Source organism: Parasphingopyxis sp., assembly GCF_052168295.1.
In the GTDB taxonomy this organism is placed as follows: domain Bacteria; phylum Pseudomonadota; class Alphaproteobacteria; order Sphingomonadales; family Sphingomonadaceae; genus Parasphingopyxis.
This window is the reverse complement of the sequence record NZ_JBQLZN010000018.1, coordinates 1-40,453: the sequence shown is the minus strand read 5'-3', so window position 1 is coordinate 40,453 and position 40,453 is coordinate 1. Positions and strand designations below refer to the sequence as shown.

Here is a 40,453-nt window from a genome sequence, read left to right as displayed (position 1 = left end):
TGCGCGGCACGATGAAGGCCGCCGGGTTCCTGACCCGCGACAGCCGCGTCGTCGAGCGCAAGAAGTACGGCCGGGCCAAGGCGCGCAAGAGCTTCCAGTTCTCGAAGCGCTAGGGCGTCCGATCAATTCGACACTTTGGAAAGGCGGTCTTCGGGCCGCCTTTTCTTTTGGGCCACGCCGCGTAGAACTGCGGCATGCTCTATTCCGATCTTGCCGGGCGCTGGGCGCTCGTGACCGGCGCGGCCGATGGTATTGGCTTCGCCCTGGCCCGCTCCTTCGCCGAAGCGGAAGCCAACATCGTTTTGCTGGATATCCGCGAGGATGCGCTCGCCGAAGCGGCCGCCAAACTGGCCGATACCGGCGTGACCGTCCGCACGGAAACCGCCGATGTCAGCGATCGCGATGCAATGGTCGCGCTGGCGGATCGGCTGGCGGCGGACGGTGTCGTGCCGGCGATGCTCTGGATCAATGCCGGGGTCGGCGCGGCGGCGAAGCTGTCAGACGGCAAGGAAAAGGCGATACGCTGGGTCTATGACGTCAACCTGCTCGGTACGATCTGGACGGCCCAGGCCTTCGCGCCGAAGATGATCGCGCTAGACGGCCCCGCACATATCGGCGTGACAGCATCGAGCGCGACATTGGTCCCGATCGATGGCCCCTTCCCGCTCTACGCGGCCTCCAAATATGCGACCGCGGCGGTCGGCGAAGCACTGCTCAACGAGATGCGTGAGCATGATATCGGCGTGACGATCCTGTGCCCCGGCCTGCTCAACACCGGCATCTGGAACAGCGGCCGGGCGCGGCCCGAACGCTATGGCGGCGAGCGGCAGCTCGACGACAGCGTCGGAGAATATTGGCGCAAGGCGATGGCCCCGGACGTGCTCGCCCATCCCGTGCGCCAAACGGTCGAGGCGGGCGGCGGCTGGTGCGTCGTGCAGACCGAAGGCGATACCCGCGACAAATTCGAAGCGCGCCACGCAGCGCGCGCGGCCCAATGGACGGACCTCTCCCATGATTGACGGCGCGACCGCGGACCTGCCCAATTTCGTCACGCATCTCGAATGCTCGAAGACCGGCGAGCGCATCGAAGCGCGCACGCTGCAGAATCTCTCGCCGGCCGGCGCGCCGATCCTCGTGCGCTACGATCTCGATGGCGTGCGCGCGGCCCTGACCAAGGAAGCGCTCGCCGAACGCGCGCCCAATTTCTGGCGGTATCGCGAACTGGCGCCGATCCGCGACGCCGCGAACATCGCGTCGCTCGGCGAGGAGATGACGCCGCTTATCCGGCTGAACCGCAGTACGGAAGGCCATGCGCTGGTGAAGGATGAGGGCCGCCTACCGACCGGTTCGTTCAAGGCGCGCGGGCTCGCCATGGCGATCGCGATGGCAAAAGAGCTTGGCGTCACGAAGGTCGCCATCCCCACAAACGGCAATGCGGGCGCGGCGACAGCCGCCTATGCGAGCCGCGTCGGCATCGAAAGCTACGTTTTCTGCCCATCGGACACGCCGCCGATCAACATGCAGGAAACCGCGCTGCAGGGCGCGCGCGTCTGGAAGGTCGACGGGCTGATCAACGATTGCGGCAAGATCGTCGCCGATGGCGAGGCGGAAATGGGCTGGTTCAACCTGTCGACGCTCAAGGAACCCTATCGGATCGAGGGCAAGAAAACGATGGGCCTCGAACTGGCCGAACAGCTGGGCTGGGAGATGCCCGACATCATCTTTTATCCCACCGGCGGCGGCACGGGGCTGATCGGTATGTGGAAGGCGTTCGAAGAACTCGAAGCGCTCGGCTTTATCGGCGCGAAACGCCCGCGCATGGTAGCCGTGCAAGCGACCGGCTGCGCGCCGATCGTCAAAGCTTATGAGGCGGGCGAGGAGCATGCCGAACTCTGGCAGGACGCGCATACCGTGGCCGCGGGCATCCGCGTACCCGTCGCGATCGGCGATTTCCTGATCCTGCGCGCGGTCCGCGAGTCCGGCGGATATGCCGTGGCGGTCGACGACGAGGCGATCCTCGACGCGCGCGCCCGCATTGGCCGCGAAGACGGGCTGCTTATCTGCCCCGAAGGCGCGGCGACCGCGGCCGCCTATTTCCAGGCGCTGGAAGACGGCACGGTCGGCAAGGACGAACGCGCCATCCTGTTCAACTGCGGCAACGGGCTGAAATATCCGATGCCCGATGCGGGAGAACCGCTGGATATCGCGCAGCCCATCGACTGGAGCGCTTTGGGCTGAACATGCTTGGTTAACGGCTTTTTTACCCGCGGCACGCTAATTTTCGCGCACTCATCAGACGGGGCAGGTCATTGGCCGACGAAAACGCCATTTCGACGCGAAAATACTGGTCGGGCAACCCGCGCTTCCTGATACGCGAACTCTTTCGGCTGAGCGCGACCGAAGGCTCGCTTCGCCACCGCGCTTTCCAGAACCAGATCCGCTCCGCTTCGCGCTCCTATTACGCGCTGCTGCCCGCCGCCCTGCTGTTCGCACCGTTGCTCGCCTTTCTCTATGCCGATGCGCCGGGCATCAATCTCCTCGTGCTCGGCGCGGCGCTCGTCGCCGGCAGCTCGATATTCGGACTGATGAGCTTTCCGCGCGCGCGGGTCGAAGCGGCGATCGACCGGCCGAAAAGGCTCGCCATGTTCATCTGTGGCAATGCTTTCGTGGCCGCTATCGGCTGGAGCATCATGCTGAGCGCGCTCCATGCGGGCAGCACCGAGGAAACGCGGCTGCTCATACTCGGCCTGCAGGTCGGGCTGATCTGCACCGGCGCGTTGATGTTCATCACGCTGCCATCCGCATTCGCCAGCTTCTCGTTTCCGGTAGCGCTCGATCTCATCCTCAACATCTTTCTGCGCGACGCGATCGGCCATTGGGTGATGTTGCCGCTGCTCGTCATCCTGCTGGTGATGCTGGCGCGCACCGTGGTCGATCAGTCCAGCCAGCTCGTCGCCAACCAGATGGCGTTGGAGAAACTCAGCGATTCCGAAAATGAACGCCGCGCGCTGATCGAGGCGGAAAGCCGGCGCATCGAAGCCGAGCGCAAGCGCGATGTCGCCAATGCGCAATCGCTGCTCGAAGAGCGCGAGCGGATGGCGAAGGAAAAACACGAGGAATTGCTGGCGCTTGGCGAACGGTTCAAACAATCGGTCGTCAAAGTGGCGAGTGGCCTCGGCGAAGCGATCGCCATGCTCGATCTGTCATCCTCCGATCTCGCGCGCCTGTCTGGCGAAACGAGTGCGGATGCGACGAAAGTGTCCGAGCGCGCGTCGGGCGCCAATAACGCGGTGCAACTCGTCGCCAGCGCGGTCCAGCAACTCGATTCCTCGGTCAGCGAGATTTCCGAGCAGATCGGCAACGGACTCTCGCTAAACACGATGGTCGCCGAAGCGGCGCGTGAGAGCGATACAGCGATGCAGGTATTGCTCGAGCGCACCCAGGGCATCGGCAAGATAGTCGCTACGATCTCCGAAATCGCCGGTCAGACCAACCTGCTCGCGCTGAACGCCACAATCGAAGCGGCCCGCGCCGGTGAAGCGGGACGCGGGTTCAGCGTGGTGGCGCAGGAGGTGAAATCTCTCGCCCAGCAGACCACCGACGCGACCGACAATGTCGACCGCCAGCTTCGCGAGATCGATGAAGCGGTGCAGAGAGCCGCCGACGCCATGACCAAGGCGACGCGCGAGATCGGCGGGATCACCGACATCTCGAACTCGATCGCCTCGGCGGTGATGCAACAGCGCGAGGCGACGCGGAATATCGGCGACAACAGTATCCAGGCCGCTCATGACACGGACGATGTCCAGCAGAGCATCCAGCGGGTCGCCGATGCTGCCCGCAACAGCGGCACGTTGAGCGCCGATGTCAGCAAGACCGCGGAGAGCCTGGCCGAACAGGCCGACGCGTTGCGCGACGCGACGACCGCCTTTCTCGACGAACTGCGCGCGGCCTGACGCCGCGCAAGCCTATCCCGCGGTCGCTGCCTGAAGGTCCGCGAGAAACGCGCGTATGCGCTCGGCGTTCACGCCGAGATCGCTGACCCCGACCCGGCTGACCGAACGCATATGGACGATGCTGCCCTCGCCATTCGGATTGGGCGTGATCCGCAGGACGACATCGTCCTTGAAACGATAGATCGAAACCGTGTCGGTCGCCTCGAGACGACCGGTGGCCGGATCCGCCGCCGCCAGTTCCCAGCCGCGTTCCTCGACCAGCTGTTCGGCGGCTGCGATCGCGTCTGGCACGGACACTGGCACCACGATCGGCTGAATGTCCGCATAGGCTTCCTCGTGCCACTCACGCCAGCGCGCGGCATTGTCGAGCGCGGCCAGATCCGCCCGGCCGCCATCCGGCACGACTTCCCGATTGTCCGCGCGCAGCGTCAGCGTTTCGAACGCGGGCGGGTTGGAAAGGTCGGTCGTGATATCGTGGATCGGCGGAACGGTGGCCGCCTTGCCGAAACTGTAGGAGGCGTAGCCGACGAAACCGCCGGCCAGCAGGACGGCGAGCGCCGGCCATAGCATCCGCCGGAAATGTTTGCCGAAAAGCAGCGCGACGATGCCGATCAGCGAGAGCGCGCCACCGGCCATAGCAGCATAGGTGAGCGTCCGGAGCGAACCGAGACTGGTCTGCCAGGCGAGCATGCCAGCCCCCGTCGCGAGCGCCATGGCCACGGCGACGACGGGCGCGCCGATGCCGAGAATAACGCCGAGGCGCACGATCCAGCTGACAATCGGGTGGGGCGCACGTGCGGTGGCTTCGGTCATCTCGTCTTCTCCTGTTGCGCGGCTATCTAGCAGCGCAAGCCGGACAGGCAAAGCGGCGACGAGAAGCATGGACAAGCCCTGCCGCTTTTGCGAAAGAGCCGCTCCGGCGCGCGGGTGTAGCTCAATGGTAGAGCAGCAGCTTCCCAAGCTGACGACGAGGGTTCGATTCCCTTCACCCGCTCCAGCGGATATCGGTCGTCGAACCCTTGCCTATCAGGTCAGGCAGCCACCGCTGCGACGGAGCCGAAAGCGAACAGTATCGCCGCTCCGGCGCAGATCAGACCGGTAAGCGCAACCGGCGCTTCCCGACGATCGGAGGCGGAACGAGCCGCACTGCCATCTTCGTCGGGACGAGATACGTCCCGGAACAGCAGCATGTCCCGGATCCGCATCGATGCGCCGTCATAAAAGCCGGCCTCTCCATTCCACTCCCGTGGATTTTCGTACGTCCCGAAAAGCCGGTCCCAGATCACGAACTCCGCATAGTTGTTCGCGTGGCGGCCGCGCTCGTGATGGCGGCCATGGCCTTCGGGGCGCTGCATGATCCAGCCGATCCATTGCGGCGTCCGGATATTCGCATGGGTGAAGAATACCGCGATCATCCCGAATACGCCGATCACGGCGGCGGCCAGTGGTGAGATACCGACGATCATCGTCAGCGCGAAACTGCCAACGAACGTGAATCCGACCACATCGAGCGGGGAGTGATACAGCGCGCCCCAGCCGTCCATCCGCTCCACGCTGTGATGCATCTGGTGAAACATGCGCCACAATGTGTCGGACCCGTGCATCGCCCGGTGCCACCAATAGGTGACGAACTGGATTGCCGCGAAACCGAGCACGCACTGCATGGCGAAGTGCAGCCCGGTCGCGTCGAACAGCAGCGGCCCGTTCAGCCAGTCCGCCCAGAGAAACGGCGCATAGCTGGCGATTGCGATATATAGGATCGCGGAGATCACCCCCCGCGTCTTCCACCAGCGAATTTGCGGGAAGCGCCGCGCGGGCGCCAACGCGGCAAAGGCGATGAAAGCCAGGAACGCTCCGGCTATGATATAGTTGATGATATTGAACATTGTTTACTCCCAACGTTAAGCGGAGCGCGGGCGCTGCGAAGACGCCGCACGCTCCGGAATTTCGATGGCGGGTAAATGGCAAATCGGCGTTGGGACGAGCGTTTGAACGACCGTTGGAATCGGCCATAATCTGGCCAATGCTCGTATCGGGCGGTCGCTTCGTCGCGCCGATGCGGCTCAAGAGGGATCGATGGCCACACTCGATGTGAGATTGCTGGGAGACTTCGGGGTCAGCCGGAATGGCGAACCGGTTGCGCTGCCCTCATCGCGCAAGACGCGCGCGCTACTGGCGTATCTGATCGTGACGGGCCGGCCGCAGCGGCGCGAGAGACTGTGCGAGCTTTTCTGGGAGCTGCCCGACGATCCACGCGCCTCGCTGCGCTGGTCCCTGAGCAAGTTGCGACCCGTCGTAAACGAGCCGGAAGCGGAACGCCTCGTGGCTGATCGCGAGCGCGTCGGCTTCGAAAATATCAATGTCCGCACGGACGTGGACAAGATCCAGGCGATATTCAGCGATCCTGAAGCCTCGAGCGATCAGCTCGCCCGATGCACGCAAATGCTCGGTGACGAGCTGCTCGGCGGCGTCGACCTGCCCGACCAATCGGCCTTTTCGATCTGGCTGCATGGCGAGCGCGACCGTATGCAGCGCCTGCGCGCCGGCGCTGTCGCGCGCCTGATCGACCATCCCGATACGCTGCCGAACCTGGCGCTCGACTATGCGGAGCGCTGGCTCAGCGTCAGCCCCTACAGCAAGAATGCGGCCGATGCGCTCATCCACGCGCATCGCAAACTCGGCCATGACCGGGAAGCGTCACACCTGATCCGCGAACTGGGCGCCAAATTTGCAGAAGCGGGTATGGAGTGGGAGCCGGCCGGTAGCGACGCTTTGAAAGCGGAAGCGCCGACAAGTACGGATCGTGCTCTTCTCGACCGCCAGACGATCCATTTCTGCAAATCGCCGGACGACGTATCGATCGCCTATGGATGCGTCGGCGACGGGCCGCCGCTGGTCAAGGCCGCCAATTGGCTCACCCATCTGGAACTGGACTGGGACGCGCCGATCTGGAGCCCGCTGTTCCGCGAACTGGCGCGCGATCATCAGTTCGTGCGCTATGACGAGCGCGGCAATGGCCTGTCCGACTGGGACGTGCCCGAAATCTCCTTCGATACGTTCGTGACCGATCTCGAAACGGTCGTCGACACGATCGGCCTCGAACGCTTTCCCCTTCTCGGCATTTCGCAAGGCGCCGCCGTCTCCATCGAATATGCGGTCCGCCATCCGGAGCGGGTATCGAAACTGATCCTGTTCGGCGGTTATCCAGCCGGATGGCGGATCGACGCGAGCGAAGAAGAACTGGCCGAGCGGGAAGCGGTTATGACGCTGACGCGAACCGGCTGGGGCCAGGACAATCCGGCCTATCGGCACATCTTCTCGGCGACCTTCCTGCCCGGCGCTACGCCCGAGCAGCTCGAATGGTTCGACGAATTCCAGCGCCAGACGACATGCGCGGAAAACGCCGTGCGTTTCCTTTCGGCCTTCGGCGATATCGATGTGCGGGACAGGCTGGCCCAGGTTTCGGCTGAAACCCTCGTACTGCATTCGCGCGGCGATCACCGCATTCCGTGGGAAACAGGCCGAGATCTTGCGGCGGCGATACCGAACAGCACGCTCGTAACCCTGGAGAGCGACAATCACCTTCTGCTCGAAGGCGAGCCGGCCGCCCAGAATTTCGTCGACGCGATCCGCGCGTTTCTGGACGAAGAATAGCCCGGCGCGGCACGGGAATTTTCCGAGACTCTTCGAATGGCGCTCTCTAAGGCGTTTTGATGGACGATCGCCAAGCGAAAGCCGCAACCCGCTTCGTGCTGGCCACGATCTTCGTCTATGCGATCGGGTTCGGCATTATCATGCCGGTGCTTCCGCAACTTGTCGTAACGCTGGGCGAGACGACACTGTCCGAAGCGGCGCGGATCGGCGGGTGGCTGATCCTCGTCTATGCGGCCTTCCAGTTCCTGTTCGGCCCATTGATCGGCAATCTGAGCGACCGATTCGGGCGGCGGCCGGTGCTGCTGCTCTCGATGGCGGGCTTCGGGATCGACTACGCCGTCATGGGCTTCGCGCCGACGCTGGCATGGCTGTTTGCCGGCCGGATGATCGCGGGCATGTTCGGTGCCGCCTTCGCAACCGGCTATGCGACACTGTCGGATATTCATGGCGAAGACGATCGCGCGCGCGTCTTCGGCCTGATCGGCGCCGCCTTCGGCATCGGCTTCATCGTCGGGCCCGCGATCGGCGGCATGGTCGGCGAGTTCGGAACCCGCCTGCCCTTCTTCATCGCCTCGGGCCTCGCCTTCGCAACGCTGATCTACGGTTTCTTCGCGTTTCCCGAAACGCACGCGCCGGAGAATCGCCGGCCGTTCAGGCTCGCCCGCGCCAATCCGCTCGGCGCGCTGCTGAAACTGCGCACCGTGCGCGGCATATTGCCGATCGCCGCGATCTTCTTGCTCTGGACGACGGCGATGAACATCTATCCCTCGATCTGGGCCTATTTCACGCAGCTGCGCTTCGACTGGTCGGAGGGGCTGGTCGGCCTGTCGCTAGCCTGGGTCGGCATGCTTATGGCGCTGGTTCAGGCGCTGGCGATCGGTCCGCTGGTCAAGCGGTTCGGCGAACGCCGCGCGGCGATGATCGGAATCGTCAGCGGTACGACCGGATTCCTGCTGATCGCGCTCGTCTCCATCGGCTGGGTCACCTATGCGATCATGGCCGCAACCGCTTTGCACGCGCTTGCGGGCCCATCGCTGATCGCCCTTATGAGCCGCCGCGTCCCGGCCGACATGCAAGGCGAGCTGCAGGGCTTCAACAGCAGCCTGACCGCCCTGGCCGCCATCGCGGCACCGCTGATCTTCAATCCGTCGCTTGCTTATTTCACGGGTTCGGACGCACCGGTGCGATTCGCCGGCGCGCCGTTCCTGATCTCGACGGCCATAGGCGCGTTCGCCCTGCTGTTGCTCATAGCCACGCGACGCGCCCCGGCCGCGACAGACTAGATCCCGAGACTAGATTCCGCCGGGCGTCACCTCTTGCCCATTCTCCGTGAGCGCTTCGCTCAGTGCAGCGACGCAGAGAGCCAGCTTGTCGGCATCGGTCGCGCGCACGACGAAATTTGCGCCCACCCGGCCCTCGCGGAAAAACGGATAGCTGCCGATCTGAGCGTCGGGGTGCGCCTGTTCGACCGCGCTCAGCACATCGGCCACTTCGCTTTCCGCCGTCCAGCAGCCGACCGTTTCGGATATCAGCGGCTCGCCGCCTTCGAGTTGGCCCGTGAGCGCGTCCATCATCTGCTCGGCGATATGCGGTATGCCGGCCATGATGAAGACGTTGCCGTGGCGGATACCCGGAGCGCCCGACATGCGGTTCTCGATCAACTCGCCGCCATCGGGCACGCGCGCCATGCGGAGCCGCGCTTCGGTCAGGCCGCCCTTGTCCGCATAATAGCCTTCGAGCATCGCCCGGGCACGCGGATGGATGATGACGTCCACGCCAAGCGCCGCGGCCACCGCGTCGACGGTGATATCGTCATGGGTGGGGCCGATGCCGCCAGTGGTAAAAAGATAGTCGGTGGTCGCCCGCACGGCGTTCACCGCCTCGACGATCCGCTCGAGAATATCGGGCACGATTCGCACTTCGGAAAGGCGGATTCCCTGCACGTTCAACCATTTCGCAAGTGCAGCAACATTCTTGTCCTGAGTCCGCCCCGATAGGATTTCGTCGCCGATTACGATAAGCCCGGCCCGCCAGATTTTCGTTTGTGTCATGTCCAGCGCCTTAGCCCGTCGAATGGTTTTGCGCAAAACCGCACCGCACTTGCCACAAGTGTCGCAAGAATCACACAGCCAAGATAAACTTGTCGGAGCGCCGCCTGAAGGGCGCTTAAAAGCTACATTCTGTAACAATAGTGACATGCCCGGTGGTTAGAGGGCGGGTCGAGGGGCCGGCGACCAAATAGGGATGGTTTCCGGTAACAGTCCACTTAATTCCATCGGGGATAATCATGCGCTTCTTTAAAGCTTTTCTGGCCGCGAGCGCGGCCTCAGTGTCGGTCGCAGGCGTCATCGCCACGCCTGCTGCGGCGCAGCAAATTACGTCCGGCGTACAGGGTCGAGTCGTCGACGATGCCGGCAACGCCATTCCGAACGCATCGGTCGCGGTCACGGACACGCGGACCGGATCGACCCGCCAGCTCGTGACCGGTTCGGACGGCGGGTTCCGCGCCGGCAACCTCGTCACCGGCGGCCCGTACACGATCACCGCGACCGCGCCGGGCTTCGAAGGCCAGACGGTCGAGAACGTCCGGATCAACCTGTCGGGCGACACCTCGCTCGCATTCTCGCTGAACCGAAGCGCGCAGGAGGCGACCATCGTCGTGACCGCGGCCCGCGCCAACGTCACGCAGCTCGCGCTCGGCCCGAGCAGCTCGTTCAACGAGGAAGTGCTTGAGAGCTTCCCGTCCATCACCCGCGACGTTCGAGACCTCATCCGTATCGACCCGCGCGTCAGCCTCGACCGCAACAACGAAGTCGACCGCATTTCGTGTCTTGGCGGTAACGACCGGTCGAACACCTTCACGGTCGACGGCATCGTCCAGGCCGACGTGTTCGGCCTCAACGGCACGCCGTTCGCCGCGCGCAACGCGCTGCCGCTGCCGTTCGACGCCATCCGCGAAACCTCGATCGAGTTCGCACCGTTCGACGTCGAATATTCGGGCTTCACGGGTTGCGCGGTCAACGTTGTTACCCAGTCGGGTACGAACCGCTTTTCGGGCTCGGCCTTCTTCACTTTCCGTAACGAAGATCTGCGCGGCGACACGGTCGACGGTCAGGACTTCACGCCGGCCGCGTTCGAAGAGAAACGCTGGGGCGTTACGCTCGGTGGTCCGATCATTCCCGACCGCCTCTTCTTCTTCGGCGCCTATGAAGAAACCGATCTGGGCGATGCGAACGATTTCGGTCCCGACGGCGCGGGCTTCCCGAACGAGGCGAACTTCGTCACTCAGGCGGATTTCGACGAGTTCTCGCAGATTGCCCAGAATGTCTATGGTATCGATGTCGGCGGTTATCCGCGCGCGCTGCCCGAATCGAGCGTCCGCTATTTCGGCCGTCTCGACTGGTATGTGAATGACGATCACCGCGTCGAAGCGACGTATCAGCGGCTCGAGGAGACCAATGTCGAATCCGACACGGGCGACCAGGAACTGACCGGCCTCAACAGCTTCGAGGATGAAGGCACGGTGTCCGACTATTATTCGGTACGCGTCTATTCCGACTGGGCCGACAACTTCTCGACCGAGCTGCGGCTTTCGCGTTCGGACGTCACGGACGTCCAGGGACCGGTCGGCGGCGGCGAAGCACAGGACGCCAATCCGATTCCGCGTTTATCGGTTGGTGTGGTCGGCCCGACCCAGAACGGCGTGTTGAGCACCGGCCCGGGGATCTTCCGTTCGGCCAACGCACTTGAGACGCGTACCGATCTCGCGCGCCTGACGGCGAATCTCCAGCTCGGCGATCACGACATCAAGTTCGGTGCCGAGATCAACGATCTCGAAGTATTCAACCTCTTCGCGATCAACGCCACCGGCACTATCTTCTTCCGCAATCTCGACGATTTCCGGAACGGCATCGTCGCCAGCGGCGGTTTCTCAAGCGTGTTCGGCGATGTCGCGGACAATCTTGCCGGCGGCGGACTTGGCGGCGCAACGATCCGGGCGACCCCGACCGGCGACATCAACGAAGCTGCTGCGGAGTTCAACCGGCAAATCTACTCGGTCTTCGTGCAGGACGACTGGCAGGTCACCGATCAGCTCAGCATCCTCGCGGGCCTGCGGCTCGAATGGTATGATGGCAGCGCGCCGCGGATCAATCCGAATTTCAACGAGCGCTATGGCTTCGGCAACGATTTCGGCTTCAGCCAGCTCGATCCGGTGCTTCTGCCGCGCATCGCCTTCACCTATGATTTCGACAATTTCGAAGGCTTTATCCGCAACAGTCAGCTGACGGGCGGCATCGGTATCTTCTCCGGCGGCGATCCAATCGTCTATTTCTCGAACGCCTTCTCCAACAACGGTTTCTCGACCGGCGAAGGCGATACGTTTGATGACGAATGCGCCGGCTTCACCAATCCTGACGGTAGCTTCAGCGTACTGGACGGGAACGGCAACTTCACCGGTATTCCGGCGTGCGCAGTTCAGGCAGCCTCGAATCAGGCTGCGGCCGGTTTGGCTGACACCCAGTCGACCGACCCCAACTTCGAAGTCCCGACGGTGATTCGCGCCAACATAGGCTTCGGCACGGAAATCGGCTTCGGTCAGGGTTTCTTCGACAACTGGCAGCTGCAGCTCGATTATATCTACAGCAACTTCCAAGACCCGCTGAACTTCGTTGATCTGTCGCAGGTTATCGACCCAAGCCGCGGCCTTAACGGCTTTACGGTTGACGGGCGCCCGATCTACCGGCCAATTGATCCGACGCAGGCTGGCTGTACGGCAGTTCTGCAGGGTACGGGCGGCACTCCGCCGACCTATACCAATGTCAACGCGGCCTGCTTCGGCACTCGTCGGGACGACGAGATCCAGCTGACGAACGGTCGCTCCTATGACAGCCATGTTTTCTCGGTCAGCATGTCGAAAATGTTCGACCGTGGCGTGTTCACCGAGAATGGCAGCGTGTTCGTCAATTTCGGCTATGCGTTCACCGACTCCGACAACTTCCGCAACAACAACAGCTCGACGGCAACGTCCAGCTACGATGAATCGGCTGCGTTCGATCGGCAAAACCCGGCGAATTCGACTTCGAATTATGAAACGCGCCACGCGTTCACCTTCGCGGTCAACTTCACCGAAGAATTCATCGACGGCTATGATACGCAGCTCGGAATGTTCTTCAGCGCTCGGTCCGGTCGCCCGTTCAGCCTGACCTTCGATGGCGGCGGTGTGTTTAACGACAGCTCGTCGGGCAACGACAACGCGCTGTTATACATTCCGACGGACGTCAACGACCCGAATATCGCGCCGCAGATCAACAACCCCGTGACGGGCGTTTACGAGGGCGGATCGCTGACTAGCGAGGTGCAGGAGCTCATCAACTATGCGCAGCGCTGGGATTGCTCGCGCGATGCGATCGGTACGACGATCCGCCGCAATACCTGCCGCGAAGACTGGACCTATGACATGGATATTCGGATCAGTCAGGAACTTCCCGGTCCGGGCAGCTGGTTCGGTATCACTCAGGACCGGATCGAATTCTTCGCAGATATCGATAACTTCCTGAACCTGCTGGACAGCAGCTGGAATACGTTCAAGACGCGGGGCCAGTTCGGCGACGGTCAGGTTGTCGATATCGTCGATCTCGGCAATCGGATTCCCGATCCCAACAACCCCGGCGAGTTCATCGACATACCGGGGATTGACGATCAGGGCCGCTACGTCATCACGGGCTTCAACCCGGATGACGAGCAGCAGATCTCGACCTCGGCGTCGGTCTGGCGCATCCAGCTCGGCGTTCGGTACGAGTTCTAGGATGACGGCAGATAGCTGCTGAATTGAAGGGGCCGGTGGCGATTGCGCTGCCGGCCCTTTTTGTCGGAAGAAACGGGAAACGGGCAATGATGTCTCGAAATGCGATTGCTATGGTGGCGAGCTTGGGCGCACTGGCGCTTAACGGATGTACGGTGCCGCCGAGCCAGTCGGCGCCGCAAAGCGCAGCCGAAGCTCTGCGCCCCTATTATGCGACGCTGCCCGGCGACTTGCCGCAGGCCAATGCAGGGGCAACGCTCGACGTCAGCCAGCCGATCCAGCGCATCGCATTCGGCAGCTGCAATCATCAGCACCGGCATCAGACGATCTGGCCCGTCATCGCCGGGCATGACCCTGACCTGTTCCTGATGATCGGCAACAATGTCTATGGCGATTACGGCTATCGCGGCGATGCCGATCTGGAGACCTTCGCCGACGCCTATCGCCTGCAAGCCTCGCACCCCGAATTCATCGCGTTTCGCGCGCAGGTGCCCATGCTGGCGAGCTGGGACGACCATGATTTCGGGCCCAACGATTCCGGTGGCAGTTTCGCCTTTCGCGAACGCTCCGAACAGCTGTTCGAGAGTTTCTGGCGATCGAGCGAGACGGTCCGCGCGCGGCCCGGCATTTATGAGAGCGTCACCACCGGCCCCGAAGGCCAACGCCTGCAGATCATCATGCTGGACACGCGTTTTTTCCGCGATCCGCTGGAGACGCAGCCGTACAGCTATGAATGGCCGGCGCTCGGCAGCTACGCGATTACCGACGATCCGGACGCGACGATGCTCGGCGCCGCGCAATGGGCATGGCTGGCGGAGGAGCTCGCCGAACCCGCCGAACTGCGGCTGATCGTGTCGTCGATCCAGATCCTCACCGATGCGCACAACTGGGAAAAATGGGGTAACATGCCCCGCGAGCGCGAGCGGCTGTACGAAGCGCTTGCGGCGCGCAATGGCGGCGGCCTCGTCTTCCTTTCGGGCGACCGGCACAGCGGCGCGATCTATTATGGCGAGCCCGAAGCGCTGGGCGAAGGCGTGTGGGAGCTGACATCCTCGTCGCTCAATTATTCCTTCCGTTCGGGCGACAATAGGGATCGCGAACCGGATCCGTTGCGGCGGTCGGGTTTCATGTCCGACGAGAATTTCGGGTTGGTGGAAATCGACTGGGCGAATGGGCGTGTCACGCTCGACCTGAAAGCCGCGGACGGCAGCTCGATGCACGCCGAACAGCTGCGCTTCCGATAAGCTCGCGCCGGCGATGTAGCGAAAAGCGGCAAGAGCCGCTATATCGCAGACCATGAACCAGTATCAGACGATAACATCCGCTGATTCCGTGACGCGGGACGGCACGATCAAACTGCACGACGAGAGCGGCTTCGAAGGCATGCGCGCCGCGGGACGGCTCGCTGCCGAAATCCTCGATGCCCTCGGCCCCCTCGTACAGCCGGGTGTAACGACCGAAGAACTGGACGATTTCGTCTTCGAGCGGATGAAAGCGGGCGGCGGAATCCCGGCGACGCTCGGCTATCGCGGCTACACAAAGAGCTCCTGCACGTCGATCAATCATGTCGTCTGCCATGGCATTCCGGGCCCCAAGGCGCTCAAGAAAGGCGACATCGTCAATATCGACGTGACGCCGATCCTCGACGGGTGGCACGGCGATACGAGCCGGATGTTCACGGTCGGCCAGGTGCCGATCAAGGCGCAGCGGCTGATCGACGTGACCTATGAATCGATGATGCTGGGTATTGCCGAGGTGAAGCCCGGCGCGCGACTCGGCGACATTTCTCACGCGATCCAGAGCTATGCCGAATCGCATCGTTATGGCGTCGTCCGCGATTTTTGCGGCCATGGCCTGGGCCGGCTGTTCCACGACGCGCCGGAAGTCATCCATGCCGGCCGGCCGGGTACGGGTCCCGAGCTTCGGCCCGGCATGTTCTTCACGATCGAACCGATGATCAATATCGGCAAGCCTAGCGTGAAAGTGCTCGAAGACGGTTGGACGGCGGTAACCCGCGATCGCAAGCTTTCTGCGCAGTTCGAGCATTCGGTCGGCGTGACCGAGGACGGCGTGGAGATTTTCACCAAGAGCCCGGCGGGTCTCGACAAACCGCCCTACGATTGAGGGCGCAGCCCCGCACGGCGACAATACGGACATTTGCAACCCGCCCGATGCTGCGCCAATAAGAAAGCGCGTATCGGAGGGAGTGCATTATGCGTAAGTGGATCGCGCTGGCTATGGCGCTGGGTCTGGCCGCCTGTTCGACGGGCGACCGCGAAGACGGCGGCACCGCCGATACCGCGCAAGGCGCGGCCAAGATCGACGGCGAGTTTCTGACGACCGGCGGCGATGGCAGCGACTGGGCGGCGGCGAGCTACAGCTATGCCGAACAACGCTTCAGTCCGCTCGACCAGATCAACGCAGAAAACGTATCCAATCTCGGCATAGCCTGGACGGCGGAACTTCCCGATGCTCGCGCACAGGAAGCGACCCCGCTCGTCGTCGATGGCGTCATGTATGTGACCGGCCCCTGGTCCAAGGTCTTCGCGTTCGATGCGCGGAACGGCGAGCCGCTCTGGACCTTCGATCCCGAAGTGCCGCGCTCCGTCCTGCAGAATACGTGCTGCGACGCGGTCAATCGCGGCGTCGCCATATGGCGCGGGAAACTCTATCTCGGCACGCTCGACGGCCGGCTGATCGCGCTCGACGCCATCACGGGCGCGCAGCTCTGGTCCGAGCAGACGACGGACCGCGACCGCCCCTACACGATCACCGGCGTGCCGCGCGTCGTGAACAATCGCGTGATCATCGGCAATGGCGGCGCGGAGTTCGGCGTGCGCGGATACGTGTCGGCCTATGACGCGAACACGGGCGCGCTCGAATGGCGCTTCTACACGGTGCCCAATCCCGACGGCGAACCCGATAACGCGGCATCGGACGAAGTGCTGCAGACCGCCGCGCGCACCTGGTCGGAAGAAGGCCAATGGCGCGAAACGGGCGGCGGCGGGACGGTCTGGGACTCGATCGTCTACGACCATGAGCTTAACCAGCTTTACATCGGCGTCGGCAATGGCAGCCCCTGGAACCACGGGACGCGCTCGAACGGCCAGGGCGACAATCTCTTCCTCTCCTCCATCGTCGCGCTCAATCCCGATACCGGCGAATATCTCTGGCACTATCAGGAGACGCCCGGCGAAACCTGGGACTATACGGCCACCCAGTCGATCATCCTCGCCGATCTCGAGCTCGACGGCGAAAGCCGCCCGGTCATCCTGCACGCGCCGAAAAACGGCTTCTTCTTCGTCATCGACCGCGAGACCGGGTCGCTGCTGTCCGCCGAACCCTTTGTCGAGGGCGTCAATTGGGCGACCGGGTACGATCTGGCGACCGGGCGACCGATCGAAAATCCGGAAGCGCGCTTCTATCGCACTGGCGAGATGTTCATCGCCAACCCCGGCCCGATCGGCGCGCACAACTGGCAGCCCATGGCGTTCAGCCCGATGACCGGCCTCGCCTATATCCCGGCCAATATCGTGCCCTCGGTCTTCCTCCCGCCGACGACCGACGATCATTCGGCGCTGAGCCCGATTGGCTTCAACACCGGCACCAATATCGAAGACACGGCCCTACCCCGCGACGAAGCGGCGCGTCGCGCGATGGTTTCCGCGGTCCGAGGGCAGCTGGTCGCCTGGGACCCGGTCGCGCAGGAAGCGCGCTGGACTGTCGATTACGACACACCCTGGAACGGCGGCATCCTGACGACAGCGGGCAATCTCGTTTTCCAGGGCACGGCGACCGGCCAGTTCAAGGCCTATGCCGCCGATACCGGCGAAGAGCTATGGTCGATGGAAGTCCAGTCGGGCGTGCTCGCGGGCGCCTCCACCTTCCTGATCGACGGCGTCCAGCATATCGCCTTCACGACCGGGCGCGGCGGCGCCTTCCAGATCACGGCGGGCGCGGCGGATATCACGGCAGGCCAGATCCCCAACGTGCCGCGCCTCATCGTGCTCCGGCTGGACGGCACCGGCGTGTTGCCCGCTGCACCGGACATGGAAATGGAGCTGCTCGATCCGCCGGAATCGACGGGCACGCCCGAGCAGATCGCACGCGGCGAGCAGCTCTATTTGCGCTACTGCATGGTCTGCCACGGCGAAGGCGCGGTCGGCGGCGGCATCAATCCCGATATGCGCTTCTCCGGCTATCTGACCAGCGCAAGCACCTGGCAGGATGTCGTGCGCGAGGGCTCGCTCGCCGAAAGCGGCATGCCGGGCTTCGGCCATGTAATCACCGCCGATCTCGCCGAAACGATCCGCCTCTACGTGATCGACAAGGCGAACGAGGATATCGCCCGGCTGCGCGCGCGGCGTGAAGATAGTGGCGAGGAGAATGATTCCTCCTGAGCCGATCGCGGGCGAGCCGTTCGCGACGCGCAACCGGGTTAGCCATCGGGCGCGGCCGGGTCCTCCGGTTCGGTTTCGTCGGTCTCGGCCGGCGGCGCGTCCATATCGTCGGCCATGTCCGGCTCCTCGGTCATCGCGGGATCGCCGGACATCGCCGCATCCGGATCGCCGTCCATCATGTCGGGCGGCGGCGCCATCCCGGGATCGTCCATAGGATCGTCGATAACCGGATCGACAAGTTCGGGCTGCGCATCGAGGGCGCCCTCGTCCGCCGGGTCGGCGGTCTCCTGAGCGGAGCCGCATGCAGCCAGTAGGAGGCCGGCGCTCGCCGGCCAGATCAGATATCGCATGGTATATATCCTTGAAAATGCGCCGCCGGGAGATGGAGCCCGGCGGCGCGAGGGACCGCTATTCCTGCGGATCGTCAGGCTGGCCATCGCCATCCTGATCGAAAACGTCCGGCCGGCCATCGCCGTCCATGTCCCAGCTATCCGCCCGGCCATCGCCGCGCTGATCCCAGGCATCGGGCGTGCCATCGCCATCGGTGTCGATGGTCGGCTCCGGAATCGCCTGTTCTTCGGGCGGCGGTGCCTCGCCTTCCGACTGTGCGACCGCCGGGGTGGAGAGAATGGCACCGGCGAAAAGCGCGGCGCCCAACATATTGAATATACGCATGTTCAGGTCCTTACTCTGTGTCCCCGCGCCCTTAAGCATCGTGGCTTTTCCGCTACGGCATAGGGACTTGGAGACGGACGGACCGGAAAACAGGACGGGCGCGATATCGCCACCGGCCGGTCCCGCTGGCGGGTCGATCCGTCGCCGGCAGCGCTTCGCCATCACTCCGGCGATCGGCGAGATCGAAGCGGCCATGGCGATGATCCCGCTTGCGAGTCGCCCCCCTGCCCGCTTATGTCTGTGTGACCGATCACGGATCGCAGCCTGGGGACTAAGCGCGCATGAAGAAGATCGAAGCGATCATCAAACCGTTCAAGCTCGACGAGGTGAAGGAGGCGCTGCACGATGTCGGCGTGACCGGTATGACTGTGACCGAGGCAAAAGGCTTCGGCCGGCAGAAGGGCCATACCGAACTCTATCGCGGCGCCGAATATATCGTCGACTTCCTGCCCAAGGTGAAGCTTGAGGCGGTAGTCGATGACGGACTTGCCGATCGCGTCGTCGAGGCGATCCAGAATGCGGCGCAGACCGGCCGGATCGGCGACGGCAAGATTTTCGTCTCGACCATCGACCGCGCGATCCGCATCCGCACGGGCGAACAGGATTCCGACGCTGTCTAGCCGCTAGCCGGAGAACAGACCGTCAGCGCGGGTCGTAAAAGATTTCGACGCGGCGGTTCTGCGATTCGCGAACGCCATCTTCGGTGGGGACGCGCAATTGCTCTTCTCCATATGCGGAATCCGAAATCATGTCTGCCGGTATGCCATTGGTTTCGAGATAGGACCGCACCGATCCAGTCATCCGGTCGGACAGCCTTTGATTATAGTCGGCTGCCCCCGCACGATCAGTATGACCTTCCAGCCGGATGCGCGACGAGCAAAAGGAGGAAGTGTAATGCCGGACCACTTCGTCCAGCGTGGCGGCCGCATCGCTGGTAATCTCCGCACTGTCCCACTCGAAATAGACGATAACCGGCCCCGTCGGGCAGGCTGGCACGCACGCGCGCACATTTTCTGCGGTCGGCTGTCGCGCGAGCGCCGGCGCGGCGAATACCAAGGCGATGGCCGAAACAAGCGCGGACGTCCGGTAGCGAAACATATTCGGATCGGTTTTTGCAATCATCAATTGCCCCCTGTTCATGACGAAACGACAGGAGCGCGCCGTCCAAAGCGCAGACCCCCGGATCCTTAGTTACCAACATCCGTTTAGCCTTCAAGACAATAGCCAAGGCCGGCGTACCATGCGCCAGAGTATCTCCAGCATAACCACAGGTTTATGCTGCAGCGCAAAAAAGAAATTGTGCGACTGCGATTTTTGCGCAATAAAAGAAATGGGTGATTCCTAAGAGAGGAAGGCAAAATTTCATGACGACGACCGCCAAAGATATTATCAAACGCATCAAGGAAGACGAGATCGAGTGGGTCGATCTGCGCTTCACCGATCCCAAGGGCAAATGGCAGCATCTGCAGATGTGCTCGGGCGTCATGGACGAAGACGCGCTCGAGGACGGGCTGATGTTCGACGGTTCGTCGATCGCCGGCTGGAAAGCCATCAACGAGTCCGACATGATCCTGCGGCCCGATCTCGATGCCGTGTACGAGGATCCCTTTTCCGCCACACCGATGCTCGCGGTATTCTGCGACATCGTCGAGCCGGGCACGGGCGAACTTTACGGCCGCGATCCGCGTTCGACCGCGAAGCGCGCCGAAGCGTTCGTGAAGGCGTCTGGCGTCGGCGATACCGTCTATGTCGGGCCGGAAGCCGAGTTCTTCATGTTCGACGATGTCCGCTTCGAGGATGGCTACAACACCAGCTATTTCCGGATCGACGATATCGAGCTGCCGACCAATACGGGCCGCGAATATGAGATGGGCAACATGGCCCATCGCCCGCGCGCCAAGGGCGGCTATTTCCCCGTGCCGCCGGTCGACAGCGCGATGGACATCCGCGGCGAGATGGTATCGACGATGATGGAAATGGGCCTGCCGATGGACAAGCATCATCACGAAGTCGGCGCGGCGCAGCATGAGCTGGGCCTCACCTTCGGCACGCTCGTCCAGACCGCGGACCGGATGCAGGTCTATAAATATGTCGTGCAGATGGTCGCCCAGGCCTATGGCAAGACCGCGACCTTCATGCCCAAGCCGATCAAGGAAGATAACGGTTCGGGCATGCACACGCACATGTCGATCTGGGAAGGCGACAAACCGCTCTTCGCGGGCGACGGCTATGCGGGCCTATCCGACACCTGCCTCTATTACATCGGCGGCGTGATCAAACATGCGCGCGCGCTGAACGCCTTCACCAACCCGACGACGAACAGCTACAAGCGGCTCGTCCCGGGGTACGAAGCGCCGGTGCTGCTCGCCTATTCGAGCCGCAACCGTTCGGCCTCGTGCCGTATTCCCTATGGCACGGGCGACAAGGCGAAGCGCGTCGAGTTCCGTTTCCCCGATGCGACAGCGAACCCCTATCTGTGCTATTCCGCGCTGCTGATGGCCGGTCTCGACGGGATCGAGAACCGCATCCATCCGGGCGATGCGATGGACAAGAACCTCTACGACCTGCCGCCGGCCGAACTCGAAGGTGTGCCCACGGTCTGCGGCTCGCTGCGCGAAGCGCTCGAAGCGCTCGAAGAGGATCACGAGTTCCTGACAAAGGGCGACGTGTTCTCCGTCGACCAGATCGAGGGATATACCGAGCTCAAATGGGAAGAGAATGACCGCTGGGAAACGACCCCCAGCCCGGTCGAGTTCGACATGTACTATTCGGCCTGATCGCCGAAGCGATATGCGAAAAGGGCCCGGTGGCGATGCCGGGCCCTTTTTGTTTACGGCACCGTGGACGAGGCCGAGCCGGGCGACGGATCGCCGGCCGCCTGCGGCGCGCCCGCGCCGGGCACGGTCACGTTGCGCAGCAATGTCGAGGCAGTGAGATCGCCGGCGACGTTGACCGTCGTCCGGCTCATGTCGAGCAACCGGTCCACGCCCATGACGATCACCATGCCGTCGGCCGGGATGCCGAAACCGGCCGCGACACTGACGAGGATCGCGATGCTCACGCCGGGCGTACCCGGTGCGCCGATCGACGAGACGACCAGGGTGAGCGTCATCAGCACGATCTGACCGGTGTTGAGTTCGATGCCGGACATCTGCGCCAGGAAAAGGATCGCGACACTCTGATAGAGCGCGGTTCCCGCCATGTTCATTGTCGCGCCGAGCGGGGCGACGAGATTCGCGACCTCCCTGGGTACGCCGAGCTTCTTGGCCGACTGTACCGTACTGGGCATTACCGCGGTCGAACTCGAGGTCGAGAAGGCGAGCAAAAGCGTCTCCCCCGCCTGCGCGAAAAAGGCCCTGGGACCGACCCGGGCGAACAGGGCGAGCACGAACAGATAGAGCCCGAAAAGCACCAGCAGGCCGAGCAGCACGGTCCCGACATAGGCGGAGACACCGATCAGCGTGTCCAGGCCGATCCGCATCACGAGCTGCGCCATCATGCCGAACACGGCAAGCGGCGCGAGAAACATCGCCCATTTGACGATCGTCATGCAAATCGAGAGAAGCGCGTCGAGCACCGAGAGAAACGGGTCTATCCGCTCCCGCGATACCTGGGTGGCGGCGACGCCGACCAGCAACGCGAAGACGACGATCGCCATGAGGTCGCCCTGCACGACCGAAGCGGTCGGATTGTCCGGCAGGATGCCCGAGATCATTTCGGGCGCGCGGCTGAGATCGAACCCGGCCGCCTCGCCTTCGGGGACGGCAGTGGCAGCTCCGACCATACCCGCAAGACCCGACCCGGGCCGCAGCATCGTGGCCAGCGCTATGCCGATGGCGGCGGCGGCGAACGTCGTGATGATCACGAACAGGCCGAAGCGCAGCCCGATACGTTTCAAGGCCTCGCCGGAACCGCTGCCCGTCAGTCCGCCGATAATCGAAGCGAAGACCAGCGGCATCAGGACCATCGCGATCAGGCCGAGGAACAATTGGCCAGGGAGCGCGAGCCAGGCGCCGAGCCAGCGCGCGGTATCGGCGGAGACGAGCCCCGTCTCGGGGCCGAAAACGAGGCCGGTCGCGATACCGAGAATCAACGCGACGATCACCTGGGCCCATAAGCGGGTCCGTATCCAGCTGCTCATCTTGGCCGATTGCTGACCAAGTCTGATCGTCGGGAATTCCGGTAGGCTCTTGATCGGCATGGCTTTCTGTTCCTGGTTTGGCGCGGCGTCGTCCCGCCTATGCGCGCGATGTTAAACGCGCAAGACATGCGGTACGGCGATCGCGGACGATGTGCCACGACCGGGATTCGGCGCGCTTTCCGTTGAACCGCTGCGCGGCTTCCCCTATCTTCGTTGCAAAGACGAACCCAAAATCATCGAATCACAGGAGCGGACTGCCATGCACAGCTATCTCAAGCATTATATCAACGGCGAATGGGTCGAGAGCGATGGCGGGACGCGCCATGAAGTGATCAACCCGGCAACCGAAGAGCCCTGCACCGAGATCATGCTCGGCAGCGAGGCCGACACCGACAAGGCCGTCGCCGCCGCGAAGGAAGCCTTCAAGACCTTCTCGCAGACGAGCGTCGAAGAGCGAATCGCGCTGCTCGAGCGGATCGCCGAGGAATATAAGAAGCGCATCCCCGATATCGCTAACATCATGGCCGACGAGATGGGCTGCCCGATCGCTATCGGCAATGCGGCACAGGGCCCGGCAGGGCTCGGCCATATCACCAAGGCGGCCGAGGTGCTGAAGGAGTTCGAGTGGGAAGAGCAATTGGGCCCGGCGCGCGTCATCCATGAGCCGATCGGCGTCGTCGCGATGATCACGCCGTGGAACTGGCCGCTCAACCAGATCACCGCCAAGGTCGCCCCGGCGCTCGCCGCGGGCAATACGATGGTGCTGAAGCCGTCCGAGGAAACGCCGGGTTCGGCCGCGATCTTCGCCGAGATCATGGACGCCGCCGGCGTGCCCGCGGGCGTGTTCAACCTCGTCCAGGGCGACGGCCCGGGCGTCGGCACGATGCTCTCCAAGCATGAGGATGTCGACATGGTGAGCTTCACCGGCTCGACGCGCGCCGGCATCATGGTCGCCAAGAACGCGGCCGATACCGTGAAGCGCGTGCACCAGGAACTGGGCGGCAAGACGCCGAACATCGTGCTCGAAGGCGCGGACCTTTCAGAAGCCGTGCCGAACGGCCTGCAGGGCGTCATAATCAATTCGGGGCAGAGCTGCATCGCGCCCACGCGGATGCTCGTTCATGAATCGCAATATGACGAGGCCGTGCAGATCGCCAAGGGCGTGATGGAAAGCGTGCCGGTCGGCGATCCCAAGGAGATGGGCGGCCATATCGGCCCGGTCGTCAACGCTGCGCAATATGAGAAGATCCAGGGCCTCATCCAGAAAGGCATCGACGAAGGCGGCAAAGTCGAAACCGGCGGCACGGGCCGTCCGGACGGCGTCAACCAGGGCTTCTATGTGAAGCCGACAGTCTTCTCGAACGTGACGAGCGACATGACGATCGCGCGCGAGGAGATCTTCGGGCCGGTCGTGACGCTCATCAAGTACGAGAATGACGACGAGGCGGTCGAGATCGCCAACGACACCGATTACGGCCTCTCCGCCTGCGTCTACGGCCCTGCCGAGGAAGCGAAGAAATTCACCGGCAAGCTCCGCGCCGGGCTTGTCGGCGTCAACAATTGGGGGCCGATCCCCGATGCACCGTTCGGCGGCTACAAACAGTCGGGCAATGGCCGCGAGATGGGCAAATACGGCCTGCGCGAATTCATGGAAGTGAAGACGATCATCGGCGAACCGGCCTGACCGGACGCATTCGAGGCAATTGCTGGAAGGGCGGCGGGAGCGTTCTTGCCGCCCTTTTTCTTTCGTCATCCCAGCGAAAGCTGAGATCTCAGGCGGATAGGCACGGCGTTTACGGCCGGAGATTCCAGCATTCGCTGGAATGACGGTGCGCGACTAGTCGGTCGCTTCGCGTTCCTTCAGGCGCGCCGCCGCTTTCTCGGCAACCTCCCACCGCGCCTCGGCGATCGATTCCATACGGGCTGTCAGCATCGCGACGATCTCCTCGGACTCGCGGCGCGGATGGCCGCCGTCGAAGGGTGGATCGGGATCATATTCGATGCCGAGCTGGATCAGCCGCGCGAGCGGTTCGCCATAAAGTTCGGCGACCAGCGAAAGCGCCATGTCGATGCCGGCCGACACCCCGGCCCCGGTGATCCGGTTGCGATCGATCACCACCCGCTCGCTGACGGGTTCCGCGCCGAACAGCTTGAGTTGCTCGATCCAGTGCCAGTGGCTGGTCGCGCGATAGCCGTCGAGCAGCCCGGCCGCCGCCAGGACCAGCGATCCCGTGCACACCGACGTGATATATTTCGCGCCCTCCGCCTGCGCCCGCAGCCAGTCCAGCACTTCGTCGTCCTCCATCAGCGCCGCCTGACCGAAGCCGCCGGGCACGAACAGCAGATCGGCCTGCGGCGCATCGGCAAGGCTCGCGCTCGGCACGATCGTCAGACCGTTCACGTCGCGCACCGGATCGGTGGTTTTCCAGACGAGATCGATCTTGGCGTCGGGCAGCGCCGCGAACACTTCGAACGGCGCGGTGAAATCGAGCTGCGTCATGTTTGGGTAGAGAAGAATAACGATCTGCATGGAGTGTCTCCCAGCTTCGAGGAACGCCCAGGCGATCGGCCATCTTGATCCGCACTTCCCGATGGTGGCCCATCTCGAATCGCCAGTCATGCGGACGATTCGTCTATAGCATGTGCACGGCGACTAGCCCGTTCAGATATGTATCCGCAAATCCCTTCTCGTCATTCCAGCGAAAGCTGGAATCTCCGGCCGCGAACGCCCTGCCTATCCGCCTGAGATCCCAGCCTTCGCTGGAATGACGGGTATCTCCTGTTTGAACGGGATAGGCCTCGTGTTCACCTTCAATAATCCCGGCTGATCTGGATATTGCCACCCACGCGGCCGATCGTGCTGATGCTCGAGAGCAGCGACAGCCAGCGCGTGATCCGGAATTCGGTTTCGGTCGCCGAATAGCCTTGTCCGTCGCTGATCACTTCGACGAAGAAGCGCCGCGTGACGTAGAAGCCGGCAGCGACCGCCGTGCCCCGGTCCTCGGCCGGATCGGCGGGCAGGATGCGCAGGCGATCGAGGCCGATGGCGTCGCGCACCGCGTTGATCGGGTTGAGGCCGTTGCCCCCGCTCTGCAGCGATGCGACCGCGGCGCCGAGCTGGATCGCCTCGGGCGCGGAAAGATTGGTGATCGACGTGCCGAACAGCAAGCGGCTGAGCAATTCGCTTTCGGGCAGCGCCGGCGTGCTCGTGAAACTGATCTCGGGACTGTTGCCCGTGCCCGCGATATTGATCGTCGCGTCGATCCCTTCGGCATCCGCCTGTGCAACGATATCCAGCGTCGGATCGACGGGCTGGTTGCCGTAGAATTCGATGCGCCCGCGTTCGAGTTCGAAACGGCGGCCGGCGAACTGATAGGCGCCGCGCACCAGATCCATCTGGCCGAGGATCTGGAAGTTGGTCAGCGGCCCGCGCACGTCGATATCCGCGCCCCATTCGCTGTCGAGGCCCAGCCCGCGCACCATGAAACGGTTGCGCGCATTCACATCGACATCGAGCGTCCAGATGATCGGCTCGACGCGCGGATCGGGCTCGTCGAGCGGGCGATTGATCTCGATGACATTCAATTGCGGCACGACGACCTCCGGCGCCGCCTGACCGAGCATGAATTCGCCGCGCACCATCTGGAAATCGCCGCTGATCGTACCGGTGGGCCGCGCGGTATCGGTGCCGAGAGCCGTGCCTTCGGGCGCCTGCAGCTGGATGCGCAGCGGTCCGCTGACTTGTGCGGAGATATCGTCGCGGCGCAGCAGCCAAGCCTCGTCCGCCTGCAGTTCGATGTCCATGCCGAGGCCGGTGGCGAGGCCAAGATCGAAAGCCGCCCGTCCCGATATCGCGCCGCCGCCCGGCGTCGTTCCGTACAGCTCGGGAAATTCGAGGCGGGACTGGCGGAACGTCCCCGTCGTCGTCACGCCTTCGACGACCGTGCCCGTCAGCACGCTTTCGAGACGCGCATTTTCGGTCTCCAGCGCGCCGGTGATGCGCGGGGTTTCGAGCGTGCCCTTGATGTCCATCCGCGCGAGCAGCGGCCCGGACAGGCTGAACAGCTCGTTGCCCGTCAGCTGCCACAGCGTTTCCGAAGGGCCGTTATAACGCAGCTCGGCAAGGAGCGGCGCGACCGCGAGCTGATCGCCGAAATTCCCGTCGCCAGCGATCGGATCGATCCGCGACTGGAAGCGCAGGATCTCCTCGCCGTCGCTTTCCATGATCGCGCGCGTCGCGAGCCGCCGGTCCGCAAGCCGCAGGTTCACGCCAAGATTGACCGGCCGCGGCCTGAGCGCAAAGCCCTCGCGCGTCAGGCTGCGGATGCGGACTTCGGCCTCGGCGGTCGGTATGGCCTCGCCGGCGGATTGGCGATAGCCGATGGTGCCCGTCGCCATGCCGCCGAGACCGGTTTCCGGATAGAAGATGTCGACGACCGATAGCGGGATGCTGTCGAGCGTGGCTTCGACCTCAGTGACCGGTCCGCCGAAGCGCGCGGCCACGGTCGCGCCGCCGCCCGCATAGCTGATCGTGCTTTCGGGGATGACCCAGCCCTCTTCCTCCCGGCGCAGGACGAGCGGGGTAAGTGCGATCGGCTCATCGCGGAACGAGCCGCCGCCTTCGACCGTAACCAGGCCGGGCTCGATCTGCGCGACGGCCTCGAAATCGAAATTGCGGCCGCGCGCGCCGCCGACATCGAGATCGGCTTCGCCATAGCCGTTATCCAGCTCGACCGCCGCGCCGAACCGGGCGAGCGAGAGGCCGCGCCGCCGAAAGCCCGTCATTTCGAGACTGGCCTGCAGCGTTGGTTCCTCGCGCAGCGGCCGCCAGCGCAGGTCGAGCAGCGCCTGGCGCATCGTCGCATCGATCTCGCCGCCGAGCCGCGCATTCTCGGCATCGATATCGACGACGACAAGCTGTTCGCCGCCCTCCATCGACAGCTCGATATCGCCCGCGATGCCGCTGCCCTCCAGCTCAAGCGCCCCGACAATGCCGCCATCGCGGAACGTGAAACGGCCCTCGGTGCGCGTGTCTGCGACCTGCAACTCGCCGACATTTACCGACGCTGGTCCATCGGCGGGCAGCAAGAGCTGCCCCACCGAGGTGAAGGGTCCGGCCATCGAACTGCCGCTCGCCATGTATCCGTAGCCATCGGCATTGGGCGCAAGCACCGCATCGACATCGACGATGCCCGCCGCGGGAACAGGGCTTGCGAGCGCAAGCTCGACGCGCGGACGGGACGGCGACCCCGCCGCCCTTACCGTCACCGGCCCATATTGCGCCTGCTGGCCCGACCCGCTGACGACGAGCTGGCCATTGCCGTCGATATAGCCCGAGCCGCTGAACCGCAGGTCGGGCGCGCGGATATCCATGTTCGAGAAGCTGAAGCGCCCGTCCGGCCCGTAGGCGATGGCGGTATCGACGGTCGTCGCGCCGCCGGCCAGCGACTGGAAGAAACTGTTGTCGAGTGCGGGCGTCACCGCGCGGGCCTGTCCGGCGATCTGGAAGCCGCCGCCGGGCGCGGGCTGCACCTCGACGCGTGTACGGACGTCGAACACGCCGAGCCCGGGCAGCCGGAACCTGTCGATATTGCCGTCCCAGCCCGCCGCATAATCTCCGGTGGCGAGATCGTAGACGAGCGACGCCTCGCCGCGCAGCCGATCCGCGCGCAGGCGCAGATCGTCGCCGACAATCTGGTCCGACGTGATCAGCAGATTCCCGTCGAGCACGACGTTGCGGGCGATGTCGGCGAGCACATCCGGCAGGCCGGTGATCGTACTCGCGGTCGCTTCGACCGGTAGCACGAACGGCGTTTCGCCCCAGCGCCCCTCGCCCGTCACGCGCAAATTCTCGAACGCGGTCGTGTCGATCGCGGCGCGCGGCGCGGTCAGTTGATAGCGGAAGCGCGCGCCATCGAACGGGCCGTCCAGCGCCAGGTTCATGCGGACATCGGTCCCGCGCATATTGCTGACCAGCGCCGAGGGATCGAGCAGGCGGATATCGGCGGCGAACCCGTCGAATACATTGTCCGCGAGATCGACCGTGCCGCGCCCCTCGATCAACGCCGCCGCCGAGCGCATGTCGAAATCGCCGGTGAGACGGCGGTCCTCAAGAGACGCGCGCGCCGTCAGGTTGAGCTCGGGCCCGGTGAGCCGCTGGATAACGCCGGGATCGAGCAGCTCGCCCGACCGCATGACGCCCGCCAGCAGGAAGTCGCCGTCGCGCGCCTCGAGGTTGAGATCGATCGCCCGGGCATCGCCGCTGTCGATCTGCGCGCGGCCGTCCCAGCGCTGCCAGGTCCCGCTGCCGGCGATATCGACGGTCAGCGACCGTTCGATCCCCGTCAGCCCGGCGATAATGCCGTCTTCGGGCGCATAGAGCTGTACATCGAGATCGAAGACGTCGCCGTCGGGCTCCGCATCGAGGATCAGTTCCAGCCGCTCGCCACTGTCGAGCGAATTGGCGCGCGCGGCGATCTCGGCGCGGCCCGAGCGGATATTGGCGTTGGCGACGAGCGACACGTCCCGGCGCTCGCCCGCAATCGCCTCCTCGAAGCGGAACCGCTCGATCGCGAGATTGCCGAGATAGATGTCGAAATCGGGGAGCAGCGGCTGATCCTCCTCTTCGGACGGGATCAGTTCGGGCGCGCGGTGCAATATCGCGAGGTCCGACGTCAGACTGCGGATGTGCAGCTCGTTATCGAACAGGAACAGGCCCGGCTGCCAGTCGACCTCCAGCTCCGGCGCTTCGAAGAACAGGCCCTCGGGATCGTAGAGCCTGAGATCGGAGATCGTCATCCGGCCGTAGATCGATCCGTCGATCCGCCCGATCCGGACGCGCAGGCCGTTGGCCGGCTCCAGCGACTCGATCCGGTCGATGATGAAGCGCCGGCCCGGCGGCGTATCGAGCGCGAATATCGTGACGACCAGCAGCGCCAATATGCCGGCGAGGCCGAACAGCACCCAGCGCGTGATCTGCCGGCGGCGCGGGGTCGCCGAGATGAAATCGACGTCGTCGCTCGCCGTTTCGGCTGCTGCGCCAGCCATCAGAAAGCCTGGCCCAGAGAGACGTAAATCGCGATCACGGGGTCGCCGGGCTGCGGATTGATCGGCGTGCCGATGTCGAGCCGGATCGGGCCGAAGCTGCTATAGTAGCGCAGCCCCAGCCCCGCGCCGAAGCGCAGGTCGCTGAAGTCCGGATAGAGATCGGTATAGATCGCACCGGCGTCGATGAACGGCACGATCCCGAAACTGCCGAACCGGTAGCGGGCCTCGAGCGCCAGCTCGACGAGGCTGCGCCCGCCGATCGGATCGTTGTTCGTGTCGCGCGGCCCGATCGACTGGTAGCTGTAGCCGCGCACCGATCCGCCGCCGCCCGCATAGAAGCGCCGCGACGGCGCGATATTGTTGGTGGACGCGCCCGGAATCCCGCCGAGCCGGACCCGGCCGGCAATCGTCGTCGAGTCCATTAGCTGGAAATAGACGCTGCCGTCGAGCTGCACCCGCGCATAGGCAAAGGTGCCGTCCTGCAGCGACAGCTCGGGCGACACGAGGGCGGAGAGCCGGAAGCCCTGTTCGGGGTTGAGGAGATCGTTGGTCGCGTCATAACCGAGGCTGAGCGGGATGGCGCCGATCAGGAAGGTCTCGCGTTCCCTGAGGCCCGCCATGCCGACGACGTCGCGCTCGTCCGACGCGATCAGTTCGAGGCCCGCCGACCAGACCCAGTCTTTCTGCCAGAGCTGGTTCGAGATGCGCTCGAAACCGAATGTGAGGCCCGCGGTTCGCGCATCGAAGGCGCTCCGGTTCGTGTTGCCGGCGAAGAGCTGGGCGGTGAGCACCTGGTCGCGCGAAAGAAAATTGCTGCGCCGGAAGCTGAGGCTCGCAAACTGCTCGTCGGTGCCGAGGATACCGCGCACGCCGATCGCGCCTTCGGGCCGGATGAGGTTGCGATGTTCCCAGCCGACTTCGATACGCGCGCCCTCGCCCGTGCTGTAACCGATCTCGCCCGAAATCGTGCGCGGCGGCGCGGGCTCCATTTCGACGGCGATGTCGACGAGCGACGGGTCCTCGCTCTCGACCGGCGTCAACTGCACCCGCGATACGAGACCGGTCTGGATGATCGCGCGGCGTAGATCCTCGACCATGCCGGTCGAGTAGAGTTCGCCCGGCTCGAAGCGCGCGATCGTCGCGACATGATCGGCATCGAATATCTCATCCGCGCCCTCGGTGACGCGGATTTCGCCGTAATTGCGTTCCCCGCCGGTCTCGACGGGCACGGTCAGCGTGGCGACGCGATTAGCATGGTCGATAACGACTTCTTCCTCGCCGACTTCGGCGAAGGGATAGCCGCGATTGCCGAGTTCGGCCGCCAGATTGGCTTCGGCCGCGGTAACCTCTGCAGCATAGACGGGATCGTCGGCTTCGACCGGGAACTGGGCGCGCAGTTCGTCCGTGCGCTCGCCGGCGGCCGCAAGCCCGGGCAGTTCGACGCTGTCGAACCTGTAGAGCGGACCGGCATCGATCTCGAAGACGACTTCGATCTCGTCGCCGCCGGTTTCTCCAGACAGGACCGATGCGACGCCCGCATCATAATAGCCGTGCGCGCGCAGCAGCTCGTTCAGGAGGTCGCGATCGATTTCGGCGCGGCGGTTGATCTGTGCGACAACCGCCGTGTCGCCGTCATTCTCGCGGAGTACCGACAGCGCATCGAATTGCGCGCGGATTTCATCCGCCTCATCGAGAGTGTCGATCCCGCGAAGGGTTACCGAGTAGCGCTGCTCCGTATTGATCCCGACCGCATCGGCGCTGGTCGCCGCCGGCGTATCGGGGACCTGAGACATATCGGGCCAGGCGACGCCGAAATCCGCGAAGTCCGTCATCGGCGCCGAGGCGCGGAATTCGTCGGCCCCGTCGAGCGGATCGAGTTCGCGCGTCGAGAGGGAATCGACCTCTTCGGCGACCTCCTCCGCTACGTCCTGCGCGATCTCTTCGGATTGCGACTGCGCCGATACCGCATCGGGAGTTCCCAACGCGCCCAGCAGGAAAAGGGTACAGATACGCGCCCTGCCCGGAGTAATCGCGGCCGTCATTCTGCGGCTCGTAGCGCGAAACGCCACATACCGCCAATCAAAATGCGCTGAAATACGATGCCGTTATCGACGAACTCTCGCGGATTTTCGCAGCCGCGCGATCAGTGCCGCGTGGCCTCGCTTTCGCCCCGATCCATCCAGTCGACGAGCCGCTCGATCTGCCGCCACCGGCAGAAATGCACGACATTGCCCCTCTCCCGGCTGCGCGACGCGCGCGCAGCGGCTTCCAATGCCGCATACGCACCGAACTCGGCGATCAGCTCGGAAGCGTCGACCACCGCCTGCCGGTCCTGGAGATAGAAATTCTCGTACATAGAGTATCGGCCCTGCCTCGCACCCGCTCTCAGTGCGGGCATCTGTGAACCCGCGCCGATAGCCCGACAGGCTTTCAGATATTACGGAAGAATATGGTGAAGGATTGATTAGCCATGCACAGGTGACAGGCGAAAGAGGCGCTGCCATAGGAGCGCCATGCGAAACGAGGAACGCGAAAACCGGCCCGGCGGCGGCATTTTCCTGGCGATCGGGCCACTGGCCGGTCTCGGCATCGGCATGGCGCTCGGCCAGCCGACCATCGGGGTAATCGGCGGCGTTGTCGCCGGCGCGGCGGCCGCGGCCGCTCTCTGGGCGATGACGCGCTAGGCCCGGACCCTAGGCCAGCCGGCGCCCGGCCCAGACCACCCGGCCGATCACTTCCAGCGAGTCCGGATCGCAATCGGGCCAGTCGGGATAGCCGTCATTGTCGCTCTTGATCGTGAACCGCCGGTTCGCCGGATTCACCGCGATCCGCTTGACCATCAGCGCATTGTCCACGCGCAACACATAGATGCCGTCGCGCAGCCGGTCCGCGCCATCGTCGCCGCTGACGAGAATCTCGTCGCCGTCCGACAGGGTCGGTTCCATGGAATCGCCCGATACGGTGATGATCGAGAGCCGCGCCGGATCGCCGCCCGCCAGACGGCGCAGCCAGCGTTCGGGAAAGGCGATGCGCGACAGCTCTTCCTCGTCCCCCGGCAGCGCCCCCGGGCCCGCCGACGCATTCACCGCATATTGGCTGACCGCGACCATGCGGCCGACCGCGCCGTCGCCGTCGATAGGATTTTTCCTTGATCGCATGGTGTCCGGCGCGCCCAGCAGTTTTTCGTCGACACCGTAATATTCGGCAAGAATGCGCCGATCCTCCTCGGCCAGCCGCCGCGGCGTCCCGCGCTTGATAAATTGCTGTATATAGGCAGTATTTCGTCCGATCAGCCGCGAAAGTGCGGCATAATCGTCGCCGCGTTCGCGCGCCAGCCGAGCGAGTATCTGTTGCGGGCTGTCTTCATCCATATCGGGACAATAGCAATAGGAATATTCCTAGACAAGTAGGAAATACCCTTTGAGATAGGAAAACACCTACCGGCGAGTCGCCGGTGTGCACCGAGTTTCAAAGGAGAAAAGGATGAGCCTGCTGATCGAGATCGACCGTTTCCTGCGCAAGACCGACATGACCCCTACCCGCTTCGGCCGCGAGGCGGTCAACGATCCCCGTTTCGTGTTCGATATCCGCCGCGGCCGGGAGTGCGGCGCCAAGGTCCGCGCGCGGGTGCTTGCCTATATTGCGGCCCATACCCGGTCCGGTGGGCGCGCGTGAGGCGGACGGCGCTGCCCTTGGGGCTCGCGGCCCTGGTCCGCGCGCTGACGCTGCGCGCCGGGCGCAAGCCGACGGTCGAAGACATTCGCTCGCGTCCCTGGGCGAGCATCACCTTTACCGGCATGCGGCATCGCTTCGTGCTGCGCTTCGATGGCGACGGTACGGCGGACGCCGTGGCGAGGCTTTCCGACGGGCTCGATTATGCCGAGTTCGATCTCGGCCGCCATATTCTCGTCGATATCGCGATCGTCGATCGGGCGGTCGATACCGCCGGGGCACGCCTTACGCTTGAAGCGCTTATCCTCGCCGGCGATTAGCCGATCAGCGCTGTCTGGCCGTAGCCTGCTGCAGCGTTTCGAGTGCCTCGCGCAGCGCCGCGTCGCGATCGCGCGAGGGTTCGGCCTGCGGATGCGGCGTGACATTCTCGGCCTTCGGCGCGCCCGCCGCCCGCTCGCGCGCCCGTTTGCGCTCGAGGCCGGCTTCGAGGCGGTCGACGAGCCTGGCGAGTTCGGTGCGCGTGTCTTCCGGCAGTTCGAAACGGGCGGGCTCCACCGGCGCGGGGTCTTCCTCGACCGCGGCATCGCGGCTGGGGAGCGGAATCTCGAACACGGGTTCCGGCTCCGGCACGTCGAAAGCTGCGTCTGCGGATACCGGTTCGGCGACTTCGGGTTCGCTATCGGTTTCAGCGTCGGCCGGCTCGGTCTGTTCGTTTTCCGCTGCGTCCCCGTCCTCGGCGAGGACTTCGGCGACTTCGCCGAGATCGAGCGGCTCCTCGTTGGACGCTGACTCGTCCGCGTCCGTCTCCGGCGGTGCCAGATCGACGAGATCGAGCGGCGCGCCCAGATCGTCTTCGGCCATGATCGGCCGGCGATAGGGCGCGTCGGGATGCGCATCCGCCCGGCGCAGCGTGCCGGCACGAAAACCCGAGGGCTCCTCGGTCTCGCCGAACTCGGCGGCATAGTCTTCGCTGTCCGCGTCGCGCTGCTTGCGGTTCAGAATGAAGGACAGGACGAGCCAGGCGGCGCTGGTCACGATCAGCGCGGCGACGAGCGCGAAAACGATGCGCGCCCGCGCGCCGAGCGGCGGCTCGGCCGCGCCGAGGACACTCGGCAGGCCGGTTTCGAGGATAAACGCCTCGAACCAAGGATTCGGCGTCATCAGGATCAGCGCGGCGACGATCAGCCCGGAGACTGCCGAAGCGGTCGGAATCTTGGGCAACCGCCCCAGCATGTCCTTGAGCGGAGCGCCGCTCCGGATCGCATCGAGATTCACATTCATAGCCTAAACCGCCTTGCCGGTGAGTTTTTGGTAAACAGGGGCATAACGCGAAATGTTTGACGACCAGTTACGATCGCGTTCGACGAATTCGCGCGCGATTTTGCGCCGTTCGTCCCAGATCTCGCGATTGTCGAACATATCGGCGAGCGCAGCGGCGAGCGCAGCGGGATCGTCGGGCGGGAAAAGCGTGCCAGTAACCCCGTCCTCGATCAGCTCGCGATGCCCGCCCACGTCCGAGGCCGCGACGAGCCGTTTCTGCGCCATCGCCTCCAGCGGCTTGAGCGGCGTGACGAGATCGGTGAGCCGCATCTTCTTGCGCGGATAGGCGAGAATATCGATCAGCCCGTAATAACGCTCGACGGCGTCATGCGGCACGCGGCCGGTAAACTGGATATGATCGGCGACGTCCGACTGCGCGGCCTGTTCGCGCAGCGCGGCGTCCATCGGGCCGCCGCCGACGAGCAGCAGATGCGCATCGGGCCGCGCCATCACGAGGCGCGGCATTGCCGCGATCAGATCGTCCAACCCCTCATAATCGTAGAAACTGCCGACAAAGCCGACGACTTCCTTGCCTTCCAGCCCCAGCGATCGGGCAAGCGCGGTATCGGCGGGAGCCGGATCGCCGAACAGCGCCATGTCGACTCCGTTGGGCGCCACCATGATCTTGTCGCCATCGACGCCGCGCCGGATAAGGTCCTGCCGCAGCCCTTCGCAAATGACCGCGACCGCGTCCGCCTGATTGGCGGCATGGGTTTCAAGCATGCGCGTCAACCAATAGCGCGCCGAATTGACCCGGCCCGTGCCGTTGCCGACGGCGGCGTCTTCCCAGAAGGCGCGAATTTCGTAGATCAGCGGCAACTGCCTGCGCCGCGCGACGCGCAGCGCGGCCATGGCGTTCAGCACCGGCGAATGGACGTGGAGCTGGTCCGGCTGCCATTCCTGCACCACTTCGTCGATTCGATCTGCGAGCAGCGCGATCTCGCGCCATTCGCGCATCGGCGTCGTCATCGTTTCGGGCGCCTTGGTGCGGTAGAAGGTTAGCCCGTCGACGGTCTCGACATCCGGCCCGTCATGCGTGTGCCGCGAACCGGTAACGCCGGCGACCTCCCAGCCATTGGCCAGCTGCGCCTTCAGGATAGCGCGCGTGCGAAAACTGTAGCCGCTGTGCAGCGGCATCGAGTGATCGAGGATATGCAAGATCCGCATGGGAGAGCGCTTGCCACAAACTGCTTAACGCGCCGTCAACCGCGGTTGTTCTATCAAGAAAAACCAAAATCTGCTGGAGAGCTTAACATGAAGAAACTCGCTCTGCTCGCCGCCTGCCTGACGCTGTCGGCCGTCGCCATCGCCCAGCGTCCGGCGCCGTTCGTCGTCGCCGAAACCGGACAGGGCTTTGCGCGGCTCAGCGACGCGGTACGGGCAATCGGGGGTGGTTCGGGCACGATCCAGATCGCGCCCGGCCGCTATCGCGACTGCGCGGTGCAGGAATCGGGCAGCATCGCCTTCGTTGCGGCGGAAGCGGGCACGGTCGTGTTCGACGGCGGCGCCTGCGAAGGGAAAGCGACGCTCGTCCTGCGCGGGCGCAGCGCCTCGGTGGACGGGATCACCTTCGCCAATATCAGCGTGCCGGACGGCAATGGCGCCGGCATCCGCATCGAAGAGGGCGATCTCGAGGTCACCCAGACGCTGTTCACCGATTCCCAGAGCGGTATCCTCTCGGCGAACGATCCGTCCTCGACGATCCGCATCGATCATTCGACCTTCCGCCGGCTGGGGCGGCGGCCGGATGGGGACGGCGCGCACTCGCTCTATATCGGCTATTACGGTGAGCTGATCGTGACCAATTCCCGCTTCGAACAGGGGCAGGAGGCGCATTATCTCAAGAGCCGCGCGCCCGTCGTCCAGATCCTCAACAACAGTTTCGACGACAGCCGTGGCCGGCAGACCAACTATCACATCGATCTTTCGGTCGGCGGCAGCGGACGGATCGCGGGCAACACCTTCGTGCAGGGCGCGGACAAGGAAAATTACAGCACGATCATCGCCGTCTCGCCCGAAGGCACGGATCACAGCACGCGCAATCTCGTCGTCGAGAACAACCGGGCCTGGGTGGCGCCGGGCTTTCGCTGGGATACCGTGTTCGTGCGCGACTGGGGCGGCGAAGGGATGACCGTGCGCAACAACGATCTGGGCGAACAGATCGGCGAATTCGCGCGGCAATAGCGTTTAGCCGCGCAGCTTCGATCCGAGCTGCTGCGCCAGATATTCGAGATTGGCAATGCGGCGCATGACCGCACTGTCGCCGATCTCGCCGACCCGAAAAAAGCGCCGCATGATCGGATAGTCGAGATCGATGACCCGGCGCAGATAGTCGTCGCTTTCCAGCCCGCCATGCTCGTCGCCCATCGGCCGGAACCGGCGCTGGATCGCATAGCTCTTCTGGCGCAGCGCAATGGGCCGGCGCCGGGTCGACCATTCGCTCAAACGATGGCGGAGGCCGGGCGGGCCGGAAAAATCATGGCCGTAGCAGGAGGGCATTGCCGCCAGTTCCGGATCGATCGCGGCGAGCAAGGCCGCCTCGAACCGGCCGGCATTCTTGAGCGCCAGCGGCAGGGTCAGTGCCTGCGCGGCGACCGGCTGTTCGAGAAACGGCATCAGATAGGTGCCCTGCCGCGCCTCCAGGCTGATCTCGTGCCCGAACAGCGAGCGGCAGCGCACGGCCGGATAAATTCGTTCAATGGCTGCGCGCGGCAACGCGCCGCGATCACCGTCGCGCCCGATGCCGTGCAGCATCTTGTCTTCGATGCCGCGCAGAAACGCCGTTTCGTCGAAGGCGTCGGTGACGTCGCGAAGACTGTACCGCGCGTAAAAGGCGCGCGCGACATCGGCCGCGGTGAAGCGACCGTCCGGCAGGAAGAAGAAGTTGCGGAACACCTCGCCGCAACCGCCTGAGACCGAGAGCGCGCCGTCCGTATGGCGCTTTTGGCGCGCGTAATAATCGGCGCCGTTGTCGAAGATGCTGCCGAAATTGGGCAGTCCGTCATGGTCGTGAAAATTGCGCGCGACCTGGGCGGGAAACGCATCGAGCGAGATCTCGCGATACAGATCCTTGTCCAGCACATCGACCTCGGTGCCGAGCGCCGCGCAGATGTCGCGCGCAACCCGGACGTCGCATTCGCCTTCCGCGCCGTAGCAGAAGATCGACGGCAGGCAGTCCTGCTCCCGCAAGAGCGCAAGCACCAACCGGGAATCGAGCCCGCCCGACAGCGGGCAGAAGATGCGCTCGCCGAAATGCGCGACCCAAGGACGCACAACCTGCGCGAGCGCTGCATGCTGCGCCTCGATATGCGTGCCGGCGTCGCGCGCACCGAACTCGTCCGCCATCGGTTTTTCGACCGCGTGAGACACCGCGCCCTGCTCAGTAAGCTCAATCGCCTCGAACGGCCCGAGCCGCTTTAGCTCTTCAAAGACTGTATCGTCTCCGATCGGCATGACATTGAAAACATGCTCGTACACGCCCTGCGGATGGAAGCTGAGCTGGGGCAGGCCCGACATCGCGGCGAGCAGCGATGTCGAGAAAATCCGCCGATCCGCATCATGATAGATTTCGAATGCGGCGAACGAGTCGGTGAAGAGGAACGTCCGCCCGCCCTTGTGCAGCAGCATGACGAACTGGCCGCCGATCCCACTCCAGTCGATCGCCACCGGATCGAGGCTCTCGAGCGCGGTTTCGAGCGCCGCTTTGCCGATCTTGCCATCGAAGCTGAAACTGCCAGCGTATCCGATGAAATCTTCGTCGATTTGGAGGAAATTGTCCGGCCCGCCCTGGATATAGGGCGCATGGAGCAGCCGCCAGCCGGGTATCGCCAGCTCCTCCATCGCCCCGAAGCCCTGCCGCGCAAATTCGGCGCGCGCATCGGCGATCGCCGGCCCGGCGAAGCTCTCATCGTCATTCCGGACCAGAAAAAGCGCGGTCATGCGGTGCCCTTAGCGCAGGATATTTAAGATATTACGCATTAGGCTTAATACATCCTCAACTCCGCATGGCTAAGCCTTCAAGCGCCATGATGGAGGGCTTGCGCCTGCGATGATCGATAAGTTCGCGCTCTTGGTGACGCACGGGCTCATGCTGCTTGCGGCATGGCGTCTGTTGTCGCGCCCGGACCTCGACGACGATCTGGCAGACAGCGCGCCTAAGCCCAAAAATCTCGATCCGAAGGCTCAGCGGCCATGACCGATCTCGCCTTTGCCGGTTTCCTTGCCGCGATGCTCGTGCTCGGCCTGCGCCGCCCCTTCATCTGGGTGCTCGCCTATGCCTATGTCGATATCGTCTCACCGCACGATCTCTCCTATTATATTTTCGACGATATCCCGCTGTCGCTCATCGTCGCGCTGCTCGCGATTACGGGCTGGGTGATTTTCGAGAAGGACAAGTCGTTCCAGATCAGCACGACGCAATGGCTGATCGGCATGCTCGGCCTGTGGTGCGGATTTACGACGCTCTATGCCGAGTTTCCGGTCGAGGCGCAGTTCAAATGGGACTGGGTCTGGAAGGGCATGATCTGGGCGATGTTCCTGCCCTTCGTGCTGAAAACGCGGCTGCGCATCGAGGCCTATGTCCTGTTTATGGTATTGGGCCCCGCACTCATCATCATCGCCGGCGGCATCAAGACGATATTGTCCGGCGGGGGCTACGGTTCGCTCGCCATGCTGGTCGATTCCAACAGCGGAATCTACGAAAGCAGCACGGCGGCGACCCTCGCGATCGCGATCATCCCGCTCATCCTCTGGCTCGGCCGGTTCAATACCATTTTTCCGCAGGACTGGAAGGTGAAGCTCTTTGCCGGCTGCCTCGTCTTCGCCTGCCTGCTGATCCCGGTCGGCACGGAAGCGCGGACGGGGCTCGTCTGTATCGTCGTGCTCGCCGCACTGATGCTGCGGGACAACAGGCGGCGGCTGCTCTTTATCGGACTGGCCGGTTTCGGCGCCATCGTGTCCCTCCCTTTCCTGCCGCAAAGCTTCTCGGACCGGATGGGGACAATCTCCACCTATCAGGCGGATATGTCCGCGATGACGCGGATCGCCGTGTGGCGCTGGACGCTCGAATATGTGAGCGAGCATCCCACGGGTGGCGGCTTCGGCATCTATCATGGCAACAATATCCAGTACACGACGACCGAAACGCTCGAATCCGCGGGCGCGACATCGGTGCAGCAGCGCGTCGTCGTCGATCGCGGCCGCGCCTATCATTCCGCTTATTTCGAAGTGCTGGCGGAACAGGGCTGGCTCGGCCTCGCGCTCTGGCTCGCGCTGCACGGCGTCGGGATACTCCGCATGGAAATCGTGCGCCGCCGATACCGCAAGGAGCGCGCGCCACCGGGTTATGAATGGGTGTCGCCGCTCGCCACCGCGCTCCAGCATTGTCAGATCATCTATCTGATCGGCGCCCTGTTTATCGCGATCGCGTTCCAGCCCTTCCCGCTGATGCTGCTTGCCGTGCAGGCCAGCCTCGACATGTATCTGGCGCGCGTCAGAAAGCGCGAGGGCTTCAAGCCGATTGCCGAGACTCTCAAGGAACCGGGCACGCCGCGCATGGGCAAGCCCCTGCCGGGGAGCCTGACATGAAGGTGAAACCCGATCTTGCGGCGCTGACCGCATTGCGCGGTATCGCGGCTTGGTATGTCGTGCTCTACCATGTTCGGATATCGGCGACCGACCTGTTGCCGCCCGCGGCGATAGAGATATTCGCCAAGGGCTATCTGGCGGTGGATTTCTTCTTCCTGCTGTCGGGGTTCGTGATCTGGCTCAGCTATCGCGACCGGAT

35 protein-coding genes, 1 tRNA gene and 1 riboswitch are annotated in these 40,453 nt (G+C 64.0%); of the genes, 21 read left to right on the top strand and 15 right to left on the bottom strand.

What is annotated here, in order from left to right:
- The 4 genes from rpsI to ACTS1Z_RS02865 all read left to right on the top strand — a co-directional run.
- A partial coding sequence (gene rpsI / locus ACTS1Z_RS02880) for a 30S ribosomal protein S9 (RefSeq protein ID WP_442622932.1) occupies nucleotides 1–113 on the top strand: 113 nt, incomplete at its 5' end.
- 81 nt (nucleotides 114–194) lie between these two features.
- A complete protein-coding gene (locus tag ACTS1Z_RS02875) occupies nucleotides 195–1,019 on the top strand; it encodes an SDR family NAD(P)-dependent oxidoreductase (RefSeq protein WP_442622931.1) in 825 nt (274 codons plus the stop codon).
- A complete protein-coding gene (locus tag ACTS1Z_RS02870) occupies nucleotides 1,012–2,238 on the top strand; it encodes a threonine synthase (RefSeq protein WP_442622930.1) in 1,227 nt (408 codons plus the stop codon). The genes ACTS1Z_RS02875 and ACTS1Z_RS02870 overlap by 8 nt, the downstream gene beginning before the upstream one ends.
- Before the next feature lie 71 nt (nucleotides 2,239–2,309).
- Nucleotides 2,310–3,956, top strand: coding sequence for a methyl-accepting chemotaxis protein (locus ACTS1Z_RS02865; protein WP_442622929.1), 1,647 nt, complete (start codon nucleotides 2,310–2,312; stop codon nucleotides 3,954–3,956).
- Between the two features lie 12 nt (nucleotides 3,957–3,968).
- Here ACTS1Z_RS02865 and ACTS1Z_RS02860 read toward each other — a convergent pair whose 3' ends face one another.
- Nucleotides 3,969–4,769 carry a DUF1499 domain-containing protein gene (locus tag ACTS1Z_RS02860; protein WP_442622928.1) on the bottom strand — a complete coding sequence of 267 codons (801 nt, stop codon included), beginning with the start codon at nucleotides 4,767–4,769 and terminating at the stop codon, nucleotides 3,969–3,971.
- Between the two features lie 110 nt (nucleotides 4,770–4,879).
- On the opposite strand from ACTS1Z_RS02860, the gene ACTS1Z_RS02855 reads away from it, so the two are divergent.
- Nucleotides 4,880–4,953, top strand: a tRNA-Gly gene (locus ACTS1Z_RS02855).
- Between the two features lie 34 nt (nucleotides 4,954–4,987).
- Here ACTS1Z_RS02855 and ACTS1Z_RS02850 read toward each other — a convergent pair.
- Nucleotides 4,988–5,842, bottom strand: a complete 855-nt coding sequence (locus tag ACTS1Z_RS02850; RefSeq protein ID WP_442622927.1) for a sterol desaturase family protein — start codon at nucleotides 5,840–5,842, stop codon at nucleotides 4,988–4,990.
- A 190-nt stretch (nucleotides 5,843–6,032) separates the two neighbouring features.
- Between ACTS1Z_RS02850 and ACTS1Z_RS02845 the strand changes: the two genes are divergently transcribed.
- Nucleotides 6,033–7,610: an alpha/beta fold hydrolase gene (locus tag ACTS1Z_RS02845; RefSeq protein WP_442622926.1), complete on the top strand. Its 1,578-nt coding sequence runs from the start codon at nucleotides 6,033–6,035 to the stop codon at nucleotides 7,608–7,610.
- 59 nt (nucleotides 7,611–7,669) lie between these two features.
- Entirely contained in the window at nucleotides 7,670–8,893 is a 1,224-nt protein-coding gene (locus ACTS1Z_RS02840) for a TCR/Tet family MFS transporter (RefSeq protein ID WP_442622925.1), read from the top strand.
- A gap of 9 nt (nucleotides 8,894–8,902) precedes the next feature.
- Here ACTS1Z_RS02840 and ACTS1Z_RS02835 read toward each other — a convergent pair whose 3' ends face one another.
- Nucleotides 8,903–9,661, bottom strand: a complete 759-nt coding sequence (locus ACTS1Z_RS02835) for a competence/damage-inducible protein A (protein ID WP_442622924.1) — start codon at nucleotides 9,659–9,661, stop codon at nucleotides 8,903–8,905.
- A 236-nt stretch (nucleotides 9,662–9,897) separates the two neighbouring features.
- Here ACTS1Z_RS02835 and ACTS1Z_RS02830 point away from each other — a divergent pair, with 236 nt between their 5' ends.
- The 4 genes from ACTS1Z_RS02830 to ACTS1Z_RS02815 all read left to right on the top strand — a co-directional run bounded on the left by ACTS1Z_RS02830 (nucleotide 9,898) and on the right by ACTS1Z_RS02815 (nucleotide 17,813).
- On the top strand, nucleotides 9,898–13,416 hold the full coding sequence (locus ACTS1Z_RS02830) for a TonB-dependent receptor (RefSeq protein WP_442622923.1): 3,519 nt from the start codon (nucleotides 9,898–9,900) through the stop codon (nucleotides 13,414–13,416).
- Nucleotides 13,417–13,502: 86 nt separating this feature from the next.
- The gene (locus ACTS1Z_RS02825) at nucleotides 13,503–14,657 is read left to right on the top strand and encodes an alkaline phosphatase D family protein (RefSeq protein ID WP_442622922.1); all 1,155 of its coding nucleotides are present in this window, start codon (nucleotides 13,503–13,505) and stop codon (nucleotides 14,655–14,657) included.
- A 52-nt stretch (nucleotides 14,658–14,709) separates the two neighbouring features.
- On the top strand, nucleotides 14,710–15,537 hold the full coding sequence (gene map, locus ACTS1Z_RS02820; protein WP_442622921.1) for a type I methionyl aminopeptidase: 828 nt from the start codon (nucleotides 14,710–14,712) through the stop codon (nucleotides 15,535–15,537).
- A gap of 89 nt (nucleotides 15,538–15,626) precedes the next feature.
- Nucleotides 15,627–17,813, top strand: coding sequence for a PQQ-dependent dehydrogenase, methanol/ethanol family (locus tag ACTS1Z_RS02815; protein WP_442622920.1), 2,187 nt, complete (start codon nucleotides 15,627–15,629; stop codon nucleotides 17,811–17,813).
- A gap of 38 nt (nucleotides 17,814–17,851) precedes the next feature.
- On the opposite strand, the gene ACTS1Z_RS02810 is transcribed toward ACTS1Z_RS02815, so the two are convergent.
- Together ACTS1Z_RS02810 and ACTS1Z_RS02805 are read right to left on the bottom strand one after the other, a co-directional pair.
- Nucleotides 17,852–18,163 carry a hypothetical protein gene (locus tag ACTS1Z_RS02810; RefSeq protein ID WP_442622919.1) on the bottom strand — a complete coding sequence of 104 codons (312 nt, stop codon included), beginning with the start codon at nucleotides 18,161–18,163 and terminating at the stop codon, nucleotides 17,852–17,854.
- 58 nt (nucleotides 18,164–18,221) lie between these two features.
- Nucleotides 18,222–18,488 (bottom strand): hypothetical protein, encoded by a 267-nt coding sequence (locus ACTS1Z_RS02805; protein ID WP_442622918.1) that lies wholly within the window; start codon nucleotides 18,486–18,488, stop codon nucleotides 18,222–18,224.
- Between the two features lie 281 nt (nucleotides 18,489–18,769).
- On the opposite strand from ACTS1Z_RS02805, the gene ACTS1Z_RS02800 reads away from it, so the two are divergent.
- Nucleotides 18,770–19,108, top strand: a complete 339-nt coding sequence (locus tag ACTS1Z_RS02800) for a P-II family nitrogen regulator (protein WP_299323591.1) — start codon at nucleotides 18,770–18,772, stop codon at nucleotides 19,106–19,108.
- A gap of 22 nt (nucleotides 19,109–19,130) precedes the next feature.
- Here the strand turns inward: ACTS1Z_RS02800 and ACTS1Z_RS02795 are convergent, their stop codons facing one another.
- The gene (locus ACTS1Z_RS02795; protein WP_442622917.1) at nucleotides 19,131–19,610 is read right to left on the bottom strand and encodes an OmpA family protein; all 480 of its coding nucleotides are present in this window, start codon (nucleotides 19,608–19,610) and stop codon (nucleotides 19,131–19,133) included.
- A 242-nt stretch (nucleotides 19,611–19,852) separates the two neighbouring features.
- Here ACTS1Z_RS02795 and glnA point away from each other — a divergent pair, with 242 nt between their 5' ends.
- Nucleotides 19,853–21,265: a type I glutamate--ammonia ligase gene (glnA, locus tag ACTS1Z_RS02790; protein ID WP_442622916.1), complete on the top strand. Its 1,413-nt coding sequence runs from the start codon at nucleotides 19,853–19,855 to the stop codon at nucleotides 21,263–21,265.
- A gap of 53 nt (nucleotides 21,266–21,318) precedes the next feature.
- Here the strand turns inward: glnA and ACTS1Z_RS02785 are convergent, their stop codons facing one another.
- Nucleotides 21,319–22,689: a dicarboxylate/amino acid:cation symporter gene (locus ACTS1Z_RS02785; RefSeq protein WP_442622915.1), complete on the bottom strand. Its 1,371-nt coding sequence runs from the start codon at nucleotides 22,687–22,689 to the stop codon at nucleotides 21,319–21,321.
- Between the two features lie 199 nt (nucleotides 22,690–22,888).
- Here ACTS1Z_RS02785 and ACTS1Z_RS02780 point away from each other — a divergent pair, with 199 nt between their 5' ends.
- A complete protein-coding gene (locus tag ACTS1Z_RS02780; RefSeq protein ID WP_442622914.1) occupies nucleotides 22,889–24,313 on the top strand; it encodes an aldehyde dehydrogenase family protein in 1,425 nt (474 codons plus the stop codon).
- A 153-nt stretch (nucleotides 24,314–24,466) separates the two neighbouring features.
- Here ACTS1Z_RS02780 and ACTS1Z_RS02775 read toward each other — a convergent pair whose 3' ends face one another.
- From ACTS1Z_RS02775 to ACTS1Z_RS02760, 4 genes are all read right to left on the bottom strand, one after another.
- Nucleotides 24,467–25,159, bottom strand: a complete 693-nt coding sequence (locus tag ACTS1Z_RS02775; protein WP_442622913.1) for a DJ-1/PfpI family protein — start codon at nucleotides 25,157–25,159, stop codon at nucleotides 24,467–24,469.
- A gap of 18 nt (nucleotides 25,160–25,177) precedes the next feature.
- A riboswitch (ZMP/ZTP riboswitch) is annotated at nucleotides 25,178–25,259 on the bottom strand.
- Nucleotides 25,260–25,440: 181 nt separating this feature from the next.
- A complete protein-coding gene (locus tag ACTS1Z_RS02770; protein ID WP_442622912.1) occupies nucleotides 25,441–29,676 on the bottom strand; it encodes a translocation/assembly module TamB domain-containing protein in 4,236 nt (1,411 codons plus the stop codon).
- Entirely contained in the window at nucleotides 29,676–31,718 is a 2,043-nt protein-coding gene (locus ACTS1Z_RS02765; RefSeq protein WP_442622911.1) for an autotransporter assembly complex protein TamA, read from the bottom strand. Before ACTS1Z_RS02765 ends, ACTS1Z_RS02770 begins: the two co-directional genes overlap by 1 nt.
- 101 nt (nucleotides 31,719–31,819) lie before the next feature.
- The gene (locus ACTS1Z_RS02760; protein WP_442622910.1) at nucleotides 31,820–32,032 is read right to left on the bottom strand and encodes a hypothetical protein; all 213 of its coding nucleotides are present in this window, start codon (nucleotides 32,030–32,032) and stop codon (nucleotides 31,820–31,822) included.
- 157 nt (nucleotides 32,033–32,189) lie between these two features.
- Here ACTS1Z_RS02760 and ACTS1Z_RS02755 point away from each other — a divergent pair, with 157 nt between their 5' ends.
- Nucleotides 32,190–32,360 carry a hypothetical protein gene (locus tag ACTS1Z_RS02755; RefSeq protein WP_442622909.1) on the top strand — a complete coding sequence of 57 codons (171 nt, stop codon included), beginning with the start codon at nucleotides 32,190–32,192 and terminating at the stop codon, nucleotides 32,358–32,360.
- A gap of 9 nt (nucleotides 32,361–32,369) precedes the next feature.
- Here the strand turns inward: ACTS1Z_RS02755 and ACTS1Z_RS02750 are convergent, their stop codons facing one another.
- The gene (locus tag ACTS1Z_RS02750; protein WP_442622908.1) at nucleotides 32,370–33,047 is read right to left on the bottom strand and encodes a S24 family peptidase; all 678 of its coding nucleotides are present in this window, start codon (nucleotides 33,045–33,047) and stop codon (nucleotides 32,370–32,372) included.
- Between the two features lie 112 nt (nucleotides 33,048–33,159).
- On the opposite strand from ACTS1Z_RS02750, the gene ACTS1Z_RS02745 reads away from it, so the two are divergent.
- Nucleotides 33,160–33,351 (top strand): hypothetical protein, encoded by a 192-nt coding sequence (locus tag ACTS1Z_RS02745; RefSeq protein ID WP_442622907.1) that lies wholly within the window; start codon nucleotides 33,160–33,162, stop codon nucleotides 33,349–33,351.
- A gap of 17 nt (nucleotides 33,352–33,368) precedes the next feature.
- A complete protein-coding gene (locus ACTS1Z_RS02740; RefSeq protein ID WP_442622906.1) occupies nucleotides 33,369–33,668 on the top strand; it encodes a hypothetical protein in 300 nt (99 codons plus the stop codon).
- Nucleotides 33,669–33,672: 4 nt separating this feature from the next.
- Here ACTS1Z_RS02740 and ACTS1Z_RS02735 read toward each other — a convergent pair whose 3' ends face one another.
- Together ACTS1Z_RS02735 and ACTS1Z_RS02730 are read right to left on the bottom strand one after the other, a co-directional pair.
- Nucleotides 33,673–34,629, bottom strand: coding sequence for a hypothetical protein (locus ACTS1Z_RS02735; protein WP_442622905.1), 957 nt, complete (start codon nucleotides 34,627–34,629; stop codon nucleotides 33,673–33,675).
- Nucleotides 34,630–34,632: 3 nt separating this feature from the next.
- Nucleotides 34,633–35,835, bottom strand: coding sequence for a TIGR04063 family PEP-CTERM/XrtA system glycosyltransferase (locus ACTS1Z_RS02730; RefSeq protein ID WP_442622904.1), 1,203 nt, complete (start codon nucleotides 35,833–35,835; stop codon nucleotides 34,633–34,635).
- 87 nt (nucleotides 35,836–35,922) lie between these two features.
- Between ACTS1Z_RS02730 and ACTS1Z_RS02725 the strand changes: the two genes are divergently transcribed.
- Nucleotides 35,923–36,852 (top strand): right-handed parallel beta-helix repeat-containing protein, encoded by a 930-nt coding sequence (locus tag ACTS1Z_RS02725; RefSeq protein WP_442622903.1) that lies wholly within the window; start codon nucleotides 35,923–35,925, stop codon nucleotides 36,850–36,852.
- A gap of 3 nt (nucleotides 36,853–36,855) precedes the next feature.
- On the opposite strand, the gene ACTS1Z_RS02720 is transcribed toward ACTS1Z_RS02725, so the two are convergent.
- Complete coding sequence (locus ACTS1Z_RS02720) at nucleotides 36,856–38,607, bottom strand: hypothetical protein (RefSeq protein ID WP_442622902.1); 1,752 nt, start codon at nucleotides 38,605–38,607, stop codon at nucleotides 36,856–36,858.
- 109 nt (nucleotides 38,608–38,716) lie between these two features.
- On the opposite strand from ACTS1Z_RS02720, the gene ACTS1Z_RS02715 reads away from it, so the two are divergent.
- The 3 genes from ACTS1Z_RS02715 to ACTS1Z_RS02705 all read left to right on the top strand — a co-directional run.
- A complete protein-coding gene (locus tag ACTS1Z_RS02715) occupies nucleotides 38,717–38,863 on the top strand; it encodes a hypothetical protein (protein WP_442622901.1) in 147 nt (48 codons plus the stop codon).
- Complete coding sequence (locus ACTS1Z_RS02710; protein WP_442622900.1) at nucleotides 38,860–40,254, top strand: putative O-glycosylation ligase, exosortase A system-associated; 1,395 nt, start codon at nucleotides 38,860–38,862, stop codon at nucleotides 40,252–40,254. Before ACTS1Z_RS02715 ends, ACTS1Z_RS02710 begins: the two co-directional genes overlap by 4 nt.
- Nucleotides 40,251–40,453 (top strand): acyltransferase family protein (locus ACTS1Z_RS02705; RefSeq protein ID WP_442622899.1); only part of this gene is annotated, 203 nt, incomplete at its 3' end. The genes ACTS1Z_RS02710 and ACTS1Z_RS02705, both read left to right, overlap by 4 nt.

Bases quoted from the DNA above. Each gene is read 5' to 3' on its own strand.
- ACTS1Z_RS02710 (WP_442622900.1), top strand. From the start codon at position 38,860: ATGACCGATCTCGCCTTTGCCGGTTTCCTTGCCGCGATGCTCGTGCTC.
- ACTS1Z_RS02860 (WP_442622928.1), bottom strand. From the start codon at position 4,769: ATGACCGAAGCCACCGCACGTGCGCCCCACCCGATTGTCAGCTGGATC.
- ACTS1Z_RS02745 (WP_442622907.1), top strand. From the start codon at position 33,160: ATGAGCCTGCTGATCGAGATCGACCGTTTCCTGCGCAAGACCGACATG.
- ACTS1Z_RS02770 (WP_442622912.1), bottom strand. From the start codon at position 29,676: ATGGCTGGCGCAGCAGCCGAAACGGCGAGCGACGACGTCGATTTCATC.
- ACTS1Z_RS02725 (WP_442622903.1), top strand. From the start codon at position 35,923: ATGAAGAAACTCGCTCTGCTCGCCGCCTGCCTGACGCTGTCGGCCGTC.
- ACTS1Z_RS02810 (WP_442622919.1), bottom strand. From the start codon at position 18,163: ATGCGATATCTGATCTGGCCGGCGAGCGCCGGCCTCCTACTGGCTGCA.
- ACTS1Z_RS02805 (WP_442622918.1), bottom strand. From the start codon at position 18,488: ATGCGTATATTCAATATGTTGGGCGCCGCGCTTTTCGCCGGTGCCATT.
- ACTS1Z_RS02720 (WP_442622902.1), bottom strand. From the start codon at position 38,607: ATGACCGCGCTTTTTCTGGTCCGGAATGACGATGAGAGCTTCGCCGGG.
- ACTS1Z_RS02850 (WP_442622927.1), bottom strand. From the start codon at position 5,842: ATGTTCAATATCATCAACTATATCATAGCCGGAGCGTTCCTGGCTTTC.
- ACTS1Z_RS02800 (WP_299323591.1), top strand. From the start codon at position 18,770: ATGAAGAAGATCGAAGCGATCATCAAACCGTTCAAGCTCGACGAGGTG.
- ACTS1Z_RS02775 (WP_442622913.1), bottom strand. From the start codon at position 25,159: ATGCAGATCGTTATTCTTCTCTACCCAAACATGACGCAGCTCGATTTC.
- ACTS1Z_RS02780 (WP_442622914.1), top strand. From the start codon at position 22,889: ATGCACAGCTATCTCAAGCATTATATCAACGGCGAATGGGTCGAGAGC.
- ACTS1Z_RS02750 (WP_442622908.1), bottom strand. From the start codon at position 33,047: ATGGATGAAGACAGCCCGCAACAGATACTCGCTCGGCTGGCGCGCGAA.
- ACTS1Z_RS02870 (WP_442622930.1), top strand. From the start codon at position 1,012: ATGATTGACGGCGCGACCGCGGACCTGCCCAATTTCGTCACGCATCTC.
- ACTS1Z_RS02795 (WP_442622917.1), bottom strand. From the start codon at position 19,610: ATGATTGCAAAAACCGATCCGAATATGTTTCGCTACCGGACGTCCGCG.
- ACTS1Z_RS02835 (WP_442622924.1), bottom strand. From the start codon at position 9,661: ATGACACAAACGAAAATCTGGCGGGCCGGGCTTATCGTAATCGGCGAC.
- map (WP_442622921.1), top strand. From the start codon at position 14,710: ATGAACCAGTATCAGACGATAACATCCGCTGATTCCGTGACGCGGGAC.
- ACTS1Z_RS02735 (WP_442622905.1), bottom strand. From the start codon at position 34,629: ATGAATGTGAATCTCGATGCGATCCGGAGCGGCGCTCCGCTCAAGGAC.
- ACTS1Z_RS02760 (WP_442622910.1), bottom strand. From the start codon at position 32,032: ATGTACGAGAATTTCTATCTCCAGGACCGGCAGGCGGTGGTCGACGCT.
- ACTS1Z_RS02840 (WP_442622925.1), top strand. From the start codon at position 7,670: ATGGACGATCGCCAAGCGAAAGCCGCAACCCGCTTCGTGCTGGCCACG.
- ACTS1Z_RS02875 (WP_442622931.1), top strand. From the start codon at position 195: ATGCTCTATTCCGATCTTGCCGGGCGCTGGGCGCTCGTGACCGGCGCG.
- ACTS1Z_RS02765 (WP_442622911.1), bottom strand. From the start codon at position 31,718: ATGACGGCCGCGATTACTCCGGGCAGGGCGCGTATCTGTACCCTTTTC.
- ACTS1Z_RS02715 (WP_442622901.1), top strand. From the start codon at position 38,717: ATGATCGATAAGTTCGCGCTCTTGGTGACGCACGGGCTCATGCTGCTT.
- ACTS1Z_RS02785 (WP_442622915.1), bottom strand. From the start codon at position 22,689: ATGCCGATCAAGAGCCTACCGGAATTCCCGACGATCAGACTTGGTCAG.
- ACTS1Z_RS02815 (WP_442622920.1), top strand. From the start codon at position 15,627: ATGCGTAAGTGGATCGCGCTGGCTATGGCGCTGGGTCTGGCCGCCTGT.
- ACTS1Z_RS02730 (WP_442622904.1), bottom strand. From the start codon at position 35,835: ATGCGGATCTTGCATATCCTCGATCACTCGATGCCGCTGCACAGCGGC.
- glnA (WP_442622916.1), top strand. From the start codon at position 19,853: ATGACGACGACCGCCAAAGATATTATCAAACGCATCAAGGAAGACGAG.
- ACTS1Z_RS02755 (WP_442622909.1), top strand. From the start codon at position 32,190: ATGCGAAACGAGGAACGCGAAAACCGGCCCGGCGGCGGCATTTTCCTG.
- ACTS1Z_RS02825 (WP_442622922.1), top strand. From the start codon at position 13,503: ATGATGTCTCGAAATGCGATTGCTATGGTGGCGAGCTTGGGCGCACTG.
- ACTS1Z_RS02830 (WP_442622923.1), top strand. From the start codon at position 9,898: ATGCGCTTCTTTAAAGCTTTTCTGGCCGCGAGCGCGGCCTCAGTGTCG.
- ACTS1Z_RS02845 (WP_442622926.1), top strand. From the start codon at position 6,033: ATGGCCACACTCGATGTGAGATTGCTGGGAGACTTCGGGGTCAGCCGG.